The organism is Pedobacter suwonensis (genome assembly GCF_900111825.1).
In the GTDB taxonomy this organism is placed as follows: domain Bacteria; phylum Bacteroidota; class Bacteroidia; order Sphingobacteriales; family Sphingobacteriaceae; genus Pedobacter; species Pedobacter suwonensis.
On the sequence record NZ_FOJM01000002.1, the window covers coordinates 346,028 to 403,698 of the forward strand.

45 protein-coding genes (1 of these 45 cut by a window edge) are annotated in these 57,671 nt (G+C 40.9%); 21 read left to right on the forward strand and 24 right to left on the reverse strand.

The annotated features are described in order from the left end of the window. From BM107_RS03970 to BM107_RS03985, 4 genes are all read right to left on the reverse strand, one after another. A protein-coding gene (locus tag BM107_RS03970) for a hypothetical protein (RefSeq protein WP_090980506.1) crosses the window boundary here: on the reverse strand, positions 1–872 show its 5' portion. The gene continues 676 nt to the left of window position 1, outside the view; only the first 872 of its 1,548 coding nucleotides appear in the window; the start codon lies at positions 870–872; its stop codon lies off the left edge, out of view. A 403-nt stretch (positions 873–1,275) separates the two neighbouring features. Then, a complete protein-coding gene (locus BM107_RS03975; RefSeq protein WP_090980508.1) occupies positions 1,276–2,574 on the reverse strand; it encodes a hypothetical protein in 1,299 nt (432 codons plus the stop codon). Between the two features lie 388 nt (positions 2,575–2,962). Continuing rightward, positions 2,963–3,379, reverse strand: coding sequence for a hypothetical protein (locus BM107_RS03980; RefSeq protein ID WP_139222265.1), 417 nt, complete (start codon positions 3,377–3,379; stop codon positions 2,963–2,965). A 4-nt stretch (positions 3,380–3,383) separates the two neighbouring features. Further along, positions 3,384–4,937 (reverse strand): hypothetical protein, encoded by a 1,554-nt coding sequence (locus BM107_RS03985; protein WP_090980512.1) that lies wholly within the window; start codon positions 4,935–4,937, stop codon positions 3,384–3,386. A 498-nt stretch (positions 4,938–5,435) separates the two neighbouring features. Here BM107_RS03985 and BM107_RS03990 point away from each other — a divergent pair, with 498 nt between their 5' ends. The 3 genes from BM107_RS03990 to BM107_RS04000 are packed head-to-tail and all read left to right on the forward strand — an operon-like array spanning position 5,436 to position 7,814. Continuing rightward, entirely contained in the window at positions 5,436–6,080 is a 645-nt protein-coding gene (locus BM107_RS03990; RefSeq protein ID WP_090980514.1) for a Crp/Fnr family transcriptional regulator, read from the forward strand. Between the two features lie 8 nt (positions 6,081–6,088). Continuing rightward, entirely contained in the window at positions 6,089–7,495 is a 1,407-nt protein-coding gene (locus BM107_RS03995; RefSeq protein WP_090980516.1) for a hypothetical protein, read from the forward strand. Between the two features lies 1 nt (position 7,496). Further along, positions 7,497–7,814, forward strand: a complete 318-nt coding sequence (locus BM107_RS04000; RefSeq protein ID WP_090980518.1) for a hypothetical protein — start codon at positions 7,497–7,499, stop codon at positions 7,812–7,814. Between the two features lie 325 nt (positions 7,815–8,139). On the opposite strand, the gene BM107_RS04005 is transcribed toward BM107_RS04000, so the two are convergent. The 4 genes from BM107_RS04005 to BM107_RS04020 all read right to left on the reverse strand — a co-directional run bounded on the left by BM107_RS04005 (position 8,140) and on the right by BM107_RS04020 (position 13,914). Beyond that, complete coding sequence (locus BM107_RS04005; RefSeq protein ID WP_090980520.1) at positions 8,140–9,537, reverse strand: PQQ-binding-like beta-propeller repeat protein; 1,398 nt, start codon at positions 9,535–9,537, stop codon at positions 8,140–8,142. Between the two features lie 199 nt (positions 9,538–9,736). Then, the gene (locus BM107_RS04010; RefSeq protein ID WP_090980719.1) at positions 9,737–10,003 is read right to left on the reverse strand and encodes a helix-turn-helix domain-containing protein; all 267 of its coding nucleotides are present in this window, start codon (positions 10,001–10,003) and stop codon (positions 9,737–9,739) included. A gap of 244 nt (positions 10,004–10,247) precedes the next feature. Further along, complete coding sequence (locus tag BM107_RS04015) at positions 10,248–12,299, reverse strand: TlpA family protein disulfide reductase (RefSeq protein ID WP_208864327.1); 2,052 nt, start codon at positions 12,297–12,299, stop codon at positions 10,248–10,250. Positions 12,300–12,768: 469 nt separating this feature from the next. Beyond that, the gene (locus BM107_RS04020; RefSeq protein ID WP_090980524.1) at positions 12,769–13,914 is read right to left on the reverse strand and encodes a hypothetical protein; all 1,146 of its coding nucleotides are present in this window, start codon (positions 13,912–13,914) and stop codon (positions 12,769–12,771) included. 275 nt (positions 13,915–14,189) lie between these two features. Here BM107_RS04020 and BM107_RS04025 point away from each other — a divergent pair, with 275 nt between their 5' ends. Together BM107_RS04025 and BM107_RS04030 are read left to right on the forward strand one after the other, a co-directional pair. After that, positions 14,190–15,281 (forward strand): sensor histidine kinase, encoded by a 1,092-nt coding sequence (locus BM107_RS04025; protein ID WP_139222267.1) that lies wholly within the window; start codon positions 14,190–14,192, stop codon positions 15,279–15,281. Further along, positions 15,278–16,015 (forward strand): LytR/AlgR family response regulator transcription factor, encoded by a 738-nt coding sequence (locus BM107_RS04030; RefSeq protein WP_090980529.1) that lies wholly within the window; start codon positions 15,278–15,280, stop codon positions 16,013–16,015. Before BM107_RS04025 ends, BM107_RS04030 begins: the two co-directional genes overlap by 4 nt. Here BM107_RS04030 and BM107_RS04035 read toward each other — a convergent pair. Further along, positions 16,012–19,029 carry a lantibiotic dehydratase gene (locus BM107_RS04035; protein ID WP_090980531.1) on the reverse strand — a complete coding sequence of 1,006 codons (3,018 nt, stop codon included), beginning with the start codon at positions 19,027–19,029 and terminating at the stop codon, positions 16,012–16,014. The genes BM107_RS04030 and BM107_RS04035 overlap by 4 nt on opposite strands. Before the next feature lie 89 nt (positions 19,030–19,118). Between BM107_RS04035 and BM107_RS04040 the strand changes: the two genes are divergently transcribed. Together BM107_RS04040 and BM107_RS04045 are read left to right on the forward strand one after the other, a co-directional pair. Next, a complete protein-coding gene (locus tag BM107_RS04040) occupies positions 19,119–19,598 on the forward strand; it encodes a MauE/DoxX family redox-associated membrane protein (protein WP_090980533.1) in 480 nt (159 codons plus the stop codon). Between the two features lie 62 nt (positions 19,599–19,660). Continuing rightward, positions 19,661–19,909: a DUF6520 family protein gene (locus tag BM107_RS04045; RefSeq protein WP_262987371.1), complete on the forward strand. Its 249-nt coding sequence runs from the start codon at positions 19,661–19,663 to the stop codon at positions 19,907–19,909. A 54-nt stretch (positions 19,910–19,963) separates the two neighbouring features. Here the strand turns inward: BM107_RS04045 and BM107_RS04050 are convergent, their stop codons facing one another. The 4 genes from BM107_RS04050 to BM107_RS04065 are packed head-to-tail and all read right to left on the reverse strand — an operon-like array spanning position 19,964 to position 26,295. Beyond that, positions 19,964–21,334 (reverse strand): RagB/SusD family nutrient uptake outer membrane protein, encoded by a 1,371-nt coding sequence (locus BM107_RS04050; protein WP_090980537.1) that lies wholly within the window; start codon positions 21,332–21,334, stop codon positions 19,964–19,966. Between the two features lie 26 nt (positions 21,335–21,360). Then, positions 21,361–24,582, reverse strand: a complete 3,222-nt coding sequence (locus tag BM107_RS04055) for a SusC/RagA family TonB-linked outer membrane protein (protein WP_090980539.1) — start codon at positions 24,580–24,582, stop codon at positions 21,361–21,363. Continuing rightward, positions 24,583–25,953: a TlpA family protein disulfide reductase gene (locus BM107_RS04060; RefSeq protein ID WP_090980541.1), complete on the reverse strand. Its 1,371-nt coding sequence runs from the start codon at positions 25,951–25,953 to the stop codon at positions 24,583–24,585. It abuts the gene before it with no gap. Positions 25,954–26,007: 54 nt separating this feature from the next. After that, positions 26,008–26,295: a hypothetical protein gene (locus BM107_RS04065; RefSeq protein WP_090980543.1), complete on the reverse strand. Its 288-nt coding sequence runs from the start codon at positions 26,293–26,295 to the stop codon at positions 26,008–26,010. A 268-nt stretch (positions 26,296–26,563) separates the two neighbouring features. On the opposite strand from BM107_RS04065, the gene BM107_RS25170 reads away from it, so the two are divergent. From BM107_RS25170 to BM107_RS04075, 3 genes are all read left to right on the forward strand, one after another. Then, positions 26,564–26,689 (forward strand): hypothetical protein, encoded by a 126-nt coding sequence (locus BM107_RS25170; RefSeq protein ID WP_262987372.1) that lies wholly within the window; start codon positions 26,564–26,566, stop codon positions 26,687–26,689. A gap of 550 nt (positions 26,690–27,239) precedes the next feature. Further along, entirely contained in the window at positions 27,240–27,794 is a 555-nt protein-coding gene (locus tag BM107_RS04070) for a hypothetical protein (protein ID WP_090980545.1), read from the forward strand. A gap of 448 nt (positions 27,795–28,242) precedes the next feature. Then, a complete protein-coding gene (locus tag BM107_RS04075) occupies positions 28,243–28,611 on the forward strand; it encodes a hypothetical protein (protein WP_139222269.1) in 369 nt (122 codons plus the stop codon). A 712-nt stretch (positions 28,612–29,323) separates the two neighbouring features. Here the strand turns inward: BM107_RS04075 and BM107_RS04080 are convergent. Continuing rightward, on the reverse strand, positions 29,324–32,662 hold the full coding sequence (locus BM107_RS04080; protein ID WP_090980549.1) for a metallophosphoesterase: 3,339 nt from the start codon (positions 32,660–32,662) through the stop codon (positions 29,324–29,326). Between the two features lie 777 nt (positions 32,663–33,439). Between BM107_RS04080 and BM107_RS04085 the strand changes: the two genes are divergently transcribed. Together BM107_RS04085 and BM107_RS04090 are read left to right on the forward strand one after the other, a co-directional pair. Continuing rightward, positions 33,440–33,628, forward strand: a complete 189-nt coding sequence (locus BM107_RS04085) for a hypothetical protein (RefSeq protein WP_090980551.1) — start codon at positions 33,440–33,442, stop codon at positions 33,626–33,628. 216 nt (positions 33,629–33,844) lie between these two features. Beyond that, complete coding sequence (locus BM107_RS04090) at positions 33,845–34,693, forward strand: hypothetical protein (RefSeq protein WP_090980553.1); 849 nt, start codon at positions 33,845–33,847, stop codon at positions 34,691–34,693. Between the two features lie 148 nt (positions 34,694–34,841). Here the strand turns inward: BM107_RS04090 and BM107_RS04095 are convergent, their stop codons facing one another. From BM107_RS04095 to BM107_RS04110, 4 genes are all read right to left on the reverse strand, one after another. Then, the gene (locus tag BM107_RS04095; RefSeq protein WP_090980555.1) at positions 34,842–36,722 is read right to left on the reverse strand and encodes a P-loop NTPase fold protein; all 1,881 of its coding nucleotides are present in this window, start codon (positions 36,720–36,722) and stop codon (positions 34,842–34,844) included. 377 nt (positions 36,723–37,099) lie between these two features. Beyond that, the gene (locus BM107_RS04100) at positions 37,100–38,920 is read right to left on the reverse strand and encodes a DUF2326 domain-containing protein (protein ID WP_090980557.1); all 1,821 of its coding nucleotides are present in this window, start codon (positions 38,918–38,920) and stop codon (positions 37,100–37,102) included. Then, a complete protein-coding gene (locus BM107_RS04105) occupies positions 38,907–39,149 on the reverse strand; it encodes an ABC-three component system middle component 8 (RefSeq protein ID WP_090980559.1) in 243 nt (80 codons plus the stop codon). Before BM107_RS04105 ends, BM107_RS04100 begins: the two co-directional genes overlap by 14 nt. Continuing rightward, positions 39,146–40,093 carry an ABC-three component system protein gene (locus tag BM107_RS04110; RefSeq protein ID WP_090980561.1) on the reverse strand — a complete coding sequence of 316 codons (948 nt, stop codon included), beginning with the start codon at positions 40,091–40,093 and terminating at the stop codon, positions 39,146–39,148. Before BM107_RS04110 ends, BM107_RS04105 begins: the two co-directional genes overlap by 4 nt. Before the next feature lie 137 nt (positions 40,094–40,230). Between BM107_RS04110 and BM107_RS04115 the strand changes: the two genes are divergently transcribed. Together BM107_RS04115 and BM107_RS24910 are read left to right on the forward strand one after the other, a co-directional pair. Then, positions 40,231–41,010: a hypothetical protein gene (locus BM107_RS04115; RefSeq protein WP_090980563.1), complete on the forward strand. Its 780-nt coding sequence runs from the start codon at positions 40,231–40,233 to the stop codon at positions 41,008–41,010. 75 nt (positions 41,011–41,085) lie between these two features. After that, on the forward strand, positions 41,086–42,186 hold the full coding sequence (locus tag BM107_RS24910; protein ID WP_208864328.1) for a PD-(D/E)XK nuclease domain-containing protein: 1,101 nt from the start codon (positions 41,086–41,088) through the stop codon (positions 42,184–42,186). A gap of 19 nt (positions 42,187–42,205) precedes the next feature. On the opposite strand, the gene BM107_RS04125 is transcribed toward BM107_RS24910, so the two are convergent. Together BM107_RS04125 and BM107_RS04130 are read right to left on the reverse strand one after the other, a co-directional pair. Further along, positions 42,206–42,784, reverse strand: a complete 579-nt coding sequence (locus BM107_RS04125) for a hypothetical protein (protein WP_090980565.1) — start codon at positions 42,782–42,784, stop codon at positions 42,206–42,208. A 1,182-nt stretch (positions 42,785–43,966) separates the two neighbouring features. Next, positions 43,967–44,698: a LytR/AlgR family response regulator transcription factor gene (locus BM107_RS04130; RefSeq protein WP_090980567.1), complete on the reverse strand. Its 732-nt coding sequence runs from the start codon at positions 44,696–44,698 to the stop codon at positions 43,967–43,969. A gap of 368 nt (positions 44,699–45,066) precedes the next feature. Here BM107_RS04130 and BM107_RS04135 point away from each other — a divergent pair, with 368 nt between their 5' ends. After that, the gene (locus BM107_RS04135; protein ID WP_090980569.1) at positions 45,067–45,300 is read left to right on the forward strand and encodes a hypothetical protein; all 234 of its coding nucleotides are present in this window, start codon (positions 45,067–45,069) and stop codon (positions 45,298–45,300) included. A 428-nt stretch (positions 45,301–45,728) separates the two neighbouring features. Here the strand turns inward: BM107_RS04135 and BM107_RS04145 are convergent, their stop codons facing one another. The 3 genes from BM107_RS04145 to BM107_RS04155 form a co-directional block, all read right to left on the reverse strand. Continuing rightward, entirely contained in the window at positions 45,729–46,538 is an 810-nt protein-coding gene (locus tag BM107_RS04145; protein WP_090980574.1) for a S41 family peptidase, read from the reverse strand. A gap of 52 nt (positions 46,539–46,590) precedes the next feature. Continuing rightward, the gene (locus BM107_RS04150) at positions 46,591–46,917 is read right to left on the reverse strand and encodes a hypothetical protein (protein ID WP_090980576.1); all 327 of its coding nucleotides are present in this window, start codon (positions 46,915–46,917) and stop codon (positions 46,591–46,593) included. A 166-nt stretch (positions 46,918–47,083) separates the two neighbouring features. Next, the gene (locus tag BM107_RS04155; RefSeq protein WP_090980578.1) at positions 47,084–47,539 is read right to left on the reverse strand and encodes a JAB domain-containing protein; all 456 of its coding nucleotides are present in this window, start codon (positions 47,537–47,539) and stop codon (positions 47,084–47,086) included. 1,232 nt (positions 47,540–48,771) lie between these two features. On the opposite strand from BM107_RS04155, the gene BM107_RS04160 reads away from it, so the two are divergent. The 6 genes from BM107_RS04160 to BM107_RS04185 all read left to right on the forward strand — a co-directional run bounded on the left by BM107_RS04160 (position 48,772) and on the right by BM107_RS04185 (position 55,546). Beyond that, complete coding sequence (locus tag BM107_RS04160; RefSeq protein ID WP_090980580.1) at positions 48,772–50,940, forward strand: hypothetical protein; 2,169 nt, start codon at positions 48,772–48,774, stop codon at positions 50,938–50,940. 41 nt (positions 50,941–50,981) lie between these two features. Beyond that, positions 50,982–51,449 (forward strand): hypothetical protein, encoded by a 468-nt coding sequence (locus BM107_RS04165; RefSeq protein ID WP_090980582.1) that lies wholly within the window; start codon positions 50,982–50,984, stop codon positions 51,447–51,449. Between the two features lie 140 nt (positions 51,450–51,589). Beyond that, on the forward strand, positions 51,590–52,186 hold the full coding sequence (locus BM107_RS04170; RefSeq protein WP_090980584.1) for a Crp/Fnr family transcriptional regulator: 597 nt from the start codon (positions 51,590–51,592) through the stop codon (positions 52,184–52,186). A 126-nt stretch (positions 52,187–52,312) separates the two neighbouring features. Further along, positions 52,313–53,491, forward strand: a complete 1,179-nt coding sequence (locus BM107_RS04175; protein WP_090980586.1) for an MFS transporter — start codon at positions 52,313–52,315, stop codon at positions 53,489–53,491. Positions 53,492–53,767: 276 nt separating this feature from the next. After that, positions 53,768–54,142: a transposase gene (locus tag BM107_RS04180; protein ID WP_090980588.1), complete on the forward strand. Its 375-nt coding sequence runs from the start codon at positions 53,768–53,770 to the stop codon at positions 54,140–54,142. 864 nt (positions 54,143–55,006) lie between these two features. Then, positions 55,007–55,546 (forward strand): GNAT family N-acetyltransferase, encoded by a 540-nt coding sequence (locus tag BM107_RS04185; RefSeq protein ID WP_090980590.1) that lies wholly within the window; start codon positions 55,007–55,009, stop codon positions 55,544–55,546. Between the two features lie 1,555 nt (positions 55,547–57,101). Here the strand turns inward: BM107_RS04185 and BM107_RS04195 are convergent. Further along, complete coding sequence (locus BM107_RS04195; protein WP_139222271.1) at positions 57,102–57,443, reverse strand: potassium transporter KefB; 342 nt, start codon at positions 57,441–57,443, stop codon at positions 57,102–57,104. Positions 57,444–57,671 lie beyond the last annotated feature (228 nt).

Here is a 57,671-nt window from a genome sequence, read left to right on the forward strand (position 1 = left end):
AGGCCACTAAATTCAGAACTACCGCCCCCTCCATAGTCCGGGTTTCCTGATGAAGTACCACTGCCAGATCCACTTCCACCACCCTGTCCGCTGCCCTGACCCGTAGATACTCCGCCGGGACAGGTATGACTGATATATGTATAGGTTACATGTGTAACACAGCCGTCTACTGATGTTTCCTCCATGAATGCCTGAATGATACAATCAGGTGCCAGATTAGGTGGCATATTGATATACTCTTTAACCGAGGGGGCGCATAGTCCAGCGCTTGACAGGGCCACTCTTGATTGTGTTCCTGTATTGACAGACATCATGGTCTTATACGAAGCGTTATTGATGCTAATGTGTGAAGCCTGCGTTTTGCCATTGATAAAATACCTGCTTGTGATAAACCGGTAATTAATATCGTATTTGATAATGCCCCCATTAAAGCCATCAATAGCCCTGCCATCATAATTCTTCAACAAGTGGTCAATATGGTCCTGAACATCATAGTCCCTTCCAATAAATTCGATGATATTCCCATCATTTATATTTGACGAAGATGAAGCAAATACAAAAAACCTACGGATAGTAAATGCTTTGTTTGCGACATATTTCTCTGGCGCGGGAACGATCAACAACTGTTTTCCCGTCGAAGACTTCAATGTATAAGCATCTGACCATTGTGGTTTTAGCAGCCCAGAAAGCCCTGAGGATTTAAATAGACGATCATCAAGGTGCTGCAACCTCCAGATCTTAGCAGATTCAATTTGCTGAGTTGGGACACTTTCCCGGTCGTGTAAATAATTATCAATGTTTTTTCTGCATGCAAAAAGAAATAGACAGGCAGCAAACAGTGCTGTCAGAAAAAGAAGAGCGTTTTTTTTCATACTTGGTTAGAGAGTTAAATCGTTTTACGAACACAAAATAGTAAATAAATAGACCAAACGCAAGTTTTAATTAATTAATTCGAAAGATAACAATTGAGGCATTATGAGCGAAGTGAAGCTAGCATATGAAGGTATGCAAGTATCTGGTCATGCTTAGCGTCTTTAAGCAGTAGCATCTTCCAAACTTTAACGCAGGCCATTCGCCATGACGATGATCATTACAATATGATTTGTCGCGTCTATCATCTGTGAACTACTCTATTATTCCGGGCATTGCGCCTGCCATAAATAAAATTCAGTAAGCATAATTGTATCGAGATAATAATACCTTAAAGCGATATAGATGTTGATGGAGATTATTAAAACGAGCAAAAAGAGAGCAGTTAGTAATCTAAAGCGGATATTATTTTTCATTGCAAAGTGACTTGTAATCTCTCCTGGATTCTACCGTATCAGCCAAACGTTTTTTTAGTGTTGTTACATTTTGCCAAACTGGCACGTAGTGATAAGAGGTCAGGAATAAGAAAGTGATATATGTACCTGTAATTAAGAGGAAAAGTAGTGGCTTTCGTCCGTCGCTGATTGTTTTAACCAATAAGGTTGCACAAAGCAGGCAAGCGCCTATCGATGCGACATATGCATAACGGTCTGCGGTGACAGCAAAACGCGCTAAAGAGAATAGATTACAAGTAAGTAAAATATGAATTAAAAAAAAACAAGCAGGAAAGAGCAACATTTTGTTTTTGAACACTGGCCAGACTAAAATCAGAAATAAAGGAAGACAAATTACTGGTATCCACATCCATGATGGAATTGCTCCGCCACTTTGAAATGGAAAAGGGTATAAATATGATACGTTAACAGGTAGTATACATTTTGTAAAAAATTCCGTAAGCGTATAAAAAAACAGGGGTATTCTTTCCCATACTGAATAAAACCCTCCATCATCCAGTTGTTGTGAATCAATCGTCGCCAGTCCCAAGATAAGAGACATAATAACAAAAGGCAACTTTTCCAACCATACCTGTGATGTGTAGAAATTGCGTCCATATAAGTAGTCAATAAGCAACAAACATATTGGGAGTACAACGGCCTGCTCTTTTGCCCCAAAAGACAGCAGTCCCAGCAGCATGCATAGATAAAACCAAACACCCTTACCGCTATATAAGTATTTGCGGTAAGCAAGCAGAGCAAAAAGATAGAAAAAAGCATACAACAAAACCTTGGATGCTGCAATCCAAGAAACAGGTTCAACATTTATCGGCAGAATGGCAAACAACAAGGCTGTCAGGAAGGCGATCCGGACGTTTCTGACAGTTTGCAACGGCGCGTTGTCATTGAGCAACACAATCACCAAATAGTAAACAAGCACACAGTTAAATGTGTGGATCAAAACATTGAATAGGTGATACATTGCCGGTGAATAACCAAAGGATTGATAAATCGCCGTATAATAAAGCTGATTGACGGGAGCATATTGACCATAATAAAACTCACTAAAAACTGAAAACACGTTATCCATCGAAAATCCGCCTTCGGTATAATGATTGGTGACAAACCATTGATCATCCCATCCTATCAGAAAAGAAAATTTACGGGTTTGAAAATAAAGAAGGCCGATTATAAAAAATAATATGACAAATTGGATTGGTTGCTTTGTCCTGATATAAGCTATTGTTTTGGCAAGTATGTATGGATGCATATTTAGAACCTTATTTTTATTGGATTGTTTAGCGCATCCAACGCAAATAAGATGGAAGGATGTGCTTTTCGCTAGGAAGCATTAGCTAATAAAGCATATGAAGAAATAAACGTTTGCTTCTTAGGCTATCGACAGTATCTTGTGACATATCCGTTATAGTAATTCAAAATCTAAAATCTGACCAGGGTTTCTCAACCCGTCTACCAATAGAAAAATTAAATATTTCATTTTCGGATGCCGTATCAAAATTTAAAAAACGGAACTAAAGAGGCTTGGCTTAAGGAGTCAGGTCAATATGATATTAATAAAAACTGATATTCTACCAGAAAAGATTTGATTCATAAATCAAAAAGACGATGAAATTATATAATTGGTCAACAGTCCCCCTTTAGTTGTCACGTGGTATAATTTTATCGATCATCACATAAGGCTCGCTGTGAGGGCTTGATGGGTTCGGAAATGCAACAAGCACCACTTTATAGAGGTCAGTCTCACTCTTGCTGGCCACATTAAATGCGAATGAAGAATTGTCCAAACTTACCAATACAAGTGTATCTTTGCATCCCTCAATAATAATTTGCCCACAGTAGTTAAGCTTTTTAATATCCAGTCCATTTTGTCCGGCTATTTTTTTCAATAAAATGCCCTTATGCACCTTGACACTTGCTATTTTCTGGGCCAATACGGTCACCGATTTTTTTTGATTGGAAAGCAGTTCTTTTAACATTTCACAGGATCCCGTGTGCTGAGCAAAGGATAGAGCTGATATTAGTGAAACCATTACGGTTAAAAAATACTTGATCATGTCATTAAGGTTTTGGAATACTTTTTCTTACTTGGGTAACAATGTAATCGTGCCCTGGATTAGATGCTTGTGAAGTATAACCCGTCTGAGTCGGTCCACTGATTTTACCAGTTGTTGAATTATAATACAGCCGATTTTGGTCACTTGTTCCTTTGGTTGAATTATTGGTCGATGAATCATAAAAATTAAAATAATTTCCTTTTACAGGATCTACCCCACTTCCAACTATCACCACGAAATGGTCAGTTACGTTATCAGCATTGGAGGAACCGGCAAATGCGTCCACCCCTACCAACACAGGTATCCCTTGAGAGAGAGCACTTTGCAAATAGGTGATTGCTTTTTGAGTCGTATTTAAGTTTACACCATTCTGCCCGAAAGTCTGGAAAGTCTGAGTGCTGGGCAAATATCCGGAACAGGTATACCCCTTTTTAGCCAACATCTCTTTGGATAACGTCAAACAGTTAACGGCTTCTCCATTTACTGTACGAAAAGGAACAAATTTATCTTTCGCTATTACATTTGTCACCTTTGGAAAAGGTCCATTCTGAAAAGGATCGAATTCTTCGTCTGCATTTGGATCAGTTAACACTTCATTGTCTGAAATGTCACTCCAGTCAAAATCTGTATCAGCTAGCTGCTCTTGTACACTTCCCCCACCACCGGGGTTGCCACCATAGTCAGGATTACTGCTGCCCGTTCCGCTACCACTCCCGCTACCTGAGCCACTACCTTGACCAGGATTACTTGTACTTACCCCCGGGCATGTCTGATACATGTAGGTATAAGTTTCTGATAGGAGGCATCCTGTGAGTGGATCATATGTAAAAGAATGCTCAACTGTTACGTATCCATCTTGGCATAAAGTAGCCGGGAAATTGAGAAAAACCGGCTGAACATAAGGACAATCCTCTTGAGACATCACCAAGTTGTTATTTCCTGAAAGCATCAATTTTCCGGTTCCGCCCTTTTTTTGTGCTGATTTATACAAGTGACCGATTTCATCGGGACCTATATTAATTATCTCCGCCGCCATATCTATCTTTTTACCCTTTAGATAACCTATAGAATTTAAACGCCGGTAGTTAATATCATACTCGATAACAGATCCTGAAAAATCCGACGAAATATTTGACCCTATATTCTTTAATATCAGGTCCAGATTTGCTTCCACATTATATTTGAAGCCAATTAGTTCCAATATTCGTCCCTTTTCAACATTTCCGTTTTTCGTGGTAAAGACAAAAAACCGCCTAACCTTTACGTCACTGTTTGAAATAAAATGTTCGCTTGTAGGTACAATTAACAACAGGCTACCATCCGATGATTTTATTTGCCATGCATCCTGCCAATGCGGCTTTAATATTTTTGAAGGTGCTGTACCATTGGCTTTGTCGAAAGTCAAGTTTCGCAATCTCCAGATTTTAGCAGATTCGATCAGTGGTGATGATGCTGAGTCACGGTCAAGCAAATAATTGTTGAGGTCCTTTCTACAGGCGAAAATAAGCAAGCAACCACACAGCAAGAGTGACAGCACGAGGAGAGCATTTTTTTTCATATATCGGTTAGAATGTTACTAAAACGTTTAAATATAATAATTTTAGAATAATATTATTAACCGTAATAAAAATTTGACATTCTTCGCATGATTATACTTACCAATTAGAGGTATGCCCTGGACAAATTGATCCTTGGCTGCTACATGATGAGAGACCATAGCGAAAACAATTTTTGTAAGGCACCACCTTCAGGAACCAATGGCAACCTTTTCAGAGATACAGGAGTTGCGGTTAAGGAATTGTCTCATGCATCCGTGAAATCGCGTCTTTACAAGCGCTGAATGCAAAAGCACAAAAACAGACACAGCCAAACTTGTCGATTTAAAATAGTTCATACATAAAGAAATTATGAATGCATCATCCAGACAACACTACATCTTTGAATAGTCACACAACAAATGCAAATAAATTACGTTTACAAACTATATCCTTCCGACAGGACACTATTAAACAGGTAAACGTGCCGAAAAGTTGATTTGTGACACAATCGACCAGTCATGCAAACAAAACCTACCGAAGAAGCCGATTTGCTCGAAACATTGAGCTTTATCGTGCCCCTTCCTGCGCCCCTACAATACCGGGTAAACCAGGAGGCCATTACCGAAACATTTAACCGCAAACACCTGCTGCTCCGTCCCGGTGAAACCGCCAGGCGACTATACTTCATCAGAAGTGGTTTCCTTCGCGCATTTTTCATCGATGAGAACGGGAAGGCCTGTACCACCTGGTTCATGGGAAAGGGAGACCTCATGATCTCCGTATATAGCTTCTTTACCCAACAACCGGCCCATGAGTATATCGAAGTCCTTCAGGATTGCAAACTGCAGTCCATCAGCTGGCAACAGCTAAATGCCTACTATGCTGATTTTGCCCAGGGCAACCTGCTAGGGAGGATTGTCATGCAAAAATATTACATCATGAGCGAAGAGCGGGCAATTTTCCTGCGTACCCAGATCCCCAAACTACGCTACGAAAAGTTGCTGGAGTACCATCCCGATATCGAACAGCAGACCAGCCAGATCAACATCGCCTCCTACCTTGGCATCAGCCGCGAAACATTAAGCCGGATCAAACGTGAAAAGCTCCAAAGATACCGTCAGGCACAAAATTCAAAAAATTTAAACCCTGTTTATAACATATAATCAACGCTATGAACGCACACATCAAACTTTCAATCATCATTATTTTCCTGATATCAGCATGCCGCAAGGAGCCTGTAGACAAAAATAATTCAACATCAAACCAGAGCCATAACCTTTCACTCACGCTAACAGACGCAAAGCAGTTTATCAACCAGTTAGCAACAGACAGTAGTACGGCTCTTGCGAAGATCAAGATCGACTGGGAACTGGCAACAACCACTACAGTACGCGATGGAAATAAGTGGACGATCTCACTTCCGGGACAGCCGATTTATCAAGGCTACAAACAGGGCTATCGCGAACTGGTCATCTTAAGAAATAACGAAACCCAACAGCCTGAAGCAAAAATATTGGAAATTATCCCAGATGCCATTTACCTGCAAAAAAACCATACAGCGAGCACTTCGGATTTTACCGGAAGGGTCTTCGAATATGACCTCAACTACAAATTGACGGGTGGAAGACTGTACAGTGATGGAAAAGCAATAGGAAGAATCCAGCAATTTAGCAGCGCCCAACAGTCCCGGGAACCCGGTCAAGGCCTAAAAGACCTCAACCCATTTAGCGGTACACAGGGAAAAACCATGAGAATGATGGCTATCGAAACCTGTATCTGGATGCAAGACAGCTATACCGATGCCAATGGTGATTTCACCGTACATTCTTTCCAGGTCTGCTCAACCACATACTTTGATGATGGCGGTGGTGGTGGATATTATGATGGTGTCGGCTCCGGGAACTCTGGTTCAAGTTCAGGAGGTGGCGGAGGAACAACCGGTACATCATCCCCCCCAACCCCATCTAACCTACCTGGAGAGGAAAAAAACGCCGTCAGTCCAAGGGAAATGATGGAATGTTTCTCCAACATCCCCAGCGCAAATGCAGCCTTCGTAGTGAGGGTCTATGTTGTAGAACCTCTGCCAGGAACCTCATTCAATGTAGGCGCCAATAGTTTTGGCCATGTAGCGATATCATTAAGCAAAACCAGTGGACAAACATCCATTACTCAAACAGTAGGTTTCTATCCCACAGGCACTGGATTAGAGAAGCTATCTTCAAAATCACAAATCATTGATAACGGTGATATGGAATATAACATGAGTGCAACATATTATGTAACCGCTGAAAGTTTTCAAAAAGTTATCGACTTTGTAAGTAACCCATCAAAAAATTACCATTTCACCGATTATAATTGTACCGCTTTCGTGTATGGAGCAGGGCAGGTAGGCGGCATTCCTATGCCAGACCCCACCACACAAATTGGATTGGCGGGACCAGGAGGAGCAGGTTTTGCTAAAACACCCGCAGGAATGGCAAGTGCTTTGCGGGAACAAAAAGCAAAAAATCCTAACTTAGATATAAATGAGGGAGGTGGCCGCGTTCCCGGAAGCCACGGACCTTGTAACATAAAATAATATGAAAACGAAAACTAAAATTTGGATCATCGTTGTCCTGTCGACTATTGCTATCAGCAACTTACCCCCAATAAATTATTTCTTGCAAGAAAGTTATAGCTATCAAAATAGGGATGGCACCTTTTCCTACACGGAACAACCAGGTAAAGGGATGGATTACAAAGTAGGGTTAATAAGATTTGAACGTTTTCAAAAACTACACCCGGAAAAGAATCATGCCCTTTACCGGAATTTTACACTTAAACCGTGGAGATTTTGGGAATGGTGGCAGATGATAATGCATTATGAAAGATTTAATCTTCCTTATATTCATCGGTAAGCAAACACTGGTTATTAATAGCATTATAGTGCAACGATTCTAAGTCGATCATTCATTGTTATTGCATACTACTCAATAAAAGAGCCGGCAAAGTTAATTGCTCATTTCCATTCAGAGAATTGAGAACTCCTAAGTTCAGCATGGAATATTAAAGATCTTTGATTTACCCCTGGCAAACCATTCAATACCAGTTAGCAACCTGGACTGATACATTTTGATGGGTTTGTTACTTATCGAATCAAGTCCATTTGTTTGTGAACTAGGGCAGCACACAATAAATAAATGCTATATCTTACTGGTCAGTCAATACAAATCCGGACTCTATTTATTCCATGGCTGACATGGCGCTTTTTGAGACAGGATAATACGTTTTTTTATTCTTGATGACTACTGGTGAGTTAATCACCTCGAAAACAGTATTAATATCCTTAACCATTTTTCCTGTTGTTGTATCATAAACTATTGTATGGGTGAGGAAAGGTTTAACCGGCACGTAAATCCTGTCGTTTGCTAAGGTAAAAAGGCGGTTAAATTCCGATTGAATAGACCAGATGACATTTCCATTGTTTTTATCCAGTTTGGTTAGCTGCGCTAAAGTGCAGAAATATATACCGTTCTCATCTGACTGTATAGAGGTAATATCCTCGTAGGTGGCAATGGCTTTTTTCCAAACTAGTGCACCCGTCGTTACATCCACGGCATGTAGGTGATGCACCTGCTCCGATAAGCCGGATATATTGCTACAGACTGGAATATAGATCCTGTTGCCAAATATGGCGATAGCAGAAGAATTTTCTATATTGAGGGAAGAGCCTGTAAAGGTGTACCGCCATTTGATAGTACCACTGCTCGCATTAAAGGCATAGAGTGATCCGGGCATATTGCTACTGCTGCTGCTCAGGGCATAAACGACTCCATTCCTGATCGCAAGAGAAGAAAACAATCCTTCGGCTGAAGTGGCAGACCATTTCTGGGTACCAGTTTTGATATCGATGGCCATTAGTTTTTGTGCTGAAGAGATATAGGCAATTCCCTTAGATACGATCACCTCCCTGACAACAAAGGTATAGGGAACCGTCCATAGTAAGTTTCCATTTCTGGAATCAACAGCATGGGTTTTAAGGTAGGTGCTGAAAAACAAAATACCGTTTGCGTAAGTAATTGCTCTGCCGTCGTTGATGACATAAGGAAAGTTTTGCCACAGTTTGCTACCATCCTTCAGAGAAATGGCATAAAGCGTGCTACCGTCATTCACAAAAGCGGTATCATTGCTTACAGCTGGAGTTACCGACATTTGCGGCAGTGAACGCCAGGCCTTCTGTCCGTCAATGTTATAACTGGCCAGGCCCAGGTTTCTCCCAAACAGCAACAGCTGTTCTTGAAAGGGAAAAACAGTAAAGTTAGTAGCACTTTTTGCGCCTTTGGGATCAGTGGCGATCACTTTACCCTGATAGGTTTCTCCTGCAAGCAAATCGCTAATGGTAAAGCTTGTCTTTATGATATTTTGGGCCACTAAACGGCCATTTAACTCCACCGAATAGCTCACAGCATCGCCATCAGGATCGACTGCAGGCTCCCAGGTCAGTTCGGCAGACGTTTCGCCACGATAAGTCACACTGACCTCAAAATCAAAGGGTGTTAAGTTCAGGCTGTCATCAATTTTTTTACAGGATAGCAATCCAACCAGTAAAAGACACAGCAAGAGAGCGCTAGGAACTTTCATTAATACAGAATTTTTACGAAGATAAGATTTTCTGAGAATAAATACCCAGGATCGGGTGACCTAACAAAAGGTTATTAATGAGTTGGTTGAGTTGAAGAACTTTTCAATCGATCTTAATTTCTGTGATTTCCTTAAGACTTACCATAACATTCACGTTATTTTAGTCATGAGGTGCTATGATGTCATTTATCGTATGCCATCACTTCACAGATCCATCAAATCCCTCCCCAAAAAACTCTGCAAGCGTAATATCCAATGCAGAGAGTACTTTAAGCAAGGATGAGAAATACAGATCCTCCCCATTCTCATAACGCCAAAGCTGCGTACGGTTAAGATCGTGTTTAAACGCAAATTTTTCATAGTTCCGTTCCCCTTTCGCCTCCCTAATGGACCGAATCCTCGCACCAACCAATTTCAAAATTTCCTTAATATTCTCGCTATCCTCTTCGTTTTTGGCTTTACTCATAATGTAAAGTAAACCAAAATGATGCCCGAGAGGTACTCTTAAAAAGAAACACCTTATTAGATACATCTTATCAGTAACAGAATGCCCATTAACAGCATTCATTGCCAGCACCAGGCGAAAGGCTGGGCGGTCCCTAAAAAAAATAGATGTAGTTGTATTTAAAGTCTGGATGAACCTCATTATCACCTCAACAAAATCACTCAAAAGGAGCTTTTTGGGAATCTCTGACGTTCCGCTATAACCCTTACAAAGCCTTCTTAATGTTGGACACGGTTACATCTAAATTGGAAGGTGATCCGGGTTTGTTACTAATGATTGTTCCAGACCGGTCAACGAGTATATAAGTCGGGAAAGATGTCACACCCAATTCCCGCTCGAGCATCGCCTGTTGCTCATTCGGCAGCCGATGGTGAACAACGTTATCACCTATCAGATTATATTCACTTATAATATTTTTCCAGGTTTCTTCCGGGGACCTATTGGCCAGGTAAAGGTAAACAACGTCTTTGGAGTTCACTTTAGACTTCAGGCTATTGGCAAATTTTAAGTCTTTCCTGCAGGGACTGCACCAGGTACCCCAAAAGTCCATGTACACCACCTTACCCTGATAAGGCTTGAGCAGGTCTTTCAATAGTTGTTTGGCATTTTTGCTGTCCTGCAAAGGCTTCACATGATCCGCAATAAAACTTTTGTTCTGATTGCCCAAGACCTGGTAATGGGCCTGCAGTTGCTGAATGTTATGGACCAGGAACGGATTATGCACATTTTCCATAAAAAACATGTCTGCCTGCCTTGATAGCGGTCTCCTCAATACTTCAAACCAATAATGATACCTATTGGTTATCCAAAGTTCTTTCAGATTCGGATTGATAAGCAGGACATCTACCGTTGAAAAATCCAAAAAAGACTTTTCAGACTGCAGAACCTCTGCAGTTTTTCTGATCAGCTCCAGTGAATTCAGGTCAGCGGAGCGCTTATCAAGCTGCGCGTATATGGTTTCCTTATGGGGAGAGGAATCCAGTTTCCTGAGCAACACGTCAATTTCAGAAATTTGCGAAGCTATATCCGGAGTGAGTTTATGATCATCTTTTAAGCGCTGCCCAATATCTTTAAAGAGTACTGAACCGGAAGCGCCATTCCCTGATAGATATTTTAGATAGTCGTTTAAAAAGAGGCCAAAATAACGCGTTAACATGTAATCCAGATCATTACCTAAACTGAAATTATCATTAACAAATTTTAAATATTGCTCCTCAAGTTTAGGGTTCTGTCTTCCTGAAATATCAAACCGATGTTGCATCAGGTTGAATGCGAAATCATATTTTTCCTCTTTTTGTTTGTAAGTGACAAATTTAGAGGACAAGGTCCTGTGCGACTGGATATAGGATCCCAGATGGGCATTCCTCTTGTTGAAAATTTCTTTACACTTTTCAAGATAGTCCATATCCCCCAAATTCGCACCCAAAGATCTATCCAAGCTCACGGTAGACTCTGGATAGGCGTTTAACTCGTTATTGATCCTGGCATTGCGGCCCATGAACAGCACCTGTTTTGATCTCTGCAGATTGCCCTGGTAGGAACCATCAGTCTTTTGCGGGACATAATCATTAACATCCAAAATTAACAGCAACGTATCACCCGGCTCTGCAACTGCTTTGATCCTTGCCCGCTTCCAGTCAAGATAAAGTTCCTGTGCATTCATTACCGGGAAGGTTATCTTAAAACGTCCCAGCTTATCAAAATCAGCATAATATTTTACATCCTCTCCTTTAATGAAGTCGTATAGTGAAACTTCGAACGGCGCACGGAAAAAGCGGTCGACAAATCCTTTCAGCCCCGCATCCAAATTCCGGTAATAACCGATGACCGTAACCGAATCAACCTTGAAATCGGGCCTTTGAAAAGAGGAAGTATCCTGGATTTTATACTCGGGATATTTGCTTTTCATTAGAACAAAACGTGAATTTGACCCGCCCTTTTCCAGAACCGTCATCTCTCCGCGCGAATTAACTTGTAATTTCAACTCCTTTGGGCCTGCCTGATCCTCGAAGAAGATCTTATAAACCCCACCGCCATTGTCGATTACACGTTCATAATTGATAAACCTATTTTGGTAGATGGCAAAATCTTCAAAAAAGCCGTATTCGAAGTTATTGTTTACCGCATTGATCCAATTGCCCATCAGCGCCTTGGGCAATATTACGCTATCCCTTCTAAAGGGCAAAAAGGATGATATAAAAAATATCGCCAGTATAGCAATGAAAATTGCGAAAGTAAATTTTAACAGGAACTTCAAAGGATGAGATGGATTAATCGATAACGTTTATAAAAATAATAATTTCCGGAGAAAAAAAGAATTTAAATCGATTTAGTAATCAGATAGCATGCCCACAATTTATTTGGGAAGAGCGCGTTGGCAGACTATCCGGACACTTGCAGTACTTGATTAGACAGATCCACCATTTGTTTTGCCACTGGTGATAACTCAAACCCTTCCATAAGAAACGTGGCTTCATCTACATAAAGAAACATCTAATTAGATACACCTTATTAGAAACAAAATACATATCTTTATGACACAAGCATTAAAAGTGACATGGAAATCCACGAATTATTACAGACCCCTATCAACAAGCTCGGATTCAGTCCCGGTTTTTGCAGCGTCTGTGCAGCAATGAATTTCACGAAGCTAATTGATATCACTGCTATTTCGCCCGACGAACTGATCAATAAGAAAGGCTTTAGCTATGGCTGGCTGGGAGAACTCAGCGGCTACTTAGATAAGAAAGGGTTATTGCATTTACTGCAAAAACCACAGGAAAAAAATTACGGTTAATCCGCTGAACCATGCGTTGTAAAAGGTCCCGCACGCGGGCGGCAGTATGTTGATCGATACTATAAAATTCCTTACTCAGACTGCCGGGAGAAATCACCGCCTGTCTTTTACTCTGGTAATGACCAGCAATACTTTTGAAGATGAATTGAAGATTCTGCGTGGCGAAAACACTTTCTTCATACAATAACCTGATCAGGCAGGAAAGGTGAGCGACTGACGTATCCAGCGGAATCTTGGGAACTGCCACTTGATCTTTATTTTCCAAAGATTTCTCTGCCATCATAATCTCTTCCTGCAGCCACTCCGTTATCATGGTCTTTATGGAAGGCCAGGCCGGATCATAAACCCAATTTTTTACTTCAGGGGATGACATCATTAAGGCTTTCTGGTAAATTAAATAATCAAGCCTTTCCGCTTTGTCACCAAGGTATTCAGCAGAATTCCGGATACTATCCTGGAGGTAAACCAAAAAAGAAAGATGATTGAAATTCGAACTTACCAGTAACAAAACCAGCGAAGTCTCCGCATCTGTCAATAGACCATCGACTTCTGATAGCTGATTAATGATATACCCAAAGTAATGTAAGGAACGAAAGCTAAACCCCTTTGTCCCGATATGTTCAGATACCAGGTAGAACCACCTGGAAAGGCAGGCTGTTAATGCAGGATCAATGCCACCTGATTCCAGTCGTTCTTGAATTGCACTGATATTTTCGCTAAGTCGAGAAACCAGTCTTTGGTGATACATTACAGGGGCAACTGCATCCTCATTGAAATATTTGAAACAGTATTTCCGCAGATGATCAATCAGCGCTAAAAGTTCCTTTTGCGGACCTAAATAACGTTCCGGATTTGGAGAAAGAGATAATCGACTGGAGATATTCGATATAATCTCAATGTGATAATGAAAATAACGCACCAGGCTGCTCTCTGGCATATTGGAAAACAATACCTCCTCCCATGCTTGATAAATTTGCCCAAACCGAATTTTGAGATCAGTTTGGGCTGTTGTATTGCTATCTGAATATGATTCAATTAATATTTTTTCGATATCCTGCAATTCATTCTTAAGCATAGCAAGGGGATTACCTGGTGCGTCATAGACTCTTCTTTTAATTGAAAATATGGGTACTTGAAATGATTGTGTTTGTCACCGTAGTTGGATCAGTATTTAATCGTTTGCCCACCATTTTCGAAGATTGATAATTTGCAAAAATTTGTGTGTTTTTTAGCGGAAGTTTTTTTGATTTCATCATAATTTTAATTTTTAATAGTAATTTAAGTGTCTATGTATTAATTATATATTTTATTACAGATTCAAGCGAATTTAAGTGTGAAACATCAATTGTCATGATAGATCTGATAAGTTCAAAATTCAGTAAGCAGAGTGAAAGACCAATCCAAATACATACCACCTTTTGGATACTTTTTATAGCGTACGAATTATTGGTAGTATATTATCACATTGGATCCCTCGAAAGACCTCTGGTATACATCGTCTTTTATACCATAAATATTGCCTTTTTCTATGCATGCCTCAATTTGTTAAATTATACGCTAGAAGGCGAAAAGGTTAACTACCTTGTAAGTATCGCCAAATATTTTGCTCTGCTTTTTTTTTTCTTGACGATAAAAGCCATTGCCGATCAACTTTTAGGAAAACCTGAACCTGCCTTAAATGATCCTTACATCTATATAAGGCAGTTTCTCCCACGGAATTTAGCACGTGCAGTATATTTTACCTTATTGGCCATATTTTATTGTTCAGCGAAGTATGTTACGGAGTATAAAAGAAAAGCTTCAGAAGCTGAAAAAAGACAATTGATTATCGAAAAAGAGAATGCAAAGTTAGAGACCCAACTTACCAAATCTCAAAATGCCTACCTGCAACAACAGATCAATCCGCACATGCTTTTCAATGCACTCAACTTCGTATACAACAGCACACAGCAATACTCCGAAGATGCAGCCCATTGCATCTGGCTACTGTCAGAGATCATGCGGTTCAGCCTCGAAGAAGCAGGTCCGGATGGAAAAATAAACTTGAGCAGGGAAATCGAACAGATCGAAAATCTTATAGCGATTAACCGCTACCGCTTTAAAGAGCCTCTGTACATCAGTGTAGAAATCGGAAACGATTTGGACGACCATCAGATCATTCCACTGATCTTACTCACCCTCACAGAAAATATATTTAAACACGGGAATTTAACCGATCCCAATTCGGCTGCCTCGCTCAAACTGTTTACTGATGACAGCGGAAAATTGACTTTCCAAAGCCTTAATTTGAAAAAATCAAAGAACGGACATACACGTCAGCGAAAAGCACTCGGTCTCCAAAACATCAGGCTCCGACTGGATTCCTTTTACCGGGACAACTACACCCTTCAGATCAACGAAGCCGGTGAATTTTACGAACTCACTTTAACCTTACAATTATGAACTTAAACTGTTATATCATAGACGACGAATACCATTCGATCGAGGTACTCGATAAATATGTTAATCAAACCCCTGGGCTAAACCTTGTTGGCAGTTCCACAAACCCATTGCTCGCCCTTGAAGAACTGTGCCACGTCCCCACCCCGGACGTTATCCTGTTAGATGTCGACATGCCCCAATTGAATGGCCTGGATGTTGCGGACCTCATCGGTTCAGCCTCCAACATTATTTTTACCACCTCCTACAGGGAGTACGCACCTGAGGCATTTGAAAAAGATGCGGTGGATTACCTGCTTAAGCCTATCCATTACACCAGGTTTCTGAAGGCTGTAACCAAAGTCCGTTCCAACCTCAGTTGTCAGACCGATCCGATTGCCCCTAATTCTTTCTTTTTTGTGAAAAGCAATATCAAAGGAAAATTCAACCGCATCACCATCGCGGATATCCGTTATATCGAAAACATAGGCAACTATATCATTATTCATATGAATGGCGAACCAGTAACCACTTACCTCACCCTGGCAGAAATCCTGACCAAACTGCCTGCCGATAATTTCTCCAGGATACACCAATCTTTTATCGTTAACCATGCCCTTATTCAATCCTTAGAATATGGCCAGCTCAGGCTAGCAGGTGGAGAGACCATCCCCATCGGCGTTACTTACCGTTCCGCCTTCCGTGAAAAGGTCCAACCGGACTTACTGATCAGCAAAAGAGATCGCGGCAATACTTAATTAACAGATTTTTCGCGGACCAAAGATGAACGCAAATACTTTTGCAGGCAATAATAAACCAGCAACTCCTGCTGTCTTTGTTTAACCGAAAAAGCCCGGTTCATCTGCATATGTACCAAATCAGCCAACAGCTGCATCTTCTTTTCAAAGGTGTATTTTCCGGTAAGCGTATTCAAAACAGCCATTTGCTTCAAAACCGGAGAAAGATGTTTGGCCAGGTCCTCATTTCCCACCAAATCCGCTATGGCTAACCTATTCTTTCTGTATTGCTCATCCATTGACACCCTAAGCCTTTTATCTGCCCTGAACTCTGACATAAACCGATCCCTGACCTTTGAGCTATAATCAAGCGCATCTGCACGATAAGGGAAGAAACAACCGATCATACCATTGGCGGTAAATAGGGCCACATCAAACCCGCTAAACGGAAGGCTTTTGTTTTCCCTGAGCTTTAGCATCAAAACGGCAAAACGGCTTCCGGCACCAAAAAGCCTTTCCACCTGCGGGATCAGATCAGTGCCATAACGTTCTATTTCCCTCCGGTAAGTGTCCCCCTGAAAATCCCGGATCAGTTTATCATGCCCGGACGATTCAATCTTCTTGCGCAAGGCCACCAGCAAACCGCCCAGGTCAGCTTCATCCGCCTGTATACGCAGGCGCAGATGATAACCGTGATCATGATAACGGATAAAAAACCAATTTTTGATCTGCTTTGCATGACGCTTAACAAACGGAGCAACAATTTTGATCAGTATCTCATCCGAAGCCCGCGGAATACAAAAAATTTTAAGGTACAGCCAATCGCTCCCCATCAGAAAATCACGTTGCGTATCACCACCAGCAAGCAAACCATCCGCTTTCGCAGCCTTAAACACCTGCTGATCATGCGCCAGAAAAGCAACCATCTGTCCCGCAACCGGTTTCCTGCCCGAAATCACAGAACGGTCAGGCCATAAATATTCCTGAACCGTAATCCGCTTTAAACCCCGGATGCACCCCAGAAAAAATTTTGCCTCGGTTATATCAGCCAGGTCAAAAACCAACTGCTGGTCGGTCGCCCCCAACGCGATGTGGCGGGGTAAGTGGTGCCTGCTCCGAAAACGATCGAGGGCACCCCTGCGATCAGGCTCATCCCCTGAAAGCAAAGGCGCAAAATCAGCCTCCTTGAAATTCCATTTGGCCAGGCAGAGGATTACTTTTCCATAACAGACCCGCGGATAAAAAGCCAGGCCCGGAAAAAAACTTTCCAGACTAAAAGAAAGCCCGGCCTGTATCCCCTGATATTGCAGATCACAGAGCAGCCTGAACACCGGCGAATGGTTGTTCCTGAAATTATAAGCAGTAGCCAGACGGGGAATGACCCTTCTTTTCAGTTTAGCTGATTCCAGGATCAGCTCCTCCCCTTGCAGCGAAAGCAAAAGATCGCCCGGAAAAATGAGTTTTTCATCCCGTTGTGCGGGAAAGACATTAAGTGGTATCTCATAAGGATAGATCGGACTGCGCCGGTTGATATTATCCACATGCAGATCAGAGAGCTGGGCAATATCCGCGAAAAGAACACCAGGATTTGCGGCAGACTCCCGATCAGCCAGCGCCTTGCAAAAATCATGCACCGGATCACTAAAACAGGAAAACCTTCCGATCAGCGAAGTGGCTGTCACCCCGCCCGAACTCTCCAGGATCAGGTGCTCACCCGTTGAACGGTACATCAGCGCCTGCGTTTGCGGCAAAGGCAAAACTGCTTTATGCTGCTTCTCCAGTTCGGTGACATCCGCCTCAGTGATCTGCAGCGGCGCCCAGGGATCTCGGAGGTTATCCCCAACCCACATCCTGAACACCAACTGCTGGACAGCACGCCAGCCAAGCGTACTATCTGGATCCTCAGGTTCAGGAAAGGAAATATTTTCGAGTATATCCGGTTCAGGCATCACCGGGTCCATATCCCCGTAATGCAATCCCCCGTCAGGATCCAGCGCCAGCAACAGCGGCACTTTAGCCTGATCAAAGCGGCTACGGAAGTCACGGATAAAACGCGACAGATCAGCAGGTCGTTCCGAATTTGACAACAACTGTAATATCCGTACAGCCTTCAATAGTTCACCCTGCTCAGTGCAGTCCCGTCCTCCCCCCATGCTTGACCGTTCCAGCGCCGCATAATAACGCTGACCGGTAAAAATGCTATGATCACCAGGAAGACTGCTCATCTTCCCCGCCAGCGCCGAAAGCGAAAGTGCTTCCGACAACGATAACCTCCCATGCTGTTCCCAGAAATCATTCCACGCTGGAAATCCAGGCAGGTTTTCCACCACCTCATCACCAATCACACTGCCCTGTGCAGCATCAAAAACCGCACCGGCATCAAGTAAAAACTGTATATATTCCTCCGCTTCCTCAACCGGACATTCCGCATGCCGCATCATCCAGTCGCATAACGCACCTCTCGAAACACCGCCTGACCACAAAAACGAAAACAACTGCACATTAAACCTCGCGGCAGCTATTCCCTCCAGCGCAAAGCTGAACCGTCCCTTATCATCCGGTAACGATTTGGTATAGCGGAACACATCATTGAACCGGTACAATGCAGGATTGACGATTAACCTATCCGAAAGACCAGCCCCTGCTTTTTTCTTTAATTGACTTAACAAACCCTGGTCCGGCAGCAGATGAAGTACCGACTCCAAACTACCGGCCAGCCTGACCTGACTGCCACTGCCCCACTCAAGCAACGTGAAAGAAGAAAAGCTGCCAAATGGAGTCGGCCTAAAACACATCCGGTTATAATACTTGTACAGCGTATGCCTTTCCCTGTCAGAAAGCCGATCGAAATCAAACCCCTTTTTCTCCAGTACGGTATAAAACTCCATACTGGCCAAAAAAACGGCATTCCGGAAAGCCTGTTCCTGCAGCACCTCCGGCAGGCGCGAAAGGTCATAACCCGCAAAGCTATAATAAGGTGCCCTTAAGAACAACTCCGGTAAAAACCGGTAAACCATCGGCTCACTTTCATTCATTTCTTCATCGCTTAAAAGGGTATACTACCCAACTCATACTGTTTTGACTTTTCTATTCCCCGTTAATTTGTTTCATCAACCCGTTCACCATGAAAGCAATTTTCAAAACCTTCGTTCCCTCACTGCTCGTCCTGCTGTTTACCTATGCTGCGCTCAGCAAGCTTTTTACCTTTTCAGCATTCGACCAGCAGTTGCACAACCAGTCGTTTCCCGGCTGGCTGGCAGATTTCCTGTTGTATTTTTTGATACCTGCAGAAATCATCACTGCACTCCTGTTATGTTTCGGGCGGACCCTTATAACCGGCCTGCTCTTATCATCAGCCTTTATGTTCGCCTTCACCGCCTACATTGCCATGGTGATGCTGCATTTCTGGGACCGGATCCCATGTTCCTGTGGCGGTATCCTGAACCAAATGGGCTGGACGGCACACCTGATCTTCAACAGCATCTTTCTTATCCTGAGCCTCATCACTTTATATATCCACACAACTGACACCACCGGATTAAAAACATCCGACATCCTCACCAAAGACCAAACAGGGAAAGCCGAAAACCTGCGAAAAGAGTAGGCATCAATTATTCACTAAAGTTTTTCTGAATGTTTTTTGATGTAATAAAGCATTCGTTTCCTATGAAAAGGATCAAATTAAACTTCGCTGCTATGGCATTCCTACTTGGAACAGGCGTAGCAGTAGCATCTACTGCTCAAACAGCCAATGCGAAATGGCATTTTGACGGGAGCAAGTATGTAGAGGTAACCGGCAACTACAGCTGCGAATCATCTGCCGACCAATGTACCCGTACCTATCCTGCAGGTCAAAATCCCAACCTCAATCCTGACGGTTACATTTCTCAGGAGCTTGGCATCTTTGCACAGTAGCAGCTGATCAACCCTTTCAACCAGCAACCGGCATCCCGCCGGTTGCTTTTTTGTTTAGCGCTCATTTTGCACCATTCCACCCGCCACGATCTCTTCCGCCGGAATAGGAAACACATAACGTTTATCTCCGGGGTCCAGGGTATACGCCTGTCCCACAACTGTCCGGATGATGGTTTTTGCAAAACGCGGATCTTTATTCAACCGCTTTAAATCTCCCCAACGCAGTCCCCGGAACACAAGCTCCTTGCGCCTTTCGATCAGGATAATCCGCAATGCCTCATCCGGACTGCCGCTACTAAGCGGCTTGAAACTGCCCTTCATCCAGCGCGTCACCAACAGGGTATTCAATTCTTTCATCGCGCCGGCAACATCGCCCATCCTCGCCAGTGATTCAGCGCGGATGAGGTAAAGCTCATCCACAGCAAGGCCACCGAACAGCTGGAGGCGAAACCCGGTATACCTGCCCTTGAAATAAAACGGGGCAATGTCGGTAAAGTAGATGCTTTTTCTTAAGTCACCGCCCGCATAAAGCTGGTACAGCTCATCGGCAACCGTGGTCCTGGTAGAGGAAGTAAAGCCGTAAGATATGAGCTTATCGTAGAAGATGACCTCCGGGTTATCGGCAGCCGGAGAAGCCGGAAACGGATTCATCGCCGCGGGGCTGATGGTATTATAATCCAGCAGGGAAGCATTTAGCGCCAGCGCAGCTGCCGCATATTGATCCGCCAGTTCATAATTTTCCATGCTCAGGTAAACCCTTGCCAGCAATGCATCCGCCGCCGCCCTCGACGGACGGCTTTTAAACCGCGTCTGCACCGGCAACAGCTGCACTGCCTCCAGCAGATCACCGATTACCTGATCGTACACCTGCTGCACCGAAGCCCTGCCCACCTTTGCATTCACATCAGCAGTGAGGCGCAAAGGTATCCCCATATCCGTCACAGCCGTGGCCTGATCATAGGCCCTGGCAAACAGTTGTACCAGGTTATAAAAAGCAAATGCCCGGTGAAAAAGTGCACTTCCCTTAACCGTATTCTGGTCGGCCAGCGATCCATTACCATCTTTCCTATCCGCAAGCCCATCTAAGATAATATTGGCATAAAAAATCTGTTGATACGGTAGATTCCAGTCTGTACAAGGCTGGTTTTGATAAAGATCTGCAGCCCACAGGTAACTGTTCTTCTGTACTGCCGTGGTAAACCCGGCCACACCTGCGTCGTTGGCATAATAATCATCAGCTGAAATTTCCTGCAGCGCCGGACTGGAATTAAATACCGTCAGGTTATCCATCAGGGCATTAAAATCCTCCAGGGTTGTTGGTATCAGCAGTGCCTTATCAGGCTTTTTGTCCAGAAACTCCTTCTGGCAGGAAAACAATAGCAGGCCTGCAAATAAAAGGCACATGGTTTTCAATAATCTTTTCATGGCAAATTCTGTTAACAGTTAAAATTTTAAAAATCAGCTTTGATCCCTACCGCAACCGTACGTACCTGCAGGTAATCCGCAACCGGATAATCCGGGTCAAAACCTGTTTTGGTTGATTTCCAGAGGATCCCAAGGTTATTGGCATAGAGATGAACCTGCAGCTTACTGAGCGATATCGCACCCAACAGCCTTTTCCCAAAGTCATAAGACAGGCTGATGTCCTGCAGGCGGATATGATCACCCTTTTCTACCGTGGCCGTCGAAAAATTGTAGAAACTGTCCCGGGCTGTATTGATGCCAGCCGGCATCGATGGAACCGTTGTAATTTCTTCATCACCCGGCTTTTGCCACCGCTCACTGTACCGGCCCTGAAGGTAACCCTGTCCGGAAAGGATATTGTTGTAAAAGATCCCCGGCTGCCTGAAATAGTAGCCCAGGCGGTAACTGATATTGGCAGAAAGGGAAAACTGCCCGTAGCTGAACGTATTGCGCAGCGCCCCGTAACTGACCGGCCTCGCCGGACCTGCATAAACCAGGTTATCCACACTTGCCGAAGATAAGAGCTGGTTATAATCTTTACTCACTTTGCCATCAAGATAACCCTGCGGATCACCGTTCTGGGGATCAAGCCCTGCAAAAGCATAACTGTATACCGCATAAAAGGGTCTTCCCTGTAAAGGATATACTTCGCTGTCGGATAACTGCGCGTACCTGCCTGCAGGCTGCCGCAGGGCGTAATCCACCACCTTATCTTTTACATACGTAAAAAAGAAATTCGTCTGCCAAGAAAACCGGCCAACTATATTCCGGCTGTTCAGGCTGATATCAATACCCGAACCACGGGTATTTGCCGTATTGCCCCGGAAGGTAGTGACGCCGGAGGATGGCGCAAATGCAATATCCCCGATCAGGTCCATTCCCCGTTTCAGATAAGGCTCAACCGTACCGCTGATCCGGTTATCCTTTGTGGCAAAATCGATCCCCAGATTGACCATCCGTACCCGCTCCCATCTCAGCTCCGGGTTCGGTGGATTGTTCACCTGCGCATAGGTCGTATTGATGGCATTGCCCGTGAGGTACAGTGCCGTGGTAAAAGCAGAAAGGCTTTTGTTCACATTGCCATTATAACCATAGGTCAGCCTCATTTTTAGATAAGGCAGCCATTCCAGATGATAAAAAGGTTCCTTATTAATGTTCCAGGCCAGCCCGGCTGAATAAAGCGGCACCCCCTGCTGATTCGTTTTCACCCCGAAAAGATTACTCCGGTCCAGCCGGCCACTCGCCGAAAGCGTATACCGGTCCAGAAAGGTATAAGCCGCGTTTGAATAATAGGAAATATTCCGGTCCGTGAGATCAGTCATGCTGTCATAAAACGGAATGGACATCAATGAACCCGTCACGGCATACTGGGGAAACAAAGTCACATAATCTACCCCCAAAGCCGTCGCATGGCTGTCACTATAACCATAAGCCCGGTTGCTGTTTGCCACCGAATGGAAATCACGGATCTCATAACCCGCAATGGCCGTAAGGCTATGTTTATCCATCCACACCCGGTTAAAATTCAGCTGTCCGCGGATACTCTGGCTGGTTGCCGTCAGCTGATCCAGATCCAATACCGAGCCACGCGGAATGGCATAAGCAATCTTACCGCTCGCATCCACAGCCGAATAACTGTTGATCAGGTTCCGCATAAAATAGGTTCTTTCATCCCGAAGGTTCCTCGCATCGGCCATCGTCTGCCCATACTGATACAGCAGCGAAAAAGAAAGATAAGGCCTGATCTTATAACTCGCATTCACATTCAGGCGGTAGTCAATCAGCTTCCTGGTTTTATCCGAAATATAAATTTCCTCCAGCGGTTTATAACCCCAATCCAGCAAGCCCTTCTGCTGCGCCGCCTGGATAAATCCCTGCCGGTAATCATGCGTCATCGCAATTGGATTGCCCGCCTCATCTGCCAGCCGGGCATAGGGATAAAGCGAAACGCCGCTACCCGTATTCAGCCCGATCAAACCGGTACCCGGATTATTGTTCACCGTATGGCTCTGGCTATAATAAAACCCCGTACTGATCTCCAGTTTTTTATTCAGCAAATTCAGCGACTGTCCGCCATTAAAGGTAAAACGGTCCAGGCCGTTCCCAACCAGGTTGTCCTGGTTACGATCGTAACCTCCGGACAGGTTAAAACGCTGCACATCGCTCCCACCGGTAAAACTCAGCGCATACTGCTGGTTAACACTTTTACGGTAAAAATACCGGTCAAAGTCATTGCGCACATCATGCCCCGCCAAAGCAGCAATCTGCTCCTCCGCCTGCGCTGCCGTAATTTTACCGTCCCTCCGGGCAATCAACAGTTCCACCACCGGCGTAAGCGCCGGGTTATTATAACCCGTTTCCGCACTCGCGTAAAAACCCTTGTCAAAAAGCATTTTTTCTACCCCGATAAAATCCGCAGCCGACATCCTCGGCTGATAAAACATATCCGGCTTATCCCCAACCGTTACATTCGCATTAAAGCCTACTTTGACCTTCTGGTTGTAACGCCCCTTTTTCGTGGTAATCACAATCACCCCGTTACCCGCCCGCGAACCCCAGATCGAAGCCGCCGCGGCATCCTTCAACACCGAAATACTCTCCACATCATTAGGGTTGATCGTATTGATATCCCCATCATAAGGAAAATTATCCAGCACAATCAAAGGGCTCGAATTCCCGTAAATCGTATTCTGCCCCCGCACACTGATCAGCCCCGCACCCGCCGAGCGGCCCCTGTTGAACAGCAGGCCCGGTGTCACATCCTCCAGCCGGTCCAGCACCCCCGTACTCACCCTGCGGTTCAGCAGTTTATTGTCTACCTGCACAAAAGAACCCGTTGCCCTTTCTTTCGGAACCGTCTGGTAACCCGTGGACACCACCACCTCGTCCAGCTGCGCCGCCGCAGCCGATAGCGTGACCACCACCGGCCGATCCCCGGATACCTGAATACGGGCCGGAGCGTAACCCAAAAACGACACCAACAGGGTTCCCTTCACCAGGCCCCCCTTTAACACAAAACCCCCGGTCTGATCCGTCAGTACCACCGCATCCGACCCCTCCAGTTTGACCGTAGCCCCCGCAAGCGGCCGCTTACCATCCGCCGAGACCACCTTACCCCTGAATTCCCCCACCGGAGCCTGTGCACCTGCGTCCAAACCGGAACAAAGCCCCAGCGTAACCAAAAAAAGCATCAATATTTTCATCATCATTTAGATTTTTTTAAAGCGTTTACGGATAACCAGCATTTCAACCGACGCCGTTTTTTCGACAAAACGGAGATCATAACGCGCCAGTGCCTTGTTCAGCTCCTCAATACTGGACATATTGGCCGTCAGTTCCAGGTCAACCATCCCCTTATAACCTGTCTGGTCAATCACCGGCAAAGGAATCCCCTGCAGGGGAAGCTGCAACCGTTCTATAAAAACAGAAAGCAAACAGCTGGTCAATCTGGCGCCAAAGCGGTCTAGCGCAACCGCAGGCTGCCCGCCCGAAGTCCTGATTTTATCCATCGCCGAGGTACGCACCAGGGCCAGCGCATTCACCTTCCGGGTCTCCAGGCCCACCTCAACATCCGGGAAAAAGCCCCGCAACTGACCTTGCATCAAAGCATAAGCCCGGTTACTGAAGCCCTCCTCAACCATCAGCTCAAAACAATAAGCCCTTCCCTGCCTCAGCCAGTCCAGAAAATCCGTACCCGCCAAATGAGGCTCCAGTTCCGCCCCCAGACCATCTTCCAGCACCGTCTCCTTTTTCCCCTTTTTATAAGCTAGACGGAACAGTTCGGGCATGGTGAGGTTACGCCCTGTAATGCGCCTCACCCCGGCACCCGACTGCACTTCTACATCTTTATAAATCCCCCGCCCGATATCCGTAATGTAACCCGAAAGCTGCGAACGGAAAAAACCATCACCCCAATCTGAACCCTCAAAAAACAAAGGTTTACCCGTATCATAGCGCATCTGCTCGTCCCTTTTCATCTTCACATCCAAAACATCACCCTCAAGCAAAGCCTTAATATGCTCACGCGACACCGCCTCCATACCCGTAACCGCCTTTAACACCCCATCCGGACCGATCCACACATAGTGCGGCAAAGTCTGGTGCGGAAAAAGCTTAACCAAAACCGTATCCCCCGTCACCATCGGCAGTGAAAAACCCCTGTCCGGCCCCAATCCCTGCTTCCCCTGCTGCAACCTTAACTTTCCATAAAAATCATCCACCACCTTAAAAGACTGATAAGCCACCGGCAGAAACTGCACCCGATCCTTAAACTCCTCCTGCAAAGCTTCCATCTTCGGGATCATCGCCACACAGGGCGAACACCAGGTGGCCCAGAAATCAAGGATCAGCAACTTCCCCCTGAAAGCCGAAAGCGGCAGCGACACCAATCCCTTACCAGCCCCATTCCATCCCGAAACACCACCAATCAACACCTCCGGCACCCGATCCCCAATTTTAATCTCCCCGGAGCCCCCGCTACCAACGATATCAGACACCACCCCCAACTTATTATCCTGCGCATAGCCCCCAAAAAAAGGGCATAGCCATAACAGGAAGCACAATTTCAGCTTCATTTCCATTCATTTAAATCCAAAAAAAACAATTAAAAACCGCCCCAACGGCCAAAGAAAACCCTACCCGCCAACACCCTCAATCCTCCCCGACTCCATCAGTACCTCTACCGCAGCAACCAACCCCACCAGCCCATCAAACAACTCAGCCACCTCCCCCTCACTGGTATCCATATTTAGAAAACCCTTCCTATCATTCAAAGCATAAGCCTGAAACACCGAAAACAAAACCAGCCTCACCCTATCCACACCATAGCTGCCATAAAATAATTCCAGTACCTCCCGGGCGCTTTCCAGGCCCGGCCCCTCAGCGCGATCACCAGATAAAGAATTCAGAAGTAAAGAAGCCATAAATACATAGTTAGAGAGATAAACCCCTGATACAGAAAAAACCAAACACCAGAAGCAAGCGCACAAAAAACAAAAACAGGGCAGGCCGCATATCAAAGAACCTTAAAAATCATTAACCATTCAGGTTCCTGCCTGCCCTGCCACCCCCTACACAGGATTCTTCGGCTTTAAAGCATAAAGCCTGTCAAAACAATACTTGTCAAATAAGCCCATACGCTCCGGTTTATATTTAGTTTAGCAAAAAAAAGGCAAAAACCAGCCCCTCCGCATGAGAACAGGCGGATACGGACACACCGTATTGCGAATCAGGAAAAAGATGCTTACCTTGGGATTGCGAAAAACCATTGTAGTACCCTTGCCTAAAAACAACGGGGCTGGCACCAGGCTAAATTAACCCGCAAGGATCATGTGCGCTCTCCCACATCAACCCCTGCCTATTCGGTTTTTTTATACCTGGCAGTTTCCAGCAAACACTACGATGGAGAACAGATGACGTTCTTTAACAAGAGTTGTAGGGAATACGCTTTGATCACTTCCTCGAAGTGACAAAAGTTGATGGCGGTTAATTGGTTCGTTTTCATAAACGGTAGTTTTATGTAAAACGATGCTAACTCAAAAAAGCAGAAGGAAACCAGATTGGAAAAACCAATAGGGCGAACTCCAATGCTTTTGAGTGTGGTACCGTCAAGAACCTCTCAGACCAAGGTCTGAGTTTCGCAAAAGACTGACATGGAGGTCGCCCTATTGAATATAAGGTATCGCGAAGATAACAAAATTCAATAGATACGGCGAACTCACGGTCGGCTCATGCGAAATTTGACGGTTTTCACTCATGAGAGACATCGTTGAAGCAAGGCTAAACCCTACTCTATTTGTCGCTATAAATAACTGATATCAAATATAGTTAAAAAACAATACAAAAGAAAAAATAATTTAAATTATTTATGATTAAAATAGACCTTTCAAAAGAATATTCGAGAATTTTAAAAAAATACTTGAAGACATTTGAATTGGAGTCTATTGATATTGCATATCTAGTAAAGACAAAAAAGGATGTAATTGACGGAGTGCTAAAAAATGAAAAAAGTGTTGTGTTATATACTTTAGAACAAATTGCTCAGATTTTTAACCTTCGATATTTTGAATTTGGAAATCCTAATTATCCTATTCCTTCCTTTGACTCGTTACCAGAAAAAACCAAGCAACGAATTGCATATCGTAAGAAAGAAGGTCCCGCTAAGGAAATTACATACACATCAAGTGAGATAAATATCTCCATAAGCAAAGTATTGGCAACGTTTAAAGTTGGCGATGAATTTTTAGCAGAGGAAATTGCAAACACCATTAAAGAAAAATATCACTTAACTTATTCAGTTAGTGAAATTATAAACCGTTTCAATAATTCTTTCAAAGGCTCTGTAGAAAAGACTAACAGGAAAGATGAAACAAGGAAAGGACGTGGCCCAAAGCCTGTATATTACAGGTTGGTGAAGATGTAGAAATAAATAAGACAATAATAAGTCGAAGTCATACGTTATTTGATTGAACAGCCGGTCGTCAAAAAGGTATAAACGTTTAAGGTAAATAACCCGGAGCTAATAAACAGGTTAAGGGAGTTTGTAGAAGAGTATGAGAAGAAATAGGGAGTTTGTTTGGGCAGCTGAGTAATTGGCATGGCAGAAACAAGCTCCCCCCTAATGAAAAATGGAGATAATAACTTACTTTGCACTAAAAATCATTACTTGATTCACTTATTTCAGATACTGAGAATGAAAGTCTTAAAATTAAGTTAAAAATTATTATTATAGCAAATATCCCATATTGCATTGAAAGCACTTACTGGCTAAAAGTCCATCATACCAGAAGAAAAGACCTTCATTTGATCTGCTATTAAGGCATTCATGAAAGTCCCACGATCTTAAAAATAAAAAAGCAATAATTCAATTTATGCCCAATCAAATGACCTCTCAATCTCCTATAAGTGAATGGCTTCAAAATCCTTGGAAGGTTACCATTTCTGCACTTTTAACTGCTGTAACTTTTTTTGGAATAGGGTATAGTATAGCAACACATAACTGCGATCAGGATTTTAGAATTCAAAAAATGGAACTTAAGCAAGAATACAATGAAAAGGTTCAAAATATAATGAATGATTGTAAGAATGGAAAAGAGAAAGAACATGTTGAAAATAATCACTCTATGTACATGCTTATACCATATTATAAGTATTCGTTAGTACCAATTCCAACTGATGAAGAATGGTCAATATTAACTGATAAAAATGGTCATATTAAACGCTCAGAAAAAACAAGATAGAAAACAAAATTAATTATTTGTTTAGGTCACTATCGGAGAGATAACGAAGACAAACAATAAAGTTATCTTTTTTATTTATTTAAAGTATTTTTGATGTTAGGGTAATGATTAGGGTGACTTTCTTCTACTGCGATTAAATGAAAGTTTAAAGTAATATATCAGCCTAGCGTCCCATTCTTTTAAGTAGTAATCATGGTTTTACATACTTTATCTTTTTTTAGATTTTAATTTTGGCTAGGGCACTTGGTCATATGTCTTCTAGCTTTTCTGCCATCTTGCGAATGACTATTTGCACTTGTATTATTCAATCGCAAACCTGAACTTGAGCCTGCGTTGATTAAAAATCCTTCAAAAATTGAAGGCATAGACTCTTTAACAGAATCATAAGGGAGCAAAATCTAAAGCCCGTTTACAAAACTGATACTGTTGGTGCTGAAGCCATAATGGAGGCACGAATTGATCAACCTCTAACACCAAAACCGATTTTAAAACCTAATACATCGAAAAATTAATTTTAAGATTTTTTCGGAGCAGGTCTTTTAAAGTAGTTTAAAGTGATGGTTAATGAAGATAATATACGAGGAATGTAACAAGATTATCAAGGCTACTTAAATGATATTGAAATATCGGGTCGCTGAGTTGAAGTTAAGCTTACTTTAAGGTTTAGGAATGGTAGTGACAAGATTGTAGTCGCCACTACTCTATATAAGTCTTATGATAATAATTTAGAAGTTCCTAATTCCAGCTTTCTTCTCGTTAAATACGAAATACTAAGCTGATTTTGCTGGGATGCAGCGATACTTTTTACATCATCTTCATATTTAGCAAGAATACTGTCAAAATAAATTTTCTCTTTATGTTCTTGATCTGATATACGCCAAAAAAATGAACTATAGCGAAAAAGATTTAAAAGTTCAGGGAAGAATTTATTTTTTATACAAAAAAGCCATAGCGCCTTATGACAGTTATCAAATAGTGATACCATTCTTTGACTATACAAATAGGAATATGACATATTTAAAAGTTGTAAATCTTCATGATTGATTTCACCATTTCCTTTTTCCATGGTATCAAGAGCTTTATTCACAACAGCCCGTATTGTATTATATTCGTCGGCAGAATCTGTTAAAACCTTCGTGAATCTTCGATTCCGATCTTCTTGATCAGAAAAAGTATCTGCAATATTTATCGAAATGTTGTTTGCTAAAACATTGTAATGAGCTTTATTTGCGGCACGCTCTAATGTCCTAAGTTTGCTCAATAGCTCTTCTCCACTAAGTGTGGCTTGGGCAATTATATATTTAGCGGTCACTCCATGGCCACTAGCTGGCGATGATGTTTTTTCAATCTGTTTGGCACATTCAATTGCCTTATCATTATTATTCATCTGAAGATATGCATAGGCCTGATCTGTCAATATCGAATTTTTTTCTACATTGGAGAATTGGTGCTCTTCTGTATCAATCGCCTCCTGAAGTACTTGTACAGCTCTTTCCCTATTGCCTGACATCCTTAGCGCTTTACCTAAGACTTTAGCGATATTGGCAGTTAGGGAATACAATGAAGTATTTTTTAGTAAATTATATATTTCTTCCGCAGTGGTCTGGGCATTTTTATAATCCTTTATTTTTAATATATGTTCGCAATAGTTCACAGCTAATATAGCTGATCTTTCGATCTCCAGCTCTGATTCGTTATTTATTGCTTCGAACAATAAGCTCCTTACAATCAATTGGCAATTATCAATGTTTAAAAATCTGGTAGGACTTTTCAAGTTGAATGATTGGATACTCTTAATGCTGCCTTCACGCCATTTGTTTCCGAAATACAAATTACATCCATTTTTGAGAATTTCATCTTTTTCATTTTCGGTAATCATCGAATTAATAACATCTCTGACTTGTTTAGGTACTCGAAAAAGTTTTATATGGTAGTTATCATTTGGATCATCGACATGATTTAAAACACGATTTTTAGTAGTAACTTCTACCAGTGACATCCCCTCGAGTTCAGCTATTTGATCTATACTGATTGGTTCATTGCTTATAAATCTTTTAAGATTATGATATGTTTCTCCGTAGCTTAATATTGTGAGTATTTTAAGCAATTTGAGGCTTCTCAACTTTAACTTGTTTGTCGTCTCAGAAAAATAACTTAAAGTTTCCTGTAGCGCTTTTGGAATTGTATCTATATCAACTCCTTCACTTTTCCCACGTTCTATTTCCAATAATTCCTGAAACGACGCATATTTTAAGTTATTCATAAACCTATCAATCTTGTACGGAAGTCCCCCAGAAAGGTGGGTAAGCTTATCTAGATTTTCAGGGATTGTTAGATAATCTTCCGAATTGGGATGACTGACGATGTAGGTTTTGATTTGCGGCCCATCTAATGGCGTTAGCTTAACTACATTTTTATCATAGCTAATATTTGGTGCCTGTCTTGCAATTAAAATCACATATGTATTGTGGCAAAATGCAGTTATAGATTTAATTATACGCTCTAATTTCCTGAAACTTGCCAGGTTTCTATAAAGACTCACATGTACCTGATTGAAAACCAAAAAATGGCTATCTAGTGTATTGATCATGTCACAAAATTCCGTGAAGTTGATGCCAGTTTGTGTTTTGAATGCATCGAAAATATCATCTTCAGACACAACGTCTTCACAGTTTATTATAAAGTTATTTTTATTTTCAACGTTCAATCTTTCGCATACCGTCCCAATAAACTCTTCTTCTGCCAAACTCCAGTCCGTAATCAACCAACAATACCGATTATTTAAAATGGAATTTACAAAGTCCTCTTGTTCGATTAGCCTTATCTTTTGATGCTGCGGCAATTTAGTATATATTGCCCTCGGAACCTGCTCCAAATCACTTTCATAATCTCTTTTTTCGAGCTGTAGTATATTTGCTTTATCGTCTTTCAGTTCAGTAGGAGGCTCGATCTCATCATCTGTAGCGGCATTTTCTTCAGATATTTGGTTTCTTGATTTACTAATCGCATGTAAAACTTCAATGTAGGCCTTTGTGTTTAATGGAAAAGTATAATCTGGCGCAATCTGGTAGTTCTCCGTACCGCGCATTTTCACCGCAATTCTAGGATAAATCTGTTCAGTTATTTCAGTTTCATTGATTGTATAACTTCCGGCGATATAACCATGAATTCGAGATTCTACATTATTAACTTTTTCCAAACCAAATAAAGAAGGAGCAAGCTGCAATCGCCTTTTTGGTGAGCCTATGAGACCATATTCAGTCATCGAGGGTTCATGGAGATGGCCGCATAAATGATTAAAAAAAGTGCCAGGCGGATAAATATCAGCTTCGTAATAAGCCGTTGATGACGGATCATACCATTTCGAATCGTGATGCGTTAAAAGTAACGAAATGTCCGAATCTTCAATCCATGTCAGTGGATCTGCACCCGTAACTGCCTGAAGTTGCAAAGGGTGTATAGCCAATTTCCCTAGATAATCATCACTTGCAAGTTCCAAAAAAGCAGTGTTTAAGCCAACTATTTTAAGAGAAGCTCCATCAATTTTTATAGTAGTAGCGACATCCCCGGGGATTAGTCCCGTAGTCAATGTAGGTTTCGGTAAAGCAATTTCGTTATACCAATTTGTAAAATTACCAAAACAATTTTGTATCAACTTATAATAATCTGTTGAAACCAAATCATTCCAAAACTCCTCCTGAGTTTCTTGATCTTGATTATATCTACGGAGAACCTTTACAACAGGATCTCGTAACTCAGGTCGTTGTAGATCATGATTTCCAGGAATTGCAACCAAAAGTGGCTGTGTCCCTAATTGGTCAAACACGGACCAAAGTTCCTTTAAAAAAACGCTTAAGGAATCGTACTCTTCCTTTTTTCCGGAAAAAGTGAGATCTCCTGTAAAAAATACAATATCTACCTTTCCTAAATCATCTTTCAACAGTGCAATATCCTTAAATAGTTCTTTTTTCAATCTTGGCAGAAGGATATTCTGATTTTTTTGTCCATAGTGTAGATCAGAAAGGTGGAGCCAGTTAATTCGTTTACTCATATTTTAATTTAATACCCTAAAGAACAAATATATCAATAAGAAAGATTAGTTATTGCTTATCGTTGGTGGTAAGTTTTGCACACATTTTAACCACCTAGACTTTAGTATATAAAAGTATTTTTTAATAAATAGATACTCGATTTGACAACTACTGGATTTTTATGATCACTATACTTTATGACATCATTTAAAGTAACGATTATACACTAAAAACAAATAACAAACCGTGGTTTAAAACTTTTAAACCGAATGATACAAGGAATGTTGACATAACTTTTTCTCCAATCATTTTTAACAGTGCAAATGATAAAGCATTATTTCTCATAAAATATTCTCGTGCGGGGACCGGAGGTGCAGTTGTTCCGCATTTTTTGAAAAGTTAAATGATGTAGGGATGGTTAAAGATGTATTACAGTTAATGTTAATCGACTGATTCGTTAATTTTAAGAGTAGAAGTACAGAAAGAGTTTTTTTGAATATCATTTTTGGCACGGATACACCAATCAATAAGCCTTCGTATTTTTAATTTAAATGCATGTTCTGATCAGGAGGTTTAGTAGCGAATGATCCGGATATTAGCCTTCGTGGAGGCATATTCCCTCAACACTCCTATTAAGGAGGTGTTTTCATTAAAAGATACAGATAAAGCTCAATCCTATGGGTGTATCAACTTTCAACCCGTCACCGCTAATATTTGTCTCCATATAACTGCTACCATTGATATATTAAGTTTGATAGCGGGCTATTTGATAGAATAGATTTACTTAAACACATTTTATGAAACATACGGCACCACAATATGATAAAGGTTATCCAAAACACGAAAAGATGCAAAACGGAAAGTCATTTGATAAATACATGTGGAAAGTTGGAAAAAAGGAAATATTTGTGGGTATAGCTCTGGAAGAAACTGATAGAGGGGATATTTATTATGTGTTAGGGCATATTGAAAGGAAAAGTCATTAACTTTATTCGAGTGCAAGCAATTTGAGGAGAAGATGATTGAGATTAAATAGATATAAAAGCGAGGTAATTTTAAGATCAATCAAATGAAAAAGAAATAGGGAGTTTGTTTAGACTGCTCAGTAATTGGTATGGCAAAAACAAGCTCCCCCCTATTTAAAAGTTAATTTATTAGCTATCTAGGGGAACAATTAAATTAAACGTATCAGTTTACATCTAATGAACATACTCAACCTCTACGAGAACATCACGACTGAGAAAAAGGCTCATCTGGCTAATGAGCTAGGACTTAATCCTGCTGATCTCGAATTTTTAAATTTTGATATTAGAAAGGTCCAAGATCAAGATGGATATGTTTTATACAAATTTATTCTTCTAGGTGATAATCCGAACGAAATTGTAGAAAAGATAATTGAGCTGGTTGATAAGGAAGTAGAAATTCCAGATTATATATTTGAAGATGATGAAGAGGACTGGTACGACTATGATTATGTTTCTGGTAAAGATCCCAATCAAAATTTGGAGATATTCTTAAACGAACTGGAGAATCTATCAAGGTTAAATAAAATGCCTGTTAGCGATTACCAGATGTTAAGTATTCTTAAAAGGCAAATTTACATTGGGATTATAGGGAGTATGGAAACCTATCTATGTGATACTTTCATAGGGCTCGTTTTGGGCGATAGAACTTATTTAGAGCGCTTCATAGCAACAACGCCCGAGTTCACTAGACGTAAATTTGAATTGAGAGAAATCTTTTCTACCTACCGAGAAATAGAAAAAACTGCCCAGGATGTTATGCTTGATGTAATATACCATGACCTTGCTAAAGTCAGGCTTATGTATATTCAAACGTTCGAAATGGATTTTCCCACTATTAAAGAGGTATTTAAATGCATCAAAGTAAGACATGATTTAGTTCATCGTAATGGAAAAACTAAGGATCGGCAAATCATAAAGCTAAATGAGAGAATTATCGATGATACATTAAAAACAATTCAAAATTTCATTGTGGACATAGCTGGTAGAATTGCAGACTTAGGCGATCTTAATGATATTCCATTTTGAATTGAGAAGAAAATACATTTCTGCAATTATTAAAAATTTATTTGCTGGGATATTAGGGAAATTACGTTCGACTTTTGATCCGAAAAGTATTATTTACATCAATATGCCATTAACACAGCAGTAAAATTAGATAAATTTCTTCAGCCAATTATCGGGACTCAACATAAGGAATAATCGCCTCAATGGCTTTCTTTGTGTAGTTTAAAAGTTCCAAAGTAAGATCCCCACTTACATTATTAAGGTTTTCAGCAGAAATATGATTTTCAACAAGGCTCTGCAGCCCCCTTAAAAAGCTCAGATCTTTTGCGGCATAATTACCTTTTCCACTACTGAAGACTATACCAATAAGCATATTCATTTTATACTTGTTAGCATTAGTTTGATTAAAAAATGTATCTAAAAATATCTCGGGGCTTACAGCTGATAAGCTTTTCTTGCCAAGGGAAGTGGTTAGATCATCAGTAAAATATTGAAAGCAATCATCGAAATTATTTTGCAATAGATTTAATATATTTTCATCAATTACATTTTGGTCCCGTTCTGCGTTTTGGTTATTAACCGCCAACATTACATTTCGGATAGGAAGATAATACTCGTAATTTGATGAATTTTCATCAATCGAAGTATATTGTTTAAGCATCGGTTGATAGCTGTATCTCTGTGCGTTTGCTTGAAGAATGGATATCATCTCCAGCTTTAAGGATTCAAGATCTAACCCTAAAGGGTTACCAAATCGCGTGAGGTAATAAAAAATTGTAATAAAATCCTGGAGGTGATAGGTCCCTTCCCGAAGAAAAGCTAATAATTTATTGGTTTGGCTGAGATATTCATCATCATTCATATGATTTACCTCATGATACCCTAACGATCTGTATACAATATAGTGTTCATCTAATGTGCCGTTTAAAATATTATACTTTTTTATGATCTCATTGTGAAGTTCTTTTTCAGAAAAGACATCTCCACCAGTCAAATAGTCAAAAAGATTTCTGTAATAATCGTAGCCATCGTATTTGCCACCGTAATACTTATCCACTATTTCGTCAGCATAGTTCTGAGGAGTTTTATCATCTAACATCATTCTTGAAATGGCATTTGATAAATCATCCATTTCTTGATTAGCACCATAAGAGATTTTTCCAATTTTAAACTCAATGCAGACTACCAGACAAAAGTCCATCACCTTTTTTAATAGGTCCTCTTTGATTTGAATAATTGCCTTATCTCTAATGGACTGAATGTAGTGAGCAACCCTTTGAAAATGGACAAGGAAATATTTTAATGTCCGATAGTTTACATGTCCATCGTTTTCTTTCTCCAGCATTGTTTTGATGGACTCTCTATTATCGTGTATAAAATTTCTAAACTTGTTAGTAGGATATCCAACTTCGGAAGCAATTGCTTCAAAGGCATTAGAAAAGTCTTGGGTGAAATGAATGGTATTGCTAATAACTTTCTCCTTGATTTCAAGATATTGTTTATCGGTGATTTTATCCTGGTTGGCGATTATGATAATTTTTATATTCTCTTCCTCAACCAGTGAATTTATGTAACCAAGGATTTCTGTAGAAGACAGTAAATCAGGCCTCACCCGTTCAAGGTCATCAAAGCAGATTAGTAATTTTTTAAGGTTAATTAACTCCGCAGCCGCTTTTTTAAGCTTACGTCCCTCGATATTTTCTAAGTTAGTGGGGACCCAATTTGCCGGGGTAATCAGTTTTCCGATGTCCACCACCTTTGCAATCGTACTGACGGCAATCGCTCCAACTTTAACCAGTTTGTTTTCAAGTATAGGATATAGTTCTATAAGTATCCTGTCCTTGATTCCCTCGATTGATGTTACGCCAAAGAGTGACACGATAATCCCCTTATACCCAGTAGATGAAATCTCGTTAAAAACGGTGTTCCGGAGGAAATGTGTCTTACCCGAGCCCCACGGAGCTGTGATCATAATGGCATGATTGGTATTGCTGTTTAAGTAATTAAGTATGAGTAATTGCGTTTTGTTGGTATCTTTTGAGTTCGTCATTTGGATGAAATTTATCAAATATAGCAAATAAATTATCCGAGGTGAGACTATCCATCTAAGTTCGAAAATTAGCTTGTAGCCAAAAAAATCAAGTACAATAAATCGCATTATAGACAACATTCATATTGGAATAGCCTCAGATTCTGGCCCTATTAGTGAATTGATGCTTCGAACACAGCGATGAAGTAATTTGAATGACCACCAGGTCAAGACATTTGAATATCTATCGGGAGATTTTTTCATGCATGTTCTATCTGATCTCCGAAATCTGTACAATTACAAATTCACCGTCTACATAATCTTCATTTCCTTTAGGATTATTCTTTGTTTACCCTGGTAAATTGAAATACATTATTTTACTCACTTAGTTATTCCTTTTAAAACTCAAAGCCGAACAAGGTGCCCTCCGGCCCCCCATCATTTAAACGCAGAACTACTTCCTGGTCAGTAAAAAATATAAAGTTATCGCTATCATCAATCGGCAGGTCTGATTTGATTACGGATAAAATATACTGTAGATCAAACTTTATAACAAGATCATGAATTAAAGCAAGCAGGCGATGCTTAACTCCTGGGTCCTGTTGTGAAAGCACGTCATCGTGATAGACAAATCGATAGTACGACTGGTCGCTGTAACTGGTGAGCACCGCCAGATCAAATGCGACACATAATAATTTTTTATAAGTATTTCCTTCGTCTTTTGCGGTTACACGATGGTCGCCTACTTTTTCATGGACTTTAGGCGTAGGAAAATCAACGTTGTCATTTGTATTGATATTCCAGGATATTCGCGCATCTTCATCCATAATGCGTTTGTAATAATTTGCAAATTTTGTCCGGATATCAGAATAGCGTTTATTGTTCTGGGTATTTTGATAAAGAAGCTTTAACTTATCTACAGTCTCTTGTATTTCATCAAGCAGGTCTTGACTTTCTTTTTCTTTGGCAATAATTGTATCAATATAACTTATCTTTTCCCGCAGCGTGAAAAGTTGTGTTTCGATCTTAACCAAATCCTTTTGGAACTGTTTAAAGCGTTTGAAAGTGTCGGTGTCCTGGATAAAACTTAAGAGCGATTCTTTTTTTGCGTTTTGATCTGCCAAGTCTTTATTGACCAACTCCAGTTCAGTTTTCTTCTTTCGGATCGTATTGCGTATAAGCTTGTTTCGTTCGGCAGTCAGTTTTTTGTTAAACTCGATCAGTGCGGTATAATCATGTTTCAGCTGATCTGGAAAGTACAGTTCCGATTCTTCAAACACTTTTTCGACTTTATTCAGGTTAAACGCGAAATTGTTCGCAATCGATTTTTCCAGACGGTCGATGTCATAGTTCAGACTATAGGCGAGTGCATTATTTGAACTGATGGACTGCTCTATCTCCTCAATGCCTTTTTCGATCAGCTCCTTATCCTGGACATAAAAATTGAACTTGTCTATTTTTTCTTCAATTTCCGATGCGTTGTTCTCAATTAGTTGCATCTGGGCAACTAAGTCATCCCTGTCCTCGATTTTGATTGAAAATTCCGCCTTTAACTGCTCTATGAATTTGGCAATTTCATCGCGCTGTTCATCGTTTGCATATTTTTTTGCAAGTAAACTTCCGTCAAATCCCAAAAGGTCGAATATGAATGGTTTCCAGTAGGAATGTTTGCCGTTGGCAAATTTGTTCAGCTGATAAACATCTTTGTAGTCATCAGGTGGAGTTCGCAGGCTGTAATTCAGCGCCTTGCGAAAACTATAGTTCTTCTTATTAAAAAAGTCAAAATTTAACAGGTCACCTACAATATTCCGGGCTTTATTTATTGGAACGTCTTCGTGGTCCCATTCATCAAGTTCCACAAATTCAACAGATTGCTGTAAATTGATAGCCAGGCTTATCTTAGTATTGTTATTGACAGCGCGTTTGATTGTTAGGAACCTTCCATCATTTAACAGGATTTCCAGATAAAATACATGGTGCTGAAAAATTGAAACGCCCTGACTGTCTCTGATCTTGAGCAGAAAGTTCCGCTTGCCGTCTGCATCCCTTAGTAGTAAATAATCAATTAGTTCCGATAGCTTGGTTTTACCAAGATCATGCGAATTTTTATGGTCGTCTAGCTCTGTTCGCACATCAGCATAAACCACATTCAATCCCTTTAAGTTGAACGCGATATTTTTGAAGGTTTCACTGTTGCTATATAATTTACTGAGCTTCATTATAAATAAACGTATCGTTCGCTTCTTTGTATTGAAGCTTTCCTAACAGATAAAGAAAGTTGAGTGCGTAAGGATAGTTTTCCCTTGATTTTTCTCCCATACCTTTAACCACTTTTTCCAGCAATTGATCATATCCTATAATATACTGCGCCTTTAACTGGCGAAGTATATACGCGCTGATATTGATTACTGAATAATCAGGATTAGTATGACGGTCCGGCTTTATCATGATTTAATTCCTATTAAACACTCCATATAAATATAATGCAAAAATGTCATAACATGTCTTTTTGCGCCCTTTAGATCTGAACTGCCGTCACAGATACGCTGGTAGATATAAATGAAGATTTCCTCAAAACTACCGAAATTATCCCGCTGCAAGATGATCATTTGATTGAGTTCAGCGGCTATGTCAAAATAATAGTCTTTGAGCTCAGAATTTTCATCCGCATCTAAAAACATTTGTAATTTGTCAAACTCCATCAATGATTCTGCCAGGATCACATTTTGGTAATATTCAGCACCAAGGCTGTTTTTCCTGTTTTTCTCGTCTTTTTCGAGATGGTCAAAATCGTACTTAACCTGATTTGCCTTTACAGTAACATCAACTTTTAACTGTGGCAACTGCTTTTTAAAAGTCAGAATGATCTCTTTGATCTCTTGATCTGAAAAGTCAAAAGGGATGTGATGCTTATCCAGCCCGAACTGCTTAATAAGATCGCGGCTTGGATTAAGATAAATATTATTGATCGTCTCCTTCCCTATTATAATAACATTCTCAACGCCTGTTTCTTGTTGAATTTGTTTCACCAAGTTTTCACCAGAAACACCGGAATATTTACGGTTTGTAAATATCAAATAATGTTCAATATCCCCCGCATCTCTCAGTCGCTTTATCTTGGGGATTTCTTCATTCCTGATAAGCCGCTCAAAATCACTGTCCGCACACGAGGCGATTGGATTCATAGTGTGTTTTGCTTGAATAATGAACTTCCCTGACCATGGAGCGGCTTCTGATGGATAACGGATTGCGGTACCAACAAATTTTCCGTCACGTCCTCCGTCTTTTCCCGCTGCGAACATGATCGTTCCGATTCCGAATAATTTAACGCAGATGGCAACCGCTAAGCTTTCAAAAGTATTTTCGTCCAATAGTTCCAACCGGTAATCCATGTGATTTAGCATTTATCAAACAAATATACCAAAATAATTAGCAGTCTCGCAGAAACTGCAGATGATTCGACATTGGTCGCGGAATCGTATATTGCATATCGTTTTGTAGTATAGTTTACAGATTACCGCCCGATAATATGGAAGGAAAAATGCATCACATCTCGGATAAAAGAAAAGTCAAACTGGTGATTTACGAAGTTCAGGATATGAACGAAGATGTTTCTATGCAGGAAATTGTACGGTTGAAACTCGGAAAGTCCAATGTCAAATTTGATAACCCCAATTCTACTGCCATGTATTTGAATGCTTCGGTGCGGGAACTGGATTTGGCGAAGGCGATATATAAGACCTTGATTGAACCAAAGATTTCAACGAGGGAAACGTATGATCTTTCGGATCAGGACACATCAAGACTATATGATTATTTCGAGCATATCAAAATTAGTATCATCATGGCCTATACCGCTGTAGAGTGCCTTTGCAATGCATTGACCCCTATTGACTACTCCTATACAGAACGTACTAAAGATGGAGACAGGCTCTGGGATTTTAAGGAAATCCAACGCTGGAAGTCTACCACCCAAAAGCTACGCCAGATTTTGCCAAAAGCTTTGAAGATGAAAGATCCTGGCCAGTTCAAATCTTATTCAACATTTTGCAAATTGGAGGAAATCAGAAATGATGTCATCCATACCCGAAGCGTATTACCCAAAAATTTAAAAATGGAGGATCGACTTGATTATCGGTTGCTTCAGCCCAGAATATTTAACCTTATCACTTCTGCAAAATCCTTGATCAAGGAAATACACAAGTCGTTGCCATATACCAAGGAAATGCCAATGCTGTACGATACGGAGGATATAGAGAAAATAAAAATAAAATCCTGGGATGACCTGGGATTTTCCAAAATTGAATAGTCTGTTGGGAAGAATAAAAAACGCTGCCTGATAGTCGTTCGTATTCCTTACTTTTAAGGTTGTATAAAAATTGAAATGGTTATCAAACGAAATATCTTATCAGGGTTAAAAACGGGCTTAGAAAATCTTAAAAGTGAAGCGGGCAATAGATTGTCGGAAATTCACCTGCTGCTTAATGATATTTCCGATTATGTAAAGTCGTTTGAGGACGAATGGATAGGCGCATGGGCACAACAAGACTATAATTACTACCGATATGAACGCGATGAATACAAGGCATTGGTACTGGATGCCAATCATTTTTATCAAAAAATTATTGATGAAAAGGGTGTAGATCTGAAAGCACTTGAAAAGGAAGTTTGGAAGTTACTGGACAAGTTTAAGGAATTCAAGGAGCATATCGTAACCGAACTTTCGGGCGTGCGCAATATAGACGACTTTGCTCCTGAAGTGGAAGTTTTAGAGAAGATAGCGCAATACGAATGGGGAATCCATATCAATGATTTTATTAGCCTTGTCAAGCCGAAGACCTATATCGTCAGGGACTATTCCAAGCTAAACAGGCCACTGGATGTACCACCACATCTTACTGTTGCCGCCGATCTATTGGCGATCACCAGCCAGGCATTTTCGGTGAAGGAATTTTTTACGTTGGCCAACCGGCTGATCCGCCAGATCGAACTGAAACAGGAGAATGTCGAAAGTCCGGAATTGTCGGCATTTTCAACCCACGCCATCAACAACCTTCTTGATAATTTCCATAGCTTCTATAACCAGTTAAAGCATAGGTACAATCAGCGACCTACAATCGAGATCATTGATGAATATGATGTGCAGGATCTGCTTCACGCACTTTTAAAACTACACTTCAAGGATGTGCGGGCTGAAGAATATACGCCTTCTTATGCGGGAAGTTCCACAAGAATGGATTTCCTTTTGAAAGAAGAAAAAATAGTTATCGAAGTGAAAAAAACAAGGGAGCGATTGACCGATAGGGAAGTTGGCCAGCAATTAATTCTCGACGCAGCGCATTACAGTTCACATCCAAATTGTAAGGAAATGATCTGCTTCGTATATGATCCCGAAAACCGTATCAAAAATCCACGAGGCTTGGAAAAGGATATTTCAGAATGGTCAACCGATTCGCTTAAAGTAACTTTGCTGATCAGGCCATAATTCAGCTAAACTTATGTACTTAGAAAAAACCGTCAAACTTGTTAACGTCAACTTTCAGGTCATCTGGGGTTCTTCTGAAATCAATATGTCCTTCAAGTGATCCAAGTCGAAACTTTGCATTTATTTTTTCTCCCCAAAACTCGTCAGCGATGGTGTTTGCTTCATTGATAAGCGGTAAAAGTACCTTTTCAAAATCAAGGAACTCATCAAACCTTAAATCTTTTTCATAGTTGAGGTGGGCTATTCTTTTATTGCGGTGCGCGACTTTCACATCATTAAGGTTTTTTCGGAAAGTTTTTAGTGTTTCGTGTATTTGCGTTTGTGCTTTTTGGTCTCTAGTACTTCGCTTAAAGGCCGCACTGGCTGTACGAAATGAAAAGTTGCTACTGTCGTCGTCAAGATTGGTCAGGTGCAAAATAATGCCGTTCTCCATATACCGAAGTGCCGTAAACTCTTCCAAAAGGTATTCGCGGGTAGTTGTTTTAATTATATGTGCTAAACGGTTAAGTTTTCTTACATAGAAGTAAGCAAGCACATTTAAGTCCAATATTTCTACCCGCATTGATGCGAAGTCCACTTTTAATTTTTCTGATAACATTGTCTGATAATTTTTAGATCTTTGCAAATTTAGCGATCTTCTGAAAGATATTATTTTTATTCATTAGGCCGTTGCCTTCGGCCGGGCTGAGCATTTCGGCAAAAGTGTACGCGCATTTCGCATTTATGCTGACACCTTGTTACGCTCCACACTGAACGCCTGTTTCGCTCCAAGCTGTACGCACAGATCTGTAAATCAGGATTTTTTCACCATGCAGTTCCAATAAAATTTCAAAGGCAGGTCAAATTAAAGCCCCAGAGGTAAAATCGATACCTGGCGTGATCTTGAATCCATCAGATAGGATTTTAACGCTTCATCGCGTCTTTTTAACGGATCCGGTTTCATCCGGAGGATCATCGAATCGAGAGGTAAACGCGGCACGGCCTCAATGCGGAACTTCACCACCTGGCCATCCTTAACAGTAGATCATTGGCCGGTTACCGTTTCTAACAATTCTCCTGTTTTTCTCCTTGCTCGGGATGCGCTAGGTCTTTCATATTGTAATTATTCAACACCGTTTTCAGATCGAAGCCATAGGATGGATCATGGAACTGCTTCGTGCTGAAACATAAATGAGATGCCAAACGATCGCTAAACTCAACAGTTAGCAATCTTTAAACAAAACGCGTGAGCGGTTGCAGCGGCATCCTCCCGCAGGGAGATACAGTGGAAGACGCGGCCCTTCAGGGGCACGCCCAAATAAAAAAACTAAAAATATCTTAAAAGCACGGGCGAATAAAAAACAGCTCCCCTAGTAGAATCCCTACCATTCCGCATCCTAAACCAAACAAAGCCCAGGAAAAACCTGCAATTGATCCTGACTATGCCATGCACACAGCGATCGAGCGACATAGAACAGCAAGAAGGCAAACACCATTGCAGCAAATGCAAAAAAAACATCATAGACCTCACCAACAAATCCGATAGAGCATTAGCACACTTTTTCAAACGCAAAATCGATCACTCGTCTCATATTTGCCCGGAATAACGTTACTCCATTTAGCTATGCTCACGCAGTTTAATACAGGCGATATTGCTGTCAATAAGTTTGACATTAACTTGTTCGCGATTCATTTCCCGCAAGATAAAAGAGGTGCAAATTTTTATTTTCCCAATTCAAACTGTTATTGCGCTATAAAGATGGGGCTAGGTTTTAATTATTTCGCATAACTTTCCTTACCTTCAATGATTGATACGTTGTGTATTTCTACCATTTAACCTTTCCATCAGCCCTACTCTATAGACATCACCAATAGGTACCCTAAAATCCCCCTCTAGTTTTATCTGGGAACCGGAAATTGATTTGATTGCATTCAAATTTATGATAAAGGATTTATGCACACGTGAAAAAACCTGGGATGAAAGATCTTTACCGATATCCTTAATACCAAGATGGGTCTTGAATATTTCATCGTAAGTCTGGATAAGCACATAATGCCCTACTGCCTCAATAAAAATAATATCACTGAGTCTAACCTGAGCAAATTTTCCCTTAACCCCGGTATTAATATAGATCGATTTATTGGTATCAGGGTGAGTTACCGATCCCATGTTTTTCCGTAACCTTTGGACACTCTTTTCAAACCTTTCAAATGAAATGGGTTTCAGCAGAAAATCAAGGGCAGCTTTTTCAAATGCATCAACCGCGTAACTTACATAAGCAGTAATAAATATAATATCGATATCCTCATCCACCAGTTCAGCTATCTCCAAGCCAGAAAGCATAGGCATATTGATATCCAAAAAAAGCACATCAGGTTTGGGACCCCGCCGGATCTCGTTCAAAGCCTCTATAGGGTTAATATTTGTTCCAATCAGGCACAGGTTTGGACACCTCATAATGTGCATGGAAAGATTTTCTATAGAATGGAATTCATCGTCGATAATGTAACAGTTCAATATATCCGGCATCATGCATTCACGTCAAGTTAATAGAAGCCCACAAAGATAGCACGGGAATGTAACTAAAATACTACAATCAAAACGCATTTGGTGTGTAGAATAAGCCTGTTTGTGTCAACAATCATCGAAGACACAGCTGACGATTGGTTTCCGGAAATACCTGATCCCGTATTTTATTAAACTCTCAAAACGAAGAAATGAAGCCGCACCTGTTTTAAACCCAGCGGCGCAGACCGAAAGTTATATAACTGGCAGCAGGTCATGGTAACTTTGCCGTTGACCATTTTATCCCCTATGCCTTTGTATCGCATGATCTGATCCGGAACCGCCACCCTGCTGATGCATCATCAAGTAGCCGGAAGAATAACAAATTACCCAGAATGGGGGATTATTATAAAGTGTATTACCTACTGCAAAAAACAGCTATAAAAGTGATGACCGTAAACTACCCCAAGGAGCCCATGATGGAAGCTTACCTGAGCCTGTTCCCTAATGCGGATGCGAAGCAATTGCCTGAAATAGATTTAAGGGGAAGGTTTTTAGAGAATATACAACCGTTGCTTACCATTGCGAACAATAATGGCTTTGAATATATGCGAAGTCCTATTTCTTAATTGAGTGATCCGCGATTTCTTCTATTTCTTCTGTATAAGGATACTTACCCGTCATCCATTCCGCCATAAATCTCAACCAAAATAAAAGAATCACCCTCAGAGCGTGAGCGGTTGCAGCGGCATCCTCCCGCAGGGAGATACAGCGGAAGACGCGACCCTTCAGGGGCACGCCCAGAAAAGAAAATAATATCAACCTATGTTACCCACAATTAACTTAGTTCTGGACCGTAAGTCCATTTGCACATCAATGCACGCTTTAAGATTAATGAAATAGAAGATCTATTTTAGATGATCCTCTAGATAAAGTTAATTCAAATTGCTATTTCTTCCAATAAAGCTTTAACCTGATCCAGTACCTATCGTCCGCAAACATCATATTCAAATCAGCCTGCATCTTATCATCTTCCCAAAGCAAACCACCTTTTAACCTATCCCCCCTTAATATTCATCTTAATATCCTTCAACACCAAATCCAATTCCAAATCTTTACCGGCCAGATAATCATCCACCCCGTAAGCAACCGGAACATCCGGCATCACACCCCTCCCATCAATATTGGTAATGTCACCAAAAAAAGCGGGAAGCGTTCCATAACGGAGCAACAGCTGACTCGTAGGCAGGCTAAGGCTTTTGAGCGTTAAAGCCGTCCATACATTTTTACTGCCACCTGTTTCTTCACCAACAAATGTTACATTTTTCAGGGCTTTTAAATTCGCAGCGAGTAAACTGCCTACCGAAAAAGTACCACCGTCAATCAATACATATATTTTACCCTTAAATGTAAATGGATGGGGCGTGATCAACTCGAAGGCTGATTTTGACATTTTATCCACCCAAACCCGCATTTTTTGATTATTATACAGCTGCTTTTGCTTTTTTATTTCTTCAGGCAGCCTGTAGAAATATTTAGGCGAATCAATCATGTGACTATAAAACCTCGCCAGCCAAACTAAATTCCCGCCCGGATTACCCCTCAAATCGATGACCAGCGTCTTTAACTTACGCTTTTGTATATCTGCAAAAATATCCTGATAACCCGGATACTCTGGCCCAATATTAAAATGGCGTAGTTTGATATAGGCAATATTGCTGTCAACCGTTAACCGTCTATACTCCGCACTGGGCAGCATCGCAACGCCAATACTATCAAAACCCTTCTTCTGCTGTGCCTCCAACTTAATTTCCCAGCGATTTCCTGATGATTCATGTGAAGCGGTAATACAGCTTGAAAGGTACATGATATCCTGCAGGACTTGACAATTTAGACAATCAGCGTGAGGTAAGGGAAGGTTAACATTCCAGGTGTTTATCGAAGTCCGCAACTTCAACCACAACCCTTTTCCAGAGTATATAGCCCAAGCGGCCACAAAGTTCCGCTACAAAATACTGGATATCAGCTGGAACATCGTTTACAATACAATAACGGATTTTATACTTGGAATTATAACTGATATAAATCACCAGGTCATCCGGAGAGAAACCCTGACCCGACAATGGTTTCAAATGCACCTTTTCAAGTTCTTTCGCTGCGCGTTGCAATCTATCGTTCATTACCTTCGCCAAGGACTTTTGCGGCACAAAATCAGTCTCCAGAATTGCTAAAACGGTTACAGTCATAGCGCAAATATATTTTCATAAACGGCATTTGCAAACACAAAAACCTAAAGCACTGTAAAACAGTGAAAATGTTTTTAACACAGTCCTAATCCCCCACAATAGGTAAAAATATTTCCGGAGAACAGGGGTCGCAAATGATCGCATCTGTCCATAATATTAGCAGACTCTACATCCTCCCCTCTTCTAAAAAACTATAAAATCCATATCTTGAGACTATCAAATGGTCATGCACTTCAATCCCTAATATATCTCCTCCGGACTTCAAGCGCTTTGTTAAAGTCAGATCTGCATCACTCGGAGAGAGTTCCCCGCTTGGATGGTTATGTGCCAGGATCATCGAGCTTGCACAAGCCTTCAGCGCCACCGCAAAAATCACCCTGGGATCGGCAACGGTTCCCGAAAAACCTCCCTGGGAAATATTCACCACACCCAATACCCTGCCCTTTGTATTGAGCAAAATCACCTTGAATTCTTCCAAAAGTTCCATCCTACCTTCATCCCACCGTTCGATTAGAACCTTGTAAGCTTCCCTGGAAGAAGTAACCTTTGGCAACTCTGCCAATTTAAATGCCGGACGGTAACTGATCTCGATCTCTGCCACTTTAAAACTTAAATTTTCCATAATTTTTCTGATTTAATTATGGCGGTCAGCAAGGTTCAGCTTCTGCCAAAGCAAAAGGAGGAACGGAATAAATGGGCAGGCGGGCAAAGGCTACAGGCGGGTTTATGCCGGAAATTCCTTTGCATGCCAGAAATGAACCTTAAATTTGTCAGAATTGAATAAGAACTCCAATTTCTCTTCAAAAGGCAATACTAATTTATACGGAACTTGATTGTTGAATGGGTATGCATCCATCCAGGCAACGATTAAACTCAATATCACAGGCTTGCGAGAAGGTGTTTTAATGTTGCCGAAAAGCGCGTGAGCGGTTGCAGCGGCATCCTCCCGCAGGGAGATACAGCGGAAGACGCGACCCTTCTTTGGGCACGCCCCCAAAAAAAAATATCAATCTACATTTACCCACAATTAGTTGGTTTTAGACCGTAAATCACCACGCATCACTGCACGCCTAAAGCTATTGATCATATAGAAGATTATTTTTAGACGACTCCTTAAGATCATAACACCAAGCCAAATTCCTACTTCTTCCAATACAGCTTTAACATGATCCGATACGTACATGCCACAACTACTATATCAGGTCAGCATGCACCCCATCAGTTCCCTAGCTAATCACCTTAACTTATCCCCCCACCGATGTTTTTCTCCATATCCTTCAACACCCAATCCAATTCCAGATCTTTAGCTGCCAAAAAAATCTTCAACCTGGTAAGTAATCAGAACATCCGGCATCACACCTATGCCGTCAATACTGCTAATGTCACCAAAAAAAAGCGGTAAGCGTTCCATAACGGAGCAACAGCTGACTCTCTCAGGTAAGCTAAGGCTTTTAGCGTCAAAGCCGTCCTTACATTTTTACTGCCGCCTGTTTCTTCACCAAGAAACGTTACATTTTCAGGGCTTTCAAATTCACAGCGAGTAAACTGCCTGCCGAAAATTTAATGGAATATATTTCTGAAGCAGGAGACCTTGATTTAAGAACACTACAGGTTGATGATGAAGTTAGTTATACCATAGATCACAAAAAGACTTTTTTTAACTAATTTTTCCGTTGGCACTGTAGATCAATATAGCTAGATGTGTAATTATTATATTTAAAATATGCTTTCAAGCAGCCCAAACAGAGGCGCTTTATGGTCTTGTCTAAAATTTAAATATTCCGCTTTATTGAATTCATTCATCCCTGTATGTTTGGCAATCGATCCTCTCAACTTAGGATATTTAAATTAACAATGGAAAAATTAACACTCTTTAAAGGCAGAATTTTTGCCTGCCTAATCCTTATGTGCTTATTGCTAGCACAAGCCTGTCGAAAAGACAGGGGCTACCTACCCGAACCTGAAATTAAAAATGGACAGCTTATTCAGCATACAGCAATTATAAAATGGTTTGAGACCAGCAAATATGCACAACTTGTAGCACTTGACTGGAAAAAGGCAAAACAGGGAATCGTGGATGGAAAAAATGTTGTCCGCATACCAACACTTAATGTAGATAAGATCACAAAGCTAGGTAACTTGCCTAACCTTAAGAACAATTCGTTGAGCAGTAACGGCATTTCAGCAGGGATTTCCAATAAGGCTGCTGCAACAGGAAACAGCGACAATGTTAATTACAATCCTGCGCACCCACCAGAATTGTTCTTGATACAGGATGGCCCTAGCGGTAGGATTAATTCATTCCTCCTTAATTTTATTCCGAAGAGCAAGAACAGTGATGCAGGAGAAAATGGAATATGGACTGGAAAGCTATTAGAATGGAATCTTGAGGGTGATACTGTTTTAGTTCAGCAGCTGGAAAAGAGTATAGTGAAGGACTTTTATGCTATGAAAGTAGGCGCTTCATCACCTAGCAATCTACAAAGCATAGTGAAGAAGAACAAACTACAGTCGCTTACATCAATAAAAAATAAACAGGTAAGTGGTTTCTTTGGCTGGTTGATTGATAAACTTGGCGAGTTTATAGGATGGGCTGGAAGTGCGTTTGGTTTATCAACTTACCAATATTATACTTATGATGCATATAACGACTCGTTTGATAGCGAATGGCGACTTGATATTGATTTTAGCTGGCTCACAGGAAGTGGAACACCAACTACGCCAGGCAACCCGGTAACGATTCCTCCCCGTCCACTTGTAATGCTTTATACCGGAGCTGGCCTACCTATATATGAAAGTTATGCTATCGGTTACAATGGCGGTGGGGGTGGTAATCCGGGCAGTTATAATCCTAATGATCCGAATAACTTTGAACCATCTCCGATCGATTATGGTGAAGGTCCGATTGACGACCAGCCACATGGACCAAATGTTAATTTCAATAATCTCTCTGCTCAATATCTGGTAAACGAGGGCTGGCTAACCGGAGATGCTAATATCTCCTATATAAATAGCCATAAAGAAATAGCAGATGCATTTGTTACCTATACAGAAAAGATAGTTAACCGAACTCAAAGTGATATCGATTTTATTAATTGGGCAATTATCTATTTAAGTGGAGATGACAGCCGTTTTAACCAAGAATTTAGAAATTTTTTAAATAGTAGTGATGATGCTGTTGGTGAAAATGAAGATTACAATTCTTCTTTAAACCTTGTTATTCCCTCTAATTTAACCACAACTTTCTCATCAAATGGTTTTGGCGTTCATACAACCAATGGATTACAGACAGATACTTATCCAGAAACACATCCAGTCTCGATAGCGATAGCAAACTATAATGAATGGATATACCGAGCACTAATAGGTGCAAATAACACTTCAGTAAAACACATGCATTTGAATAGTAAAGGATTATCAGGTTCAGATGCTTATGCAAAAGGCATCGGGGCGATTGGAGAAGGAATATTTGCCCAAAGGGTTACTACCGAATATCCAACCAGTCCCGGCGGAAACATGTACATTGGTTACTATATCAATACAACACATATAGATGCTCTACAAGAGCACTTCTTGCCTGCTGTCGGAGGGAGTTATTATGGATTACAGGTTAATTACACTGATATTTATGGCAACCCATTAAGTAAGAAAATGGAGTACCCAGATCCCAATCATAGCACAACTTTAGAAAAGGGGCGTATTGCCTATGAAATTAAGACGAATAGTGCGAATAGAAATTCTGAGTCGACATTATACCAGACATTTTTACTTGGCATTAACCAAACAGTTCATAGAGCCAACATCTCAGGTATTGATGCAGGCGTATTAGTAATGGATTTTGATGCTTGGAAAAAGCTTATAAACTCTTCGTACAATCAACAAGTTATTTCCAGGCTAAATGAAGTTTACAACATTAAAAATTCTAAGAACGAGCAAAAAATATATCTGAGAATTGAGAAGAATTTGTGGTCTGACGCTAACAAAGCGTACTGGGACATTCTTGGTAGAATAAAAAATTTATGATAAGAAATATATTAACTTTACTAACTATTTATCTGAGTATTATGAATTCTGCAGCAGGCCAAGCTGATCAAAAAGATTTGATGATCAATTACTCAAAATTTGTTTCTATAACTGATTTTGAAAACGCTGATCAGATTGAAAAAATTTATGTTTTTAACGAGTCGACATTAGTTTTTCCAGTTATAAAAGGCGAGAATATGCCAAAGAATGGCATTAAAGTAGAAATACCCAAATGGATAGGTGATTGTAAAAATTTAAAAGAATTTTATATGGTTGGGTTATTCATTTCGGATCTTGACTGTAATATGATGAAGCTGGAGAATTTAGAAAAACTGAAGTTTTCAATACCTAAAAACTCCAATCTCGAAAAAATAATTTCAGATCTTGCTAAGTTTAAAGATCTAAGGGTTTTAGATATATCAGATTCTGTCATTGACAAAAAGCAATTGGAAAAACTTGAAATTGGCCTACCTCAAGTTAAAGTTATTGACTCAAGCTTTTTTAAATAATCGCTGTATTTTGATGGTGTTATTTATTTGATCCATTAAAGAATGTCTTCGGGTTGCATCATCAAACAGGTTACTACTATAAGTTTTATTCCTAATTCACTATTTCTGACACTATTTATTGTTAAAATTTAAACGAATCCATGTTTGATTATAGTAAACTAAAAGACCACATCTGCAAACGCCAAAACTTATCTGCTGACGAAGCGGAAGAATTTTGTGCAAGTTTCAGTTTTGTCCGTGTGAAAAAACGTCAGTTTATCGTTCAACCGGAATTCGTGGCTAAATACAGATTTTTTGTTATCGAAGGGAGTTTCCGCGCCTATGTCATTGGTGACGGCGGAGAGGAGCATACGATCCAGTTTGCAATCGATAATTGGTGGATTACAGATTACAACAGCTATATTTTTCAGCAACCAGCATCTATGTTCGTTATGGCTTTGGAGGATAGTCTGGTACTGCAAATTAGTTTTGATGCGGAACGCATGCTAAAAAAAGCAAGTCACACCTATGAAACCATCTTTCGGATATTAGCCGAGCATACAGCTGCCCATATGGCCAGGCGGGTCATTCTTAATCTGACAAAAACTGCTGAGCAGCGTTTCGAGTTTATGCTGGAAAAATATCCCGACATCGTAAACAGGGTACCGCAATATGCGTTAGCATCTTATCTGGGAATGACAACAGAATATTTGTCCAAGCTTAGAAAAAGGAGGGTTAACGCAAAAAAGTTAATCTAGTTCAAGAAATTCAATTGAACTGGTTCGTGCAAAATTCCTAAACCAGTTCATCGTTCCCTTTAAGCCATCTTTGGCAAATTTGTATCGTCTCCTTCAGGGACAAACATTGATTAAAACGATACAAAAATGGGACAACTCACAAAAACACAAGTACTAATTATGGCGACAACTGCAGGTGTTGCAGTGGCCAATGTTTATTACAGTCAGCCGATTTTACATGCAATGGCTACGCAATTTCAGATTAGTATAGAAAAAGCTGGCAATATTTCGGTGTTATCTCAAATTGGTTATGGAATTGGTTTATTTCTGCTCACCCCGGTCGGGGATATGATCGATCGAAAAAAACTTATATGCTATCTTCAGGCAGGGCTTATTTTCTCCCTGTTACTTACCGCTTTCTCGCCAAACATCTGGGTACTCTACGCCGGGAGTTTTTTCACAGGCGTTTTCGCTGTTGTTGCGCAGGTGATCCTGCCAATGGCTGCCAGTCTGGTTTCTGAGAACCGAGGTAAAGTTGTAGGGCAGATTTTTACAGGTATTTTGGTGGGGATTTTAATCGCAAGGGTATTTAGTGGCTCCATAACCGGTTGGCTCGGATGGCAATATGTATATATTATTTCATCCGTAATGGTATTTGTTACCGCAATACTGATGCAACGGGATTTCCCCTCAACAACTGAAAAGTTTACCGGAACCTATGTAGGGCTATTGAAATCCACTATCCACCAATTAGGCCGGTTTTCTTTACTAAGAAAAACTGCGTTAACCGGAATGCTGGCTTTTGGGACCCTAAGCGCATTTTGGGTAACACTTACCTTATATTTAAGCGGTAAACCATTCCACTATTCGGCTTCAACCATTGGGTTATTTGGCCTGCTGGCTGCAGCCGGTGCATTAATTGCGCCTGTTTTCGGAAAGTTGGCAGATAAGGGATCGCACACCAGGTCGCTAATCTTCTCCACATCCCTGACACTGCTCAGTATCCTGGTGCTTAAATTCTTTCCAGAAACGATTCCAGCGATATGGATAACGGTAATCCTGTTGGATATTGGCGTCCAAGCCACTCAAGTTACAAATATTGCGGTTATCTATACATTGGATCAGAAGGCTAACAGCAGAATAAACACCGTTTACATGACAAGTTATTTTATCGGTGGTGCGCTTGGTTCGTTCATTGCTATTCAATTTTATCAACTAGGCGGCTGGTCATTGGCAGCCGGTTTTATGGTGGCGCTTGCGATCATTACGATCATAAATGTTGTCACAACTAAACCTGCCCCCAATCATCTTAAAAATCAGAACTAACATGAAAGTTATTATTATCGGTGGCTCAATTGGCGGCTTGTTTGCAGGAATAGAATTATTTAAAAGTGGTTTCGATGTGGAAATTTATTAACGCTCACCGGGTGATCTGGTGGATCAGGGAGCTAGATTGGTTATACAACCTGACATGATGGATTATATGATTGGTAGCGGAATAAGCAGCCATGAGAAATTCGGTGTGATGGCCAGCCAGCGTCAGGTACTTAATTCCCATGGCCAACCAGAACACATTTATCTTAACGATACGGTATTTACATCATGGAATTACCTATGGTATCCAACAAATTCAAAAACATAAGAGCCATCAGACAGTTCGCATCCTACGCAGGAATAGCGCCCTTCCCTTATAAATCAGGAACCACCATCCGCAAGAAAACCCGGGTATCAAAGATTGCCAATAAAAAAATGAAAGCCCTGCTACATAATTCTGCCGTTCTGGCCAAAAAGTTTATCCCGGATATTAAAGCATACTATCACCGTAAAACGGATATAGAGGGAAAACATAAGATGTCAGTACTCAATGCAATCCGATTGAAAATTGCTGCAAGGGTATACTCCTGTATAAAAAACAACAGATTATACGAAAAAATACATGAATACAAACCTGCCAAGGATCTTGCCCCGCCAATTTAACCAGTCAAGATCAATCAAACCGGTTTGAGCATGATCCACGAACTGCCTGGTGAGCATGGAAAATGGAATTCCTATCCCTTAGCGCTAAAACATTGTACACCGGATCATCCTGATGAAAATGCAAAAACTCATCACCAGGGAATGATTTAAACAGGTCAACCCTCCAGGCTGACTAATAGTTGCACAGCCATTTGCTATTTCTTCCAGTACAAGGTTAGCCTGGTCCGATAGGTACCGGCGCCCAAATATCATATTCAGATCAGCATATACCGCCCCAGTTTCCCAATGTGGATCACCTTCCCTGGAGCAGGCAACACTACTGGTAAAAGACTGTCCGGATTTTGGAACGGATGCTACCCTGGAACTTCGCGAGACCATCAATACAGATGAATAGGGATTCCCAACTACGTATCCATAAACTGGCAGGCCATCTTTTCAGGGAACACCGCGGAAAGATGGTTTCCTATTGTCTTCAATTTGGTTACCATCATTGACTAAAATTTCGTAACTACAGGCATTCGAATCAAATTCGAGCTCATACAATGGGTAGTAATCATATTTCTTTACCTGCTTATAAACATCCAGCAAAGCAAAAAACTTAGCAGCACGTCAAAAAAAATAACAATACACTTAACCAACAATGCCACACTTCCCGTGTCCCACGGCATTACTGTATGGTTAACGATTGCCTAATAGCTTTCAACGATAAACACCTTTATGTGGCCCTAACTTCATCCTTCCCACCATTACATGAAGCGAGCCTGGTCATTGATTAACATTACCAACAATTCCCCAAATAAATAAAGGACCAAATGAAAACAGCCCCCTTCATCCCCATTTTGTTTTGCTATTTTAGCCGCGCCCATGAACGAACCACTGCACTACGAAACAGAAAACCTGCTAATCCATCCCTTCAGGCCGGAAGAACTCGAAAAATTTGAAAAGCTAGCCACTGACATCTTTGCAATCTTGTCTGATGAGCAAACCTTAACCTACATTCCACAGAAAAGACTACATAACATTCTGGAAGCAGAACTTTTCCTACAGACCATGGTCATGAACTACCATGCAGGGTTAAACTACCTTCACTTTATCACCGATAAAAAGCAGGATAAAGTTATTGGCCTGATCGACCTGATCTCACCAAAAGTTGCCCGGCAACACTACAGCATGGAAACTTATCCGTTTTTTATTGAGTTTTATCTGGCCGCAGCAGCAACAGGCTGTTATATCATGACCGAAATACTGCCACCGGTAATTGACAGTTTGCTTTCACAAGGCATCACCAGCATTTGCGCCGTAGTCAACAGATCTAATATTGCTGCCAGAAAGGTTTTGGAGAAAGCACAGTTTTACTATAAGGCACCTTTTGACGAGCTACAGGATCTCTATGAAATGATATGACCCTATGAAAAAAATCAGGGCAGTTAAAAAAACCGGTCATTATTATTTCTTCCATGTTTTCAGGGATAACGGAAAAAACTTCCGGTGGTTGGCGTTTTAGCTGTCATTGATAGCAATAGAAAAGTTTACCACTTTCCGTTCTCCGCTCAACGTCTTTACCGTTGCATCTCCTGTTAATCTTCCGGTAATTTCCATGATCTAAAAATTTTAAGTTTTACATTGTTTTTGTTTCCTTTCCCTTTTCCTAAAAAATCTTTTCAAAAGAAAAAACGGAAAAAAGAAAGTCCGGAAAAACGGGTGCAGAGTGAACGGAGAGCTATAAGTCCCGGAGGGTGTTCTGGCGCAGCCAGGACATTATGCGCTCGCAGAGAAAGGAGCGCCCGAAATTCACGGCCTTTTTATCAGTTTCGATTGGAAAGCGTGCAAGCGCGTTTAATCAGTCCCCAATTGAGAATTTATGTGCTAGGTTAAATATTTGCGAAAAAAGCAAAATAATTGCCTCAATAAATTGTATCACCAATCTATCTTTCATATATTCATATGACAAACGTTTTTATAACAATTATGCACGAGTTATCACAAAAGACCAAAATTTGGATTTACAAATAGATGGTTTAAATAAAGCAGGTTGCGAAATTATTTTCCAGGAAAAAACTTCCAGTAAGCCTAAAGAACTGCCAGATTTGACTAAATGATTTGAAAAGTTGAGAAAGGTGAAACAGTTTTTGTTCGGAAATTGGGTAGTTGAGAATTAGCCGGGCAACTTGCTAGAGATACGTTAAAATTTATGATGGGTTAACAGAAAAACAAAATCTAAGTAAATGAAAGATTATCTACTGGAAATAAGCGGCTCAATGGGGCTTTTGGTTCTTGTTCTGGCTTTTATCTATTGGCCAAAGAAACGCTAAACAAGAACGGTGATTAATATATCACGCTCAATATCTGAAATAAAATTATTATTGCATTTGCTGGTTATGGCAATACAGGAACTGACCTATTGCATATTAGGAGCCTGTTTTTGCATTAATTTCTGTTGAATTTCAGCAAGCGCATGTCTCAAAAAACGAAAGATAATTAGCACACAAATGAAAATTATAAACGCTTTGCCTCTCATTCTACTTTTATCATTGTTTTCATGTGATAGGGAAAAAATACCTATAAATCTCAGGTGATTAACCAACTCAAAAGTATTGAAGATATGAATTTATCAGAGATAGATGTTTACTTTGATAGTATTGGATATTCTTGGATAAAAATTGACGAATTGAAAGATCGTGTAATTAAATTGTGTATTTCGGGGAAAATGGCCGGTCGTTCCGTTTTCAAAGTGACGCCGCATTTCGCTTCAAACTGACGCTCGATTACAGAGCAAAGTGGTTATTTTGGTTGTCTTAGCCGCTTTTAGATCATAGTTCAAGAAATATTTCGTCGAATTTAAGCGAAATAAGAGACTTTTTGGAGTTCTCATGATTTATCTCAAATGGCACAGCCCGCCAGTTGATAATCCTGCATATGCGTTATGATAAACCGAACGGATTGGGATGAACAAAAAGTACTAATCCCACATCGTACCATTAAGACCCAATATCAGACCCATCCACAACCCAACCATTACAGCAAAAATGCTCAAAACAAAAAAGACCGTACCTATCCAACCTTTTATTCTTCTAAGTGGCTCAGTTAAGTCATAAAGCAAGCCGATAAACGCACCAAGCAAAGGCGTGAGTAAAAGCGGTTTTATACGCCAGGTAATTCCCCATGCAGGATCACCTTTTCCAGCTCCAATTACAAAAACGCCGACCATCACCAATCCGATTGCGCCTACCAAAAGCATTCTTTTAAACAGCAAATGGGTAAACCATTTTTTTTCACTTAAATTTTCCTGAACTGTCATCATCCTGATTTTTTTAACAAAACTAGTTATTTACTTTGTAATTCAAAGTACTTTTTATTTATTTTTTTTTGAGTTAACTATCTATTATATATCTGGTAGCAATTGTTAGGATTTATTATTCGGGAAGAGTCAAGTCCCCTGCAGATCCCTGGCAATATCCCATCATAAATACTTACTCCCTGTCAGGGACAGACGCGGCATCCTTTTGGAACAAAAGATACAGCAGATGGC

Coding starts and splice junctions, on each gene's coding strand:
- BM107_RS03975 (WP_090980508.1), bottom strand. CDS start 2,574: ATGCATCCATACATACTTGCCAAAACAATAGCTTATATCAGGACAAAG.
- BM107_RS03980 (WP_139222265.1), bottom strand. CDS start 3,379: ATGATCAAGTATTTTTTAACCGTAATGGTTTCACTAATATCAGCTCTA.
- BM107_RS03985 (WP_090980512.1), bottom strand. CDS start 4,937: ATGAAAAAAAATGCTCTCCTCGTGCTGTCACTCTTGCTGTGTGGTTGC.
- BM107_RS03990 (WP_090980514.1), top strand. CDS start 5,436: ATGCAAACAAAACCTACCGAAGAAGCCGATTTGCTCGAAACATTGAGC.
- BM107_RS03995 (WP_090980516.1), top strand. CDS start 6,089: ATGAACGCACACATCAAACTTTCAATCATCATTATTTTCCTGATATCA.
- BM107_RS04000 (WP_090980518.1), top strand. CDS start 7,497: ATGAAAACGAAAACTAAAATTTGGATCATCGTTGTCCTGTCGACTATT.
- BM107_RS04005 (WP_090980520.1), bottom strand. CDS start 9,537: ATGAAAGTTCCTAGCGCTCTCTTGCTGTGTCTTTTACTGGTTGGATTG.
- BM107_RS04010 (WP_090980719.1), bottom strand. CDS start 10,003: ATGAGTAAAGCCAAAAACGAAGAGGATAGCGAGAATATTAAGGAAATT.
- BM107_RS04020 (WP_090980524.1), bottom strand. CDS start 13,914: ATGCTTAAGAATGAATTGCAGGATATCGAAAAAATATTAATTGAATCA.
- BM107_RS04025 (WP_139222267.1), top strand. CDS start 14,190: ATGATAGATCTGATAAGTTCAAAATTCAGTAAGCAGAGTGAAAGACCA.
- BM107_RS04030 (WP_090980529.1), top strand. CDS start 15,278: ATGAACTTAAACTGTTATATCATAGACGACGAATACCATTCGATCGAG.
- BM107_RS04035 (WP_090980531.1), bottom strand. CDS start 19,029: ATGAATGAAAGTGAGCCGATGGTTTACCGGTTTTTACCGGAGTTGTTC.
- BM107_RS04040 (WP_090980533.1), top strand. CDS start 19,119: ATGAAAGCAATTTTCAAAACCTTCGTTCCCTCACTGCTCGTCCTGCTG.
- BM107_RS04045 (WP_262987371.1), top strand. CDS start 19,661: ATGAAAAGGATCAAATTAAACTTCGCTGCTATGGCATTCCTACTTGGA.
- BM107_RS04050 (WP_090980537.1), bottom strand. CDS start 21,334: ATGAAAAGATTATTGAAAACCATGTGCCTTTTATTTGCAGGCCTGCTA.
- BM107_RS04055 (WP_090980539.1), bottom strand. CDS start 24,582: ATGATGATGAAAATATTGATGCTTTTTTTGGTTACGCTGGGGCTTTGT.
- BM107_RS04060 (WP_090980541.1), bottom strand. CDS start 25,953: ATGGAAATGAAGCTGAAATTGTGCTTCCTGTTATGGCTATGCCCTTTT.
- BM107_RS04065 (WP_090980543.1), bottom strand. CDS start 26,295: ATGGCTTCTTTACTTCTGAATTCTTTATCTGGTGATCGCGCTGAGGGG.
- BM107_RS25170 (WP_262987372.1), top strand. CDS start 26,564: ATGAGAACAGGCGGATACGGACACACCGTATTGCGAATCAGGAAAAAG.
- BM107_RS04070 (WP_090980545.1), top strand. CDS start 27,240: ATGATTAAAATAGACCTTTCAAAAGAATATTCGAGAATTTTAAAAAAA.
- BM107_RS04075 (WP_139222269.1), top strand. CDS start 28,243: ATGCCCAATCAAATGACCTCTCAATCTCCTATAAGTGAATGGCTTCAA.
- BM107_RS04080 (WP_090980549.1), bottom strand. CDS start 32,662: ATGAGTAAACGAATTAACTGGCTCCACCTTTCTGATCTACACTATGGA.
- BM107_RS04085 (WP_090980551.1), top strand. CDS start 33,440: ATGAAACATACGGCACCACAATATGATAAAGGTTATCCAAAACACGAA.
- BM107_RS04090 (WP_090980553.1), top strand. CDS start 33,845: ATGAACATACTCAACCTCTACGAGAACATCACGACTGAGAAAAAGGCT.
- BM107_RS04095 (WP_090980555.1), bottom strand. CDS start 36,722: ATGACGAACTCAAAAGATACCAACAAAACGCAATTACTCATACTTAAT.
- BM107_RS04100 (WP_090980557.1), bottom strand. CDS start 38,920: ATGAAGCTCAGTAAATTATATAGCAACAGTGAAACCTTCAAAAATATC.
- BM107_RS04105 (WP_090980559.1), bottom strand. CDS start 39,149: ATGATAAAGCCGGACCGTCATACTAATCCTGATTATTCAGTAATCAAT.
- BM107_RS04110 (WP_090980561.1), bottom strand. CDS start 40,093: ATGGATTACCGGTTGGAACTATTGGACGAAAATACTTTTGAAAGCTTA.
- BM107_RS04115 (WP_090980563.1), top strand. CDS start 40,231: ATGGAAGGAAAAATGCATCACATCTCGGATAAAAGAAAAGTCAAACTG.
- BM107_RS24910 (WP_208864328.1), top strand. CDS start 41,086: ATGGTTATCAAACGAAATATCTTATCAGGGTTAAAAACGGGCTTAGAA.
- BM107_RS04125 (WP_090980565.1), bottom strand. CDS start 42,784: ATGTTATCAGAAAAATTAAAAGTGGACTTCGCATCAATGCGGGTAGAA.
- BM107_RS04130 (WP_090980567.1), bottom strand. CDS start 44,698: ATGATGCCGGATATATTGAACTGTTACATTATCGACGATGAATTCCAT.
- BM107_RS04135 (WP_090980569.1), top strand. CDS start 45,067: ATGGGGGATTATTATAAAGTGTATTACCTACTGCAAAAAACAGCTATA.
- BM107_RS04145 (WP_090980574.1), bottom strand. CDS start 46,538: ATGTACCTTTCAAGCTGTATTACCGCTTCACATGAATCATCAGGAAAT.
- BM107_RS04150 (WP_090980576.1), bottom strand. CDS start 46,917: ATGACTGTAACCGTTTTAGCAATTCTGGAGACTGATTTTGTGCCGCAA.
- BM107_RS04155 (WP_090980578.1), bottom strand. CDS start 47,539: ATGGAAAATTTAAGTTTTAAAGTGGCAGAGATCGAGATCAGTTACCGT.
- BM107_RS04160 (WP_090980580.1), top strand. CDS start 48,772: ATGGAAAAATTAACACTCTTTAAAGGCAGAATTTTTGCCTGCCTAATC.
- BM107_RS04165 (WP_090980582.1), top strand. CDS start 50,982: ATGAATTCTGCAGCAGGCCAAGCTGATCAAAAAGATTTGATGATCAAT.
- BM107_RS04170 (WP_090980584.1), top strand. CDS start 51,590: ATGTTTGATTATAGTAAACTAAAAGACCACATCTGCAAACGCCAAAAC.
- BM107_RS04175 (WP_090980586.1), top strand. CDS start 52,313: ATGGGACAACTCACAAAAACACAAGTACTAATTATGGCGACAACTGCA.
- BM107_RS04180 (WP_090980588.1), top strand. CDS start 53,768: ATGGAATTACCTATGGTATCCAACAAATTCAAAAACATAAGAGCCATC.
- BM107_RS04185 (WP_090980590.1), top strand. CDS start 55,007: ATGAACGAACCACTGCACTACGAAACAGAAAACCTGCTAATCCATCCC.
- BM107_RS04195 (WP_139222271.1), bottom strand. CDS start 57,443: ATGATGACAGTTCAGGAAAATTTAAGTGAAAAAAAATGGTTTACCCAT.